We start from the raw sequence: 57,671 nt of genomic DNA, 5'->3' as shown, positions 1-57,671 counted from the left end.
AATAGTACCTATTATGGCACCGCTTACGCTTCGGGGACTTTCCAGTTCAAGGGGCTGACATCAGCAATGAATATAAACATACGTGCTAAATCAGAGGAAAACACGGTCATCAATATACCTTTTAATAGTGCCAGCACGATTTCAGATAGTGATTTTATCTACTTTATTGAAAAAGATTCCACCAAAATCAAGAAAAATCAAAAGAAAAGGGATTTTGATGGTCTGACAATGAATATGGATCTGCTGATCACGCCTAATGCCGAAATTAACCTTTTTTCAAGCATGGGCGAACTCTCGGGCAAAGGAAATAGCAACCTGAATATGCGGATATCTTCACTTGGAGACTTTGAAATGTTCGGAGATTTCATTGTAAACAGTGGTAAGTTTAATTTCACCGCACAGGACTACATCAACAAAATATTTGACTTAAAGGAGGGCGGAACTATCCGATGGGCAGGAAATCCAGCGGAAGCCAATATCAATATTAATGCGATTTATCAACAAAGAACAAGTTTAGCTCCGTTATATAATGCCGCGGGAAGAGAAGAAAACCCTGAGCGTGTATTAGCGCAAGCAGACATGATTTTAAAAGGCCAGTTGAGCCAGCCCGATATTACTTTTGACATCAATTTCCCACAAAACCCTGGCGTTAAGGATGAATTGCAAGGCTATTTTTCCGATGCCAATAATGTTAACCAACAGGCACTCAGTTTAATTGTCAGACGTAGCTTTACACCTGGCACACAAAGTGATTTTGGTAAAGAAGTAAATAACACATTACTATCTGCGGGTACTGAAATTGCATTCAATCAGATCAATAATATAATCGCGCAATCTCTCAACATCAATTTCTTTGATATCAATATCAAGTCATTGAATGATGCCTCTGCTTCCCTTCGTTTATTTAATGACAGACTGGTGCTCACTGGTGGAATTTCAGATCGTCGGAATCAGGCCTTAACAGATCTGAATGTATTCTCAGATCGTGTTTCAACTGATGCAGAAGCCTTATTCTACTTGCGTAAAGACGGGCGTCTTGTCCTCAGGGCGTCTAACCGTTTAAACACAAGAAATTTCCTTCTTAGCCCAAATGACGGGGAATATATCAGTGCCTTTGGTCTACTATATCGGCAGGAATTTAACACCTTTTCTGAGTTCCTGAAAAGACTATTTCCATTGGGAAAGAAGAACAACTTTTTTATTCCAACACAAACAGAGACAAAAAAAGCACAACCCAATTAACCATAGCCTATTGAAATAGGAATAAACTTCAAAGATACCCGGCCATTAACAAACAGTAGAATAAACCACTGGTTATAAAATGGTAAAGCTATAGCAGCGTACTTGCTATTATGATGGAATCTTTATAAAACAAATACAATAATTATATTGCTATCCTTTCGTCGAAGACATAAAAAAAGCCTTCCAAGAACTTGGAAGGCTTTTTTTATAGTCAAAATTGCTTACGCCAATTTTTCGAATTCTTTGTATTCGATATCGTTACTGTTCAATTTAACCAAACCTTTTAAATGATCAAATACTTTCAAAGCTTTAGCTTCTTCGAACAAACGGTTACCTTGCTCTCTGTCTTGTAACAACTGAATTGCAAATTGGTTCAATTGCTCGTCAGAAGGCTCCTCGTTGATATTGTACATTTTGATCTGTGCGTAGATACGTTCTTTCGCTAAATTGATTACTTCATCATATTTAACTTCAAGGCCGTTTTCAGTAACAACACGGTTTTCAATGATTGTCCATTTCAGGTTGTTTAAGAAATCAGCAAAACCTTCATTAAGTTCTTCGTCAGAAATGCTAGGATTAGTTGCTTTCAACCATCTTTTCAAAAACTCCTCAGGGAAAGTTACGTCAACCTTCTCCATACCAAAAGTATACATATCGTTACGTAATTTTTGATCCGAGTTTTGTTTGAATAAGTTTTCCACTTCTTCTTTTACTTTCTCAGTAAATTGAGCTTCTTCAGTTACTTCACCTTCAGCGAACAATTTATCGAAAAACTCTTGGTTAAGATCAGCTTCCTCTAAACGGTTGATGTTTTTAACAGTCAGCTCAAATTTAGTTACATCCAAAGCTGTTGCTTCTTCTTCCGTAATACCCAAGATACGTGCTAAATCTTCTGTTTTGAAAGCTTTCTTAACATCAATTTTTACTGTATCATCTTTTTTAAGACCTACTAAAGACTTTTTGATTTTAGCGTCTTCAACGATATCCGTACGGATTGACGTTGTTTTCTCCAGACCTTCCTCTTTATCTTGTTTTAAGGTAGCATATAATACATCACCTTCTTCAGATACCTCCGGGTTGGTCATCTTTCCATAGCTACGACGTAAGTTTTTGATACGATCCGCTAAAGTCTCTTCATCAGCTTTGATTTCGTAAGCAGTAAATTCAGTCTCAGCTGTAAAAGGCAAATCAAAAGCAGGAGCTAGACCGATCTCATATTTAAAATTGAAATTGTCTTTAAAGTCCCAGCTATATTGCGCATCATCTTCCAAAGGAAGTGGTTGACCTAAAACCTCTAATTTATTTTCTGAAATATAATTTGTGATTTTATCGTTCACCAATTTATTGATCTCATCAAATAAAATGGATTTACCATAGGTACGTCTGATATGTCCCACCGGAACTTGACCTGGACGGAAACCTGGTAATTTTGCCTTTTTAGCTTGCGCTTTAATCTCTTTGTCGACTTGAGGATTATAATCTTCAGGTGCTAATGCGACGTTGATTACCGCATTGATTGCATCTACATTCTCGTGTGAAATATTCATACTCTTTTTAGCTATATCGCATTCATAAAAAAATCCTCCCGAGGTTTTAAGTTCGGGAGGACATCAAGTGCGGAAGAAGGGACTCGAACCCCCACGCCTTGCGGCGCCAGATCCTAAGTCTGGTGCGGCTACCAATTACGCCACTTCCGCATTAGGATTTCTTTTGATGCCACAAAGATAGAAACCAAACCTATATCTTGCAAGTATTTTTCACTCTTTTTTTTATTTTTTTTCAATATTCATTCTACCTCTTGCATAATTCATTATTATTCATTTACTTTGAATATCAAAGTACTTTTATGGAACAGAAAGATTTATTTAAAGAGCTTGGAGAGATCAGATTATTGATGGAAAAATCCTCCAAATTTGTTTCAATAAGCGGCTTATCAGGTGTACTTATCGGATGCTATGCATTATTAGGAACTTCGCTGGGCTACTATATGACGACTAGCCCCGACACCGCTATCGAGTCACTCCATCTGGCTGTTCCCTCCCTATTTCTAATCGTTGCTATACTGATACTCACGCTCTCACTGCTGACAGGATGGATCATGGCTCGCAAGAAAGCAAAGAAAAATAAGCAGTCTATTTGGAACATTACCAGCAAATCTCTTTTATTTGCAGTTTCAATTCCTTTAATAGCTGGAGGTTTTTTGGCATTAGTCCTATTTTTTCAGGGTTACTATCCTTTGATCGCTGGGATGCTGCTGATTTTCTATGGGCTGGCTCTAGCTGCCGGTAGTATCTATACCTTCTCGGAGGTAAAATGGTTAGGCATACTGGAAATATGCTTAGGCTTAATGGCATTGTGTCTTCCAGACCACGGACTGATGTTATGGGGATTAGGATTTGGTGTGTTACATATCATCTATGGTTTTATCGTTTACAAAAAGTACGAATCGTGAAATTAGATCTTTCCTTATATGACAAAGTATTCGAGAATAGAGTCCGCTTACAAATTATGAGCGTGCTTGCAGTGAATGAAGAATATGATTTCAATTCCCTCAAAGAAGTATTGGAAGTAACAGATGGAAATCTAGCGTCCAATCTCAAAACTTTGGAAAAGGAAGAGTATATCGTCGTAGAAAAAAGTTTCGTCGACCGAAAACCCAACACCAAATACAAAAGAACATCTAAAGGACTAAAAGCATTTGAAAACCACCTAGTTGCACTAGAAAATTTAATAAAACAACAATATAAATAATTTTTTTATCCATTTACTTTGAAAACCAAAGTACTTTTAAAACAAGAAAAAAATGAAAGGAATTCGATTAAAACTCATGCTCCATCTCTACAACTGGTCTTCCAAATTGTATGCAGATATTTTCAAATGGAACAAGAAAGCATGGGGAATCACTAAGGAGGAATTTTTGACCTACCCCATCGGGAGTGTTGGCCATAGTTTAGGCCTGTTTTATGCGAATAAGGGGTTTGATGTCATGCCAAAATTGGAAAATCACGATGTGTTCCATATTATAACGGAAACAGGAACTGAAATCCAGGATGAAATAGCCATGCAGTACCTTTTGTTGGGCAACGGTAAAATCAGCCTCTATTTATTGGGCATGATTGCTATTGGCGGTATCCTTTTTCCAGAACATTTTAAATATTATAAGAAAACGTTCCAAAAAGGTCGATCCCTGCAAAAGTTTTATCATATAGAATTCAAAGAGATACTTCATTATCAGCTAACCGAACTCCAAATTGCATTATATAGTAAAAATATTCAACTAGACTTAAACAAATAAAATCATGGAAAACCATAATCTAACTAAAAGCGCATTTGCCACAGAGCAGCATTCGCTTTTTGACAAAATTAGCAACTCAACTGTCCTAAAATTATTTGTCATCCTATTTCTTTCACTGCTCCTGCTCATACCACTTGCAATGATTAGTGATTTGATCCAAGAGCGTAAAACTCGTGAACAAAGTGTATCTGATGGTATCGCACTCAATTGGGGGCAGGAACAAGTTATTTCCGGCCCAGTCATCGCAATTCCATACAACGAAATTGTTCAGAAGCAAGCTGAAAAAAGTAAAAGTCCAGCAACATTGGAATATAAACAGACAAAATGGATATTTATCCTGCCCCAAAGTTCCAATATCAGCACGGATATCAGTCCGCAGCATCTTTCCAGAGGAATATACAACACAGTCGTATATAATAGCCACATTTTGATAGAGGGCAGCTTTAATAAAATCGATCTAACAAAGTTGGAAATTCCAATCGAAAAGATTGACTGGAAAGGAAGTAGATTGGTGTTTGGTATACAAGATTTTAAGGGATTAGGCAAACGCCCTTCGCTCAAATGGAATGACCTGGAGTCAACATTCGATCCAGATTTTAACAATCTCAAACTATTTAATCAGAATTTGGTCTGCCCTATCGCCATCAATCCCCAAAGTGAGAGCCATTTCAAAATCACACTTGATTTAAAAGGCTCAAAATCCCTCAATTTTGTCCCATTGGGTGACCAAACAAATATTGCTGCAAAAGGAAATTGGGCTAACCCGAGTTTCACTGGAGCGTTCTTACCAAGCAAACGCTCCGTCAGTAACAGCAATTTTTCGGCATCCTGGGAGATCCCGTCGTTTAGTCGCAAATTGCCCCAGCAATGGTCAGGAGATATCTACCCGATCTATATTTTTGAAAAAAATAAGAGCATTGTGACCGATGAAGTTGAGGTCCCTCAGCCCACAGCAGCTACCGCCGCCGACACAAAAGTACCCAGTGACATGTTGCTCAATTCAGATATGATTACTATAAATTTTCTGCCAGACGTCAATAACTACCAAAAAACGACTCGGGTAGCCAAATATGGCATTTTGATCATCCTCTTGACCTTCACATCACTCCTATTCACCGAAATCATCAAGAAAAAAAGAATCCATATCATCCAGTATGTATTGATCGGAGCGGCCATGGTACTCTTTTATACCCTTCTATTAGCACTATCAGAACATATCGGTTTTAACCCCGCTTATCTAATTGCTTCAGTTGCCACAGTTGTTCTCATTGGAAGTTTTATTAAGGCGATTACAAAAGATTTTAAATCTGCGCTTTTGCTTGGATCTATTTTAGGCACATTCTATGTATTTATCTACGTGCTCATGCAACTTAGAGATTATTCACTTATCGCCGGAACGATCGGTATCTTTATTATTTTGGCAATCCTGATGCGCGTTTCCACAAAAATAAATTGGTATCAATTTGATAATAACCATGCTGATCAATAAACAACATCTCAAAATCTATTGGGTAATTATCAACATATTGCTCAAGAAATAAACTTATTCAAATAAATAGCCGTCTTTTTACCAAATAAGACGGCTATTTTTATCCTTTGCTTAGCTTTTAGTGGCAAAATATGTAACTTGCGAGGACATTTTTCAGCAATATATATGAAAAAACTTACAATAATTACATTAGCGATTATGGCATGCAACCTCAGCAATGCGCAAGAAAGCAAAGGTGGAAAATCCGGTTTAAAGACGGTTACTGAAACACCACAACCTATTAGCCCCAGCGCACTTTGGGATCTCGGACGTGTATCAGCTGAAGGACTTTCTTCAGATGGTAAGACATTGCTGTACGGTGTTTCCAATTACAACTTAGAAAGCAATACGAGTGAGAAGAATCTTTATACCATTTCATTGGCCAATGGTGCCGGTGGTCAATTTACGGATCAAAAAGGAGGCGAAGCTGTAATCCAGATCGAACAAAATGGCGATGTTATATATCTATCGAAAGGCCATTTGTGGAAAAAAAATCTGACAAAGGGGGAGGCAACTCAGCTGACATCTGGTGAAATGTCCCTTGAAAATGTTATATTTTCGCCAGATGGAAAGTATATTCTTTTTAGCCAAGCTGTATTAATCAAAAAATACCACAGTACTGATAAATATCCGGAACTGTCGAAATCAGATGCTTATATTTATGACAACTTGGATTACAGACATTGGGACACATTCAACGATGGAAAATTTAATCATCCCTTTGTTGCTAGCTATAGCAATGGAAAAATAGGAGAGCCTATTGATTTACTGAAGGATCAACCCTATTATAGTCCACAGGCTCCTTTCGGTGGCGCAGAAGATTTCATTTGGTCACCCGACAGCAAAGCCGTGTTATATGTTTGCAAGAAAAAATTCGGGACAGATTATGCCGTGAGTACCAACACAGATATTTATCGTTATGAATTGTCTTCTGGTACAACCACTAATCTAACGGAAGGCATGAACGGCTATGACATTGCACCAGCTTATTCTCCAGATGGTAAAAGTTTAACTTGGCTCAGTATGAAAACCGATGGTTATGAGTCTGACAAAAACGACATCATCCTATTTGATAAAACCAGTTCAATCCGATTAAATTTAACAGCACACTGGGATGGTACCGTCAACAGTTTTATCTGGAGCAATGATAATCGCAAAATATACTTTACCGCTGCCACTAAAGGCACTGTGCAGTTATTTGAATTAGAAGTCCCTTCGAATATAAAGTCGAAAAGCCTTCCAAAGATCCAACAAATTTCAACAGGAGACTTTGATATTACGGGGATTGTTGGTCAAACCGGAGATAAGCTGATTGTTACTTTGACCAAATTCACACGTGCGACCGAAGTCTTTAGCTTTGATCTCAAAAACAAATCTTTGACCGCAGTCACCAAGGTCAATGACGACAAGTATGCTGCAATTGCGGAAAACAAAATTGAAAGACGTATTACAAAAGCCTCCGACGGAGCTGATTTATTTTCGTGGGTAATTTACCCCCCAAATTTTGATCCCGCAAAAAAATACCCCACTATACTCTACTGTGAAGGCGGTCCTCAATCTGCGCTCACGCAATTTTATTCTTTCCGTTGGAACCTGCAATTAATTGCCTCACAAGGATACATTGTTATCGCGCCAAATCGTAGAGGTATGCCAGGTTGGGGAGTAAAATGGAATGAAGCGATTTCCCAGGATTGGGGCGGACAGCCGATCAGAGACTATTTATCTGCTATAGATGACATATCAAAAGAAACATATGTAGATACAGCGCGTAGAGCAGCAATTGGCGCAAGTTATGGTGGTTATTCCGTTTACCAGTTAGCCGGAGTACATCAAAATCGCTTCAAAACATTCATTGCACATAACGGCTTATTCGATATGAGAAGTTGGTATGGCACGACGGAAGAACTGTTCTTTGCCAATCATGAATTGGGCGGTGCCTATTGGGATAGCAAAAACGAAAAATCCTATACGCAGTTTAATCCGATTGAAAAAGCAAACAACTGGCATACGCCTATTCTGATTTTTCAAGGCGGAAAAGATTACCGTGTTCCAATAGGACAGGGTTTAGCAGCCTTTCAACTTGCTCAGTTGAAAAAAATAAAGAGCAGACTTGTTTATCTCCCTGATGAAAACCATTGGGTACTATCAGGACACAATGCTCAGGTCTGGCAAAGAGAATTCTTTACATGGCTTAAGGAAACCTTATAAAAAAACACCGGCTATAAACATAGCCGGTGTTTTTTTTATAAAGCTGGATATCTGTCAAAAAATCTAGTTTTCACTTTTTTTTCCGAAAATAGAAAGCTTGATATATTTCCCCGGTTTCTCCTTAACATCCTTCATCAGATTATCCATTTCTTTAGACGCACTGTTCAGATTATGGTATAATTCTTCATCATTAAGCAATAAACCAATTGAACCTTTGCCACTATTGATCTTGTTTGTAATATGCTGGAAATCGGACATCGCGGTATTTACCTTGTTCATGGTTTGTTCAAAATCCAGTCTCGCCGCTTTATCCGTTATATTGTTCAGGTTAGCCATTATTGCATTGATTTTCTCACCATTTTGTGAAAAATTGGACGTGATCGATTCCAGATTGGCCATAATTCTATTTAGTCTTCCCTTTTCGGTTCCAACAAGTCCCTCTACATCTTTTGTAATTCCCTCCACATTTTTCAGAGACGTAGAAATACTATGAATACTATTCTTAAAATCGTCTTGGAATTGCTTATCTAACACGGCGTTAACTACTGACAATGTAGAATCCAATTTGATTGTAATTGTTTCAATGCGTTTCTGAATGGGCTCAACTTTATCCATGATATTCGGTTGAATGCCTGAATTTAGAAAATCACCATCTTTGGCCATTTCTGTACTATTTCCCATATCAAAAACAATTGCCTTGCCCCCCAGCAAATCTGTACTGGAAATACGGGCAATAGTGTTTTTAGGAATATTATAATGGGAATGGATCTTAAATTCTGTTTTTATTTTACCATCTGGCTGTAAGATCATCTTTGACACTCGTCCAATCTGATAACCATTAACTAAAACAGGCTTCGAAGGAGTCAATCCGTCCACTGTGGGATAAGTGGTATAAAATGTATTATCGCTACTGAAAACGTCGTTTCCCTTTAGAAAACTATACCCTATAAATAATAGCGCGATCGCAACTGTTGCTAATATGCCGACTTTGGTTTCATTTGATATTTTCACAAATCTTTCTTTTTGTAATGTGCATCATTAATATAACTTTAAAACAGCATAAAAGCAAATCTGTTTAGCGTTCAACAGAATTTTTATAGATTTTTAAAGCTGAAACCAGATTATTGACAATTTCTTGTTGCCCCTCATCTGATAGTAGGTAGCTTTCCTCTTCCCGATTACTGATAAATCCGATTTCTGTCAGAACAGCGGGCATCCCTGCCTCTGCTAATACTGCTAAACCTTTTTCCCAAAACCCGCGGCTATGTCTTCCAGCTTTCACATACTCCCCTTCGATCATCTGTGCCAAACGGATGCTTTTTTCACGGAATCTGTTTTTCATCAAGGAAAAAATAATTGCACTTTCAGGGTCTTTAGGGTCAAATCCCTGATAATTTTCTTTGTAATTTGATTCGAGTAATAACGATGCATTCTCGCGCACAGCAGCATCCTGTTGCCCTAAACGATGTGAACCAGACACCAAGCTTTCTGTACCATGCGCACTGGATCCACCTGAATTACAGTGAATGGAAATAAATAAATCCGCTTTATTCGCATTCGCTAAACGAATACGTTTATACAATTCCACGAATTCGTCGGTAGTTCGTGTATAAATGATCTTGATTCCCGGAATATCTTTTTGAATTTGTCGCCCGAGCTTTAGCGCAACATCCAAAGCGACATTCTTCTCTAGGGATCGACGTCCCTGCGCACCGGTATCTCTCCCACCATGCCCTGCGTCTATAACAATAGTTTTAATCTGATAGTCGGGTGGTTGGGGTTGACCGTTGTTTAATTTGAAAGAATTCAATAAAAAAAATCCCAAAGTAGCAAACACGATGCTACACCATTTTCTAATTCTTAAATCTGATTTCATTGAATAATTATTTGCTCTACTATAAACGAAACAAAATGAGTCAATATTATTTCTTTAATAGATAACGATATTTAACATATTTTCTATTTGTTTTTTGACTAATTTTGTCCTTCGAAGTTTAACATTATTTCACAAAAATAACATTTGTCTTTAATTTTGAAGTCGTTAATCAACATTTTAACACTATTTATCATTCTTGCAATGGGCAATTCAGCATTCGCTCAGAGCAATATTCCATTAAAACAGAACGGACTTCAAAGTAAGGACCCGGTCTCGACGACCAGTAAACTGCAGGACACAACTAAAATTAAACCTGTCGATTCCACGAAATCCGGGCAGGATACCACCAAGAAAAAGGGCGGCGGATTGCAGGCTGAGGTCAGCATTATTGCAGTAGATTCGCAAAAATCAGAAGTGGCAAAGAATATTAGCCACTTGTACCGTGGCGCCAAAGTGAAGTATCAGAATTTTGAACTTTCAGCAGATTATATTCGCCTCGATCGCAATCAAAAAAAGATTTTCGCATCGGGGATCTATGATAAAAACGGCAAATATGTAGGTCGTCCTATCGTCATTATGGGAGATGGCGAATCTCCCAAAACGGTAGATTCCCTCTATTATGATTACGAAAAACAGGAAGGGAATACTTATGGCATTATGACGGAGGTCGATGGTGGATTTATCCAGGCCAATATCGTCCGAAAGAATATTTATGATGAGATGTCCATCTACAAAGGACTCTACAGTACCTGTAATTTACCTGAACCACATACCCATTTCGGTATACATATATCGAAAGGAATTGTGACCAAAAATCAAATTATCTCCGGTCCCGCATATCTAGTTGTAATGGGTGTGCCCATGCCCGTAGCCTTCCCATTTGCCTTCTTCCCAAAACCTGATAAAAGAGCCTCAGGCTTCCTCTTCCCTTCATTTGGGGAGGATTATACACGGGGCTTCTCCATGCGTGATATTGGTTGGTATCTCGCATTCAACGATTATTGGGACAGCGAAATTAGAGGATCACTGTTTTCAAAAGGTTCATGGGAAGTATCCATGAATACCCGTTATACTGTTAATTATAAATTTAACGGGGGATTTAATATCCGCTACGCTAACACCAAAACAGGGGTGGAAGGAACAAAAAATTACGGTTCCAATAAAGACTTTAACGTCACCTGGAACCACACTCAACGTCAGGAAGCGAATCCGGGAACATCTTTCTCCGCCAGTGTAAACTTCGGTACGGCCTCCTATTTCCGCAACACAGGTACCGGAAGTAATCAAACCACCTACGAAAATCTGGCCCAGAATAGGATGGGATCATCCATCAGTTACGGAAAAGTGTTTGCCGATGGAAAAGTTAACCTAACAGCAAGTTTGACCCACAGTCAAAATATGGCGGACAGAAGTATTCAATTAAGCTTACCCAATATCAGCTTAAACGTTTCTTCGTTCAACCCCTTTGACAGCAAAGATCGTGTCGGCGAACAGAAATGGTACCAACGTATTAATGTTGGCTACAGCTTTCAGGCGCAAAACACGGTCAATACCAAAGACAGCCTATTGTTTAGTTCGGGCGGTTTCAAAAGATTTCAGAATGGTTTCCAGCATAACATTCCGATCAGTTTATCGCTTAACGCTTTTAAATACTTCCAGTTCAACACCAGCGTGAACTATACCGAACGTTGGTACCTACAAAGCACCAGACAACGTATTGATAACACGCCTGCGGGTTATAAACAACGGCTTGATACCCTACAAGGATTTAACCGCGCTTACGATTACTCGATATCTACCGGTCTTTCAACCAAAATATATGGTAGCTATCCAAAGATCGGGAAAATTGAAGCAATCAGACATGTGGTCACACCGTCTATCAATTTTAACTATAGACCAGATTTCTCCGATCCACGTTACGGATTCTATCAGCATTACAACGACCAATATGGCAACCGGAATGTATACTCCATCTTTGCACAAGGTTTATATGGTTCGCCTTCTGCCGGAAAATCTGCTGGCATAGGTTTCTCAATAGACAACAATATTGAGGCCAAGGTGAAGAGCAAATCCGATACGACCGATGGCGGGGTCAAAAAGATCCCGATTCTCCAAGGGTTAACTTTTAGCGGAAATTACAATTTTGTTGCAGATTCGTTGAAACTGTCGCCGATAACTTTTTCGGGGCGTACAGCATTTTTCGATCAGAAGATGAACGTAAATTTCAACGGTACCTTTGATCCCTATGCTGTCGATAATAATGGTACCCGTATCAACCGCTATGCGATCAAAGATGGAAGTTTGGCCCGCCTGACGAATTTTGGTCTTTCCTTTGACTATAGTTTAAATCCAAAAGCGGCCAAATCCCGTAATAACAATATAGATTCCTTAAGAAAAGAAATGTCCGGTACTGGGATGACTCCAGCCCAGGCGCAGGCTTTGGCCCGGATCAGTTCCGACCCCAATGCTTTTGTGGACTTTAACATTCCCTGGAATCTGGCCGCTTCATTCAGTTTTAATATGTCCAAGTTCTTTAATTCCAGTACGCGACGTATGGACAATCAGATCACCAGCACACTGAATTTGCATGGGGATTTTAGTGTTACCCCTAAATGGAAAGTCACCTTTCAATCAGGCTACGATTTCAAGCAAAAAGAAGTTGTCATGACTTCCTTCAATATCTATAGAGATTTACACTGTTGGGATATGTCCTTTGGATGGATGCCATTTGGACGATATCGAAGCTATAATGTCACCATACGAGCGAAAGCATCGATCCTGCAAGACCTCAAATTGACAAAAAGAGCAAGTTCTGGAGGCAGTTATTTTTAAAATAACTGCTTTTTTTGTTCTTATTCCTATCGAACATCCCAAAATCCTTGCTGTTGCAATTCGAAAAGACCATCCTGAAATTCTTTTTATCAAAACAATTTTAGCGTACAGTAGATCCGTAATTTTACGTAAGTTTATACTATGAAAGCAGAAATTATTACGATCGGAGATGAGATTCTAATAGGCCAGATTATAGACACCAATTCCAGCTGGATTGCACAACAATTGAGGAAGTTCGAGGTGGAGATTGTCCAGATGACATCCATACCAGACACCGAAGAAGCTATTTTCAGCACCTTAAAAGATGCATCTACAAGAGCCGACTTAATTTTAGTTACGGGTGGACTTGGCCCGACCAAAGATGATATTACAAAAAAAACCGCCGCAAAATATTTCGGGACAACATTAATCCGCGATCAAAAAGTACTTCAGCACGTAACAAGTTTCTTTGAATCCCGTAATATGGAAATGTTGGAAATTAATAGGCAGCAAGCTGATGTTTTGGCAAATTGCGAAGTATTGTTCAACGACTATGGGACAGCCCCCGGCATGTTGGTTTCGCATGCACAGAAACAATATATTTTTATGCCCGGTGTCCCCTTTGAGATGAAACATCTGATGGAACAGCGTGTATTCCCTTTGATCAGCCAACAAAACAAAGATATATACATCCACCACGAAACGATACTTATCGGAGGCATTGGAGAATCTTATCTCGCCGAGCAAATAAAAGATATTGAAGAAGAACTCCCTTCAAACATTAAATTGGCCTACTTGCCTACTTTGGCTTTTATTCGCCTACGGCTCTCCGGAAAAAGTAAAAACAAATCGGATATCCTACAAGAAGTAAAACTATTTAAGAGCAAACTTCTGAATCGATTAAAAAATCATGCCGTGGCGGATTACGATACAACTATTGAAGCCTATTTGATCAAGCAGTTTACGCAACAGCAACTGACACTGACGACAGCAGAAAGTTGTACGGGCGGTAGTTTGGCAGCCTCACTAACTGCAAACCCCGGAAGCAGCGAAATCTTCGTCGGCGGAACCATCCCCTACTCCAATAGACTAAAACAACAGTTACTGGGAGTAAATGAAACAACGTTGGAGCAATTTGGTGCGGTCAGTGAGCAGACAGCTATAGAAATGGCAACAGGTGCCAAAACCAAATTTAACACAGATTATGCCATTGCAACGACCGGAATAGCTGGTCCTGGAGGCGGTTCTGCTGAAAAACCTGTCGGAACAGTCTGGGTTGCGGTAGCTGGAAAAAAAGAAGTGATTACAAAAAAATTTCAATTCAGCAACGATAGACTCGTAAACATCGAACGTACCCGCATGAATGCACTTTTCCTGCTCTGGAAACTACTGGTAAAAGAAGAAGGTCGAGAACTTGAATAATATAAAATAATATTCTAACAAAGTCCTTTTTTAAGGAATAATATTTCAAATTGTTGAAAGTAAACCACAATTTAATTAACTTCGTTTTTCTATAACGAGATTGCTAAAAAATATGGCTTTATATAAACTCTTACTTCCAAAAATGGGAGAAAGTGTATCGGAGGCAACGATTACCAAATGGTTGAAACAACCTGGCGACCAGATTGACGAAGATGACACTTTATTGGAAATCGCAACGGATAAAGTTGATTCAGAAGTACCTTCTCCTGTGAAAGGAATATTGAAGGAACAACTTTATACCGCAGATCAAATCGTTCAGGTCGGTGATGTTGTTGCCATTATAGAAATAGAAGGAGGTGCCGAGACAAGCGAACCTGCTGCTCAACCGGAAGAAAGCCCCGCTGATCAATCTACAATTTCAAGCGAAACTATCGAATTGGATATACCGGGTATAGCACAATTGAATAGTCCGACCGAAGAAACGACCAATGCTCATTACGAACACAGTAGTCGTTTTTATTCGCCCTTGGTAAAAAATATCGCCCGTCATGAAGGATTATCTCAGGAAGAGCTTGACCGTATTCAAGGTACCGGAGCTGAAGGGCGAGTTACAAAAGAGGATATTCTGCTGTACGTAGCTAACAGAGGGTCTCAACAAAACCCAGATCATGTGCAACCAGCCAGTGCTCCTATCGTCAAAAACGAACCGGCTCCAGCCATGCCTGCGCCAACTGTCCATACTGTTGTAAACGGGAATGACGAAATTATTGAAATGGATCGGATGCGACGCTTGATTTCCGATCACATGGTCAAGAGCGTTCAAGTATCGCCGCACGTCTGTTCATTTGTGGAAGCCGATGTTACGAACCTCGTTCTGTGGCGTAATAAAGTAAAAGACGCTTATAAAAAACGTGAGGGAGAAAATATAACGTTCACACCACTATTTATAGAAGCAATTACCAAGGCATTAAAAGACTTCCCTTTGGTGAATATATCGATAGACGGTTATAACATCATTAAAAAGAAAAATATCAATATCGGTATGGCCGCAGCACTGCCAAACGGCAATCTCATTGTACCTGTAATAAAGAATGCAGACCAGTTGAGTCTGGTAGGACTTAGTAAATCGGTGAACGACCTTGCGCAGCGTTCCCGTGCCAATAAATTAAAACCCGACGACACGCAAGACGGGACATTCACATTTACCAACATCGGCGCTTTTGGTAATATTATGGGAACACCGATTATCAATCAGCCACAGGCCGCGATATTAGCAGTCGGTACCATAACCAAGAAACCAGCGGTAATTGAAACGGAATACGGTGATATGATCGGAATCCGCCATATGATGTATCTGTCCCTATCCTACGATCACCGTGCCATAGATGGCGCCCTGGGTGGCACCTTCCTGAAACGGGTGGCGGACTATCTGGAAAACTGGGATAGCAACAGAGAAATTTAACTGCAACAGTTTAGCGATAAAAAAATGGCTGTCCTTTTGGACAGCCATTTTTTTATTTAACATACGCTATATCCGCAGGGTAATGTATTTTCAGCGATACAAAATCCTTGTGTCAATACTATCTTCACAATGCTCTACGCTACAATATACTATTTTCAAACTGGAGCTTCTTTTTCCTGATCACTAATTTGAACCGTAAATAGAGCAACAGCGATGAAGTCAATAGGCCCAAGGTCAAACCATACCAGATGCCCTCAATTCCCCAATCAAAAAGTATCCCCATCACATAACCACTCGGTAGTCCGATAACCCAATAGGCAATAAAAGTGATGATCGTCGGAATATTGACATCGCCCATACCTCTCAAAACTCCCAGTCCCACAACCTGTGTACCATCAAATAATTGAAAAAGTCCTGCAATAATCAGTAGCTGAGCTGCAATGACAACCACAGCCTTATCAGAAGTAAAAATATAAGGTAGATAATTATTGAAGATCGCAAACAAAGAAGCAGTAATCAGCATAAAAACCAAAACCAACTGATAAGAGGTGATGGCGAAGCGCTCCAGGCGGAACAGATTTCTGTTCCCGTAGCTATTGCCTACTTTGATCGTTGCTGCTGCTGCAATACCACTGGCCATCATATAGGTCATTGCTGCGAGCTGAATCGCTACCTGATGCGAAGCCTGCGCAGTAGCACTAATTGTTCCTGCCAGTAAAGATGCACCGGCAAAGGCACCAATTTCAAAAACGTATTGCATCGCAACGGGTGCACCGATCTTCAAGATCTTTCCTAACCTTACCCGATCTATTACCGTAATTTTAAAATGCTGAATGTAGCTCTTAAACTTTTGCGAGCGTAGCACATAAGTCATCATGACAGACATCATCAAAATACGATCAATCAGGGTACTATATCCGACCCCTCTTACACCCATCGGTGTAATACCGAACATACCTTTAACAAAGATAATAGCAAGTATAATATTGAGTACGTTTCCCCATATCGTTACGTTCATCGCCTGTTTGGTAAAGCCCAAACCTTCGGCAAACTGCTTAAATGTACTGAAGACCATCAACGGCAACATTGAAAGGCTTAAAATCAGCAAATAGGGTTTCGCCTCCTTTACTACCGCGGGATCCTGATTCAAATGGTCAATTGCCAGCATGGATCCGAAATAAACCAGACAGAACAACAATATGCCCGTAATGATATTCAACCAAAAACTATTGGATAATAATACCGCACACTCCTCTTTATTATCACGGCCATTTTCCTGTGCGATCAAGGGGGTGATGCCATAGGCAATCCCCAGTCCCACGACCATAACGATCATAAATACAGCATTCACCAGGGATACTGCTGCCAATGGAATTGTCCCGGCAAAATGTCCTACAATAACGCTGTCTGCTGTATGCACCAATGTATGACCCAATTGTGAAATGACAACCGGACCAGCCAATACCATCGTACTTCTATAATACGGCTTGAATGTTTTAAATTTTCCCAACATAATCAATTCCTCAAAAAATAGGCACAAAAATACAAAGATATTTCCGACCTATCGTGATATTAAAAAATATTTAGCAAAAATATAACAAAATTTACCTGTCAATTACAGGCCCTTTGTTAAGTAATTTTTATGTTTCAAATACCTTAAAATTATCTTAAATTTACTTGTTGGTCTAAGAACTATAGAAATATAAATGTAACTTAGCATCTAGTTAGTAATCAAAAGAAGAGGAAAAGAGTATGTACAGTCCAGTAATAACATTTCTAAACATCGGAACACAGGAGATGATTTTAATCGTGTTTGCGATCTTGTTACTTTTTGGTGGCAAGAAGCTTCCTGAATTGGCCAGAGGTTTAGGTAGAGGGATACGAGAATTTAAAGATGCATCCGAAGGCATCAAGCGCGAGATTTCGGATCAGATCAATAATTTTGAAAAAGACATAGATATTAAGGCAGAAGCCAAAGCGGAAACCATTCCAAATGAAGTAAAAGTCGCAGAAGAACAGGCCAAAGCTGAGCAAGAATCCCAGTCCGCAGAAACGGCTGAAAGCTCAGAAGCTGAATCGACGAAGAAAAAATATGAATTTACCACTCCTGCCGGAGTTGTAGAACACAATCCACATAAGCAATTAGATTACGGAGAGGAACCTTCTCATATCACCTACGGATACAATGACCACTTTGCTGAAAACAAAAGCAACGAAGGTGAAGAAAAGAAACCTACAGAACAGGAGGAAAATACAAACAAACCTGCGTAATTCCATTGTATTAATTTATAATCAGATATTTCATAGAGCTGTTGAATAACCATTCAACAGCTTTCCTTTTTAAGTAAAACCCACAATGAGCTTATTATCACACGAAATTACCATTGCTAACGAGCTATCCATAAGCGAAAAACAAGTTCGCACCACAATTCAACTGTTGGAAGAAGGTGCTACGGTTCCATTTATCTCCCGTTACCGGAAAGAAATGACCGGTAGCCTTGACGAAGTACAGATTACAAACATCAGAGACCGTTCCCAACAACTCAAGGATCTGGATAAACGTAAAGAAGCTGTCTTAAAATCCATCAATGATCAGGGGAAACTAACACCTGAACTTGAACAACAGATAATGTCAGCCGAGACGATGGCAAATCTGGAAGATATCTACCTTCCGTACAAACCAAAACGTAAAACAAGAGCCAGTGTTGCCCGCGAAAAAGGCCTTCAACCCCTGGCCGATCTTCTTTTGGGACAGGATAAAACAGATTTTATGGCCCTTGCAAGTTCGTTAATAGACCCTGAAAAAGGTGTCAACAATAGTGAAGAAGCCTTAGCTGGGGCAAGGGACATCATTGCTGAAATTATTGCCGAAGATGCGACAGTACGATCCAAATCAAGAGCTATATTTCTGGAAAAGGCGGAATTTGTATCGAGAGTGGTACCAGGAAAAGAAGAAGCGGCGATTAAATACAAAGATTATTACGAATGGTCAGAGCCGTTAAAAGACGCTCCTTCACACCGCGTTTTAGCTATGCGCCGCGGTGAAAAAGAAGAATTACTCTACTTGGATATCGATATCAACGAAGACAATATCCTTCCAACCATTGAATCACTCTACATCAAAGCTTCTAACGATGCCGCAGCACAGGTGAAATTGGCATTGACAGATAGTTACAAGCGATTATTGAAACCTTCTATGGAAACAGAAATCCGCGTGTTGACCCGTCAAAAAGCAGATGAGGAGGCTATCAAAGTTTTTGCGGACAATGTTCGTCAGTTACTTTTAGCCGCTCCATTGGGACAAAAGAGATTACTTGCGATAGACCCTGGATTCCGAACCGGATGTAAAACCGTGGTATTGGATGAGCAGGGCCAGCTGAAAGAAAATACGGCTATTTTCCCACATAATGGTGCAAATGGACTTGCCGAAGCACAAAAAACGATTACATATTTAGTCTCAAAACACGATATTCAGGCCATTGCGATCGGTAATGGAACTGCAGGACGTGAAACCGAAGATTTTGTGAGAAAACTGGGCCTTAGCAATGTTACCATTGTCATGGTTAATGAAAGCGGGGCTTCTATCTATTCAGCATCTGAAACTGCGCGCGAAGAGTTTCCAGATCACGATATCACTGTACGAGGTGCAGTATCGATCGGAAGAAGATTAATGGATCCATTAGCCGAGCTGGTTAAAATTGATCCCAAATCAATTGGTGTCGGTCAGTACCAACATGATGTAGACCAAAATAAGCTACAGACATCCTTGGACGATACCGTCATCAGTTGTGTCAATGCGGTAGGTGTGGAACTGAATACAGCTTCAAAACAGATTTTATCCTACGTTTCTGGCTTGGGTCCAGCTCTGGCCCAGCAGATTATCAAATATAGAAACGAAAACGGGCCATTTTCTTCACGCCGTGAATTGAAAAAAGTACCTCGCCTTGGGGATAAAGCCTTTGAGCAGGCTGCAGGTTTCCTTCGGATACGAAATGCCGCCAATCCATTGGATTCATCCGCAGTACACCCTGAGCGATATGCATTGGTTGAGCAAATGGCAAAAGATTTGGGTAAAAAAGTAGAAGACTTGCTCAAAGATGCGGAATTAAGAAAATCCATTCCGTTGAAAAACTATATCACTGCGGAAGTAGGACTTCCCACATTAAATGATATTCTTAATGAACTGGCCAAACCTGGTCTTGATCCCAGGGAAAAATTTGAAGCTTTTTCATTCACTGAAGGTGTCAATAGCATTAGCGATTTGCGTATAGGCATGAAACTTCCTGGTATCGTAACCAATATTACCAACTTTGGCGCTTTTGTGGATATTGGTGTACATCAAGATGGCTTAGTACACCTGAGCCAACTATCCAACCGTTATATCTCCGACCCGCATGAGGTAGTCAAAGTGCAGCAGCATGTGACAGTAACGGTGACCGAAGTGGATGAGAAACGTAACCGCATTGCCTTATCGATGAAAACAGATGAAAAACCTGTTCTCCCCAAGAATAAACGAAATGAGAGCAAACGGCAAGTGGAACCAGAAACAGACATGGCGAGTAAACTGGCCGCGTTGGCAAGTAAATTCAAATAAATCCTACGATTAAATAAAGGCTGATTTTCGGTCTGACCCCAATAAGTTGGGCTAATTTACGCAGTGTTTTTGATATAATGAGCTCGGTATTCCACCGGGCTCATTCCATTTAAGTCAATCCGTATGCATTGGTTATTATAATACTTAATATAGAAAGTCCAACAGTTTTATTTCGTATCTTTAAAAGACACATGTTTTGATTTGTTATGAGAAACTGCATTTTACTATTGTGCTTATCACTTGTAGCGGTACATTTCCAAGCTAAGGCACAACTTGCTGATGGTGCGTATATTTCCACGGCAGGTACCAACAAAAACTTAATTTTGATCAAAGATCATTACCTCTCCTTCATCGACTATGATGACAGCAAAAAGCAATTTGGTTATACCTGGGGTGGCCCCATACAACAACAAGGCAATAATACCAGCATTACGATCGAATATGACACAAAAGATTCGACCCATATTGGGAAGAAAGCCAATCTTTACTTTAAAATACAAAATGACGCGATCCAAATAAAGACACCGGACTCCGAGCGAATTTTCAAAAGGCAGAAAGCCATCGCCCAAGATTTAGATGCTTTATGGAGAATTACCGGCAGGCAGCAAGAAGCCAAGATGCATGAGATTCCAAAAGCGGACCGCAAAACAATAAAGATCCTGGTTGATGGCTACTTCCAATGGATCGCTATTAATCCAGCTCAAAAAGGATTTTACGGAACGGGGGGTGGACACTATGTTTACAAAAACAATCGTTACACCGAGAAAATACTATTCTTTTCAAGAGACAATAATAAGGTCGGTCAAGAACTTAATTTTAACGGGAAGCTCGAAGGTAATAAATGGCATCATAGCGGAAAAAGCTCAAAAGGAGATGATATCTATGAAATCTGGAGTAAAGAATTAGCAAATTAACAAGATGACAATAGAAGAGTTTCAATTATTGGACAGTCCTGTTCATGACTGGTCTGCCCTCCAAAAATCATTATGGTATGACAAAAAAGGAGATTGGAAAACAGCACACGATCTCATTGATCAGCTGGACGATAGGAAAGCCGCCCATGTACATGCGTACCTTCACCGCAAAGAGGGAGATCTCTGGAATGCCCGCTATTGGTACAATCGGGCGCATCAGCCTGTTTATGCAGGTGATCTGGATGCTGAATGGGAGGAATTGTTTCGACTATATTTCTAGCCAATCTACACATCCTTGTTTTTATTGAACAAGGATGTATTTCTTATTATTGCACTTGCCGCCCCTTATAACCAACTTCTCTAAAATGTCTCTATTCTGTTTTGACATGAATTTCGTTTGTATCTCGATCACAGCGCTAAATCCGGATAATTTATTAATTATCCCAAACAATAAATTTTAGTCAAAACATATAGCCAAAACAAAAACGATAGGTCATTTCTGTAACAAAAATAACACAAAAGAAAAATAACCCAAGATCTACAAGCAAAATGGCATGGATATTGAACATAATTTCCTATACTTTAAAAAGTATACTTTTCATAAATTTAGGTTAATAATTGGTTAGGTTAAACACCTGAAGTTCCCCGCTTCAGGTGTTTTTTTGATATATAGCCTCTATTGCATCCCCCTCATTTCTGCGTCCATTCTAGACAGAAAATTTATTCCATCATAAACTTATATCCAAGTTGGTCAGTTGAAGATAAAATTCATTGTATACACCTGTTTATTATATATTTAAGCATCAACATCGGTGTAGAATCAATACGCTGCAAAAATCGTTTTCGGGCAACAATAGCTATTGGAGCTTTACCGGCACAAACACAATTTTTCGATAATTCTCCTTTTCGAATAAGACACCGATTTTATTTTTAGTCAAAAGCACTAAATCAGAGTAGGCTGCATAGTCACCTTTTACACCTTCGGGAGCTTTGGCAACAACTCGATTGAAATACCAGGTTTTCCCCTGATCCTTACTCAACCTGAGCGTCAGATTATCTCTTCTGTCCGATGTGGCAGCATTGCAAACAGCTAATTGGTATCCGCCTTTCCCCTGCCAAGAAAGCACAGATCCCTGATTGACAGGGTCGGGCAGGTTTTTATCGTAATAGGTCGTATCCCAAGTTACTCCGCCGTCGTTCGAATACGATATGATCCGTTCTTTCACATTGCCTTGTTGATTGCGAGAATTCATATACAACCCAGTTTCAGAGATCTGAGCTGCCATCGTTTCGTTTGATCCCTCAAATTTCACACTCTTCCCTATCTTGAATGTTTTGCCGTGGTCGTCCGAGTAGTAAGAATGGGCAAAATAATCTTTACCATGCTCTTTTGGATTCCCTTCGGAATGATTCGCCGGAATATAGATCCGTCCTTTATATTTACCGGAATCAAACTGCAATGCATGCCCTGGTGTATTTGCATAGGCGCGCCAGTCCTCATGAAAAACATATTGTGCATTCACGGAAGGCTGATTGGGCCGATGGGTTTGCAGTGTAATGTTTTGTGGATCGGACCAGGTTTTACCACCATCCGTCGAACTGATTGACCAGCACTCGCGTAAACCATTCCCTTTACGCACCTCTGCTTCGTGATTATTACCGGTATTGTAAAAAAGTAACAGTCGTCCTTTTGGATATGCCGGATCTAACAAGTCGACCAGGGGTGCAGGATTTCCGACCTGCAAATTATCATTGTCAACAGCGACATGCAATGGGCCCCAGGTTTTACCATTGTCCGGACTGATTTTATAAACGATATCTACATTCCCAAAGTCTCCCGCATGATCCACCCTTCCCTCGGCAAAGGCGAATAATCGGCCTTGTTTATCTTTGACAATAGCCGGTATCCGATAGCTTTTATAACCATCTTCACCAGCAACAAATACATTGACTTCCTGCGCGCGGCTGATTCCAAACAATAGGACTAATGCGGCTGTAATACCTAATTTCCTCATATCTATTTTATGTTAATTATTATTCAATCTAAAATTTCCGAAAGGGATATCTACCTATCACTCATTATCAATAGGAAGACAGGTAAACATCCATTTCAGTGGATTTTGCCAATCTGTCCCCTTTAATTCTCCAACAGGAAGTTTTACGACAATGGTATTCCACCCCTGCCGTAACTTGACTTTTCTAGGAACACGATAACTATATCCTTCATCCACCAACGGGATTTCGAGATTCCCCTTTTGACCTGCATGTTGCCATTTAGGCGGAACCACCTCCGTTTCATTTATCCAAAGTTTGCTTTTCCTTTCATCCCAGGTCTCCAAATGAGGAGAATCGCTTGCATAGGAACGTGAGAGATCATTGAAGCCAATCCAGAAGTTTTTGTACTCCGGCTGATCACTCCAAATCTTGCTTACTGCATATATGGTGGTATTTTTAAGCGGACGATCAATTGCTCCACGAACCACGTCCGCCCACCAATGTCGCAATACAATCGTTCCCCCATAAAACACACCAATCTGCTTAGAGGCTTGAAACTGCCCCTCCCGCTCCTTATTTAAAGACATATCCAGATTTCCCTTATTCTCAAAAGGCCCATACAATGTCCATGTTTGCTTACTCTGCCGATAATAGGGGAAAATAAAATTTTTAAAGTACAAACGCTTATGTTGAAGCAAACGCTCCTCAAATTCAGCAAATTCGGCAAGTCCCCGGGCATCGGTTCTGATATTACTACGCCATTCAAATTCTCCGCCACCTCTCCAACTGCGTTCCGCAAAAACAAGCAATGCGGGATAAATAGCATTTTGATGAAACACATCACGTTCATTACTTACAGCCCGATCTGGCCATGAACATAACGTCGCTCCAAGCAACTTCTTGTTTTCGCTCGGCTGTCCGCCCAATTGTCTATAAAACAGTGCTGTTACCGTCTCCAATGGATCCATATGATTGATATACAGATGCTTTGAATCAATCACCTCAAAAGGATAATCGTTTGTAATCGGCTGAGGTCCTCCCATCCAAAGCTGACGTATTGTCTGTGGCTGTAGATTACCACCTGGATCCCAACCGATAGTCTTCATTCCAAGTTGTTCAATCCATCTGGTCATTTCCGGTAAAAATCGCTGATTATGAATCTTCACTTCATCGCCACCAATATGCAGATAGGGCAATCCTGGATAGGTCGTCGCAAATTCTCGGACGAGCTCCTTGACCATTGCAGTACCACTATCGCTTTGCATATCTGTTTTAAAATAACGGCGAAAAGCCGCCGAATGTCCCGGCATATCTATCTCAGGTACGAGCTGGATATGCCGATCATGACAATACTGAATCAGCTCCTTCATCTCTTCGACAGTATAATATTTCCCCTTCCAGCGCTCCATATTCGATGAATCCGTTAAACCTGGATATTTTTTACTGATCAGTCGCCAAGCAATATCTTCGGTAAAATGGAAATGAAAAACATTCAATTTATACTTAGCCATGATATCAATCTGTTCCTTCAACAAAGCCAGGCTTTGATAATTGCGCCCCACGTCCACCAGATATCCCCGCCAACGGAAAGAAGGATAATCGGTAATCGAACAATAGGGGAACTTGCCATTGCTACCGCCCAGTTGACGCAAGGTTTGTAAAGCATAAAAAATACCGGCATTGCTTTTGGCCTCAATCTGTATTCCTTTCGGATCAACAACAATTCGGTAAGCTTCCAGAGATTCCGAAGGCAAACGCAATTCCATCCCACAACGAATGGATAAAGTAGCTTGCCTTGTATTGTCAAAATCAACCTTTTGTATGTTACTATTTGCTAATAATACGATCAGCCCCTGTTTATTAGCGTTGGATATTTCCCCTTTTACCTGTATATTGACTCCCTGCTCAAGATGGTAGTGACCTGTTTTCCAGTCTACAGACTGGGGCATGGGCAGCAAAGGGCTTCCTGTGCCAGCAAAACAAAAGAAGGGGTTGATAATTAAGCACAAAAAAACAATCAGCTTAACAAAACAGCTATTTGTATCGCAATACCTTCGCATAACAATTTATAACTTAATCGAACTAAATTCCTTCAAAACTTGCATACAATACCACTCCTGACGCGGGAGATGAAAAGGCCCTTTAAATAAATTTCCCTTTGCGGTTTGGGCTATGGTTCCATCCCGGTGAAGATACCCAAACCATTCACCATTCGTTTTATCATGAAAATGATCATAAGCGTACTGATTGATTTGTTGATGCCAATGCTTATATTTCGGGGCACCCGTCATAACATAAGCAAGTAATGTGGCTATAATCGTTTCATTCTGCGGCCACCAAAATTTCATGTCCTGCCAGTATTCTTGAACAGGCTTATTATAAACATCCTTGAAATAGAGTATCCCGCCATATTCTTTGTCCCAACCGCGTTCCCACATATAATCCAACATACGACAGCCAAGGCCAACCAAATCCGGATCCCCATTCCGATATCTTGCTTCATGCAAAATAAACCAAGCACCCTCAATAGCATGGCCCGGATTGAGTGTACGTCCATCGATATGGTCGATAATTTCGCCCTGCAGCCCCACCTGTTCCATGACACATCGAATATCATCTTTTACAAAATCTCTTTCGATTTCCGCTATACAGGAACTGATGACTTGGTCACAACGTGGGTCACCAATAGTTTCGCGGATCTGCTGTGCCGTGTTGATCATAATCATCGGTACGCCTATTCCCTTCATTGGTCTTGTTGGTTCATATTTGGGCTCGATCAATTTTACACCATTTGCATAGTCTATGCATATGCCAAATAGACGTCGAGCTTCTGCGGCAATATCCGGATCTCCGGCTGCTTTTGCATAGGCAGCAAATGCTATGGCCGCAAATGTCTCGGAGAAAAAATAACGACGCATACGAATTGGATTTCCCTGACGGTCTACATGAAAATACATTTTGCCATTTGCATCAAAACAATATTTCTTCAGAAATTCATAGCCAATGCGAGCGGCTTCCAACCATTCTTCTTTTTCTTCAACCGTATTGTAAAGGGTCGCGAGCAACCAACATGCCCGGCCCTGTATCCATACAGCTTTATCTGTATCAATCAAAGTACCGTCCTGATCCCGCATAAATAGATAGCCACCACACTCATGGTCAATTGATCGAGGAAACCAAAATGGAAGGGTATCTTTTAAAAGCTTATCGCTATAAAAGACTTCCAATTCTTTCAAATAAGCAGCGTCTAGTATTTTTGTTGTATCTTTTATATTTGTCTGTTTCATCTTTTCCAGTTTTTACATCAATTCGTTTAGGTTTACTTTATTCTCAAATCAAAGGTGGACACTGGTGTACCAATTTCGTTCTGAAGATTTGCCCGGCTGAAAGGTTCGTATCCATACAGCAGTCTGATCAGATCTACCGTTGGTTTTCGGATCTCGACGACATTGTCCGATACGATACTAGCGTTACCATCGAATATTCTGCCCCTATTGTCCACCAATTGAAAACCTTTTAGAGGGCCGTTGCCCTTTACTTCTAATCGGACACAATGATCGAATGTCAATAACAGCTTATCCGCTTGGACCTTGCATCTTACGGGCTCCGGATGATTCGCATTCAACGATGCTCCATATACATATTTACTCACCAAGTTGGCCAGACGCTGACCTACCAATAACTTTTCGTGCGGATGTACATCCAAAGAATCACCGAGATCAACTGTTACTGCCATGTGGGTATCTTCAATCTGTTTCTCCAATAAGCGTTGCGAGTTTCTAAAGTCACCCCATGAAGGTCTATCCAAACTCGTCAGCTGAACAAAATAAAAAGGCAGATGCTGATTGAAATTTTTTCGCCAGGAAGACACCAATGTTTTGAAAAGGCGCTCATGAAGTTCCATGTTATGGGTATTGCTTTCACCTTGGTACCAAAGTATCGCTTTCAAACCTGTATCCAGCCATTTATTGACTCCTGCTTCAAAATTGTAGGCCGGCTGATAAGGGTGGCGTTGGTTCCTTATTGTTGAATGAAGCAAATTTTGACTGGCGCGCTCCCGGCAAAAGTCCTGCAGAAAATCTGATTTCCGCCAATTGTGGATATAAGAGGCCAGCAGATCGTCGTTTTCTAAAGACTTGCGGTCAATCCATGATTCCGTATTAGATCCACCCACGGATAAATCAATAATACCAATAGGAATATGTTGTTCTCTAGCGGTTTGTTCAGCGAAAGAATAGGCTACAGCGGAAAACCCTGCCGCTTCATCTGATGTAGCCACATTCCAAGCACCATCAAAATACAGTAAGTCGTTGACTTTTTTTAAGGTAGCGGTATCCCACGCAACCGCGTTGGTTTCAGCTAAATTGCGGCATTTAAAAAGGCGTAGATTCTTTAAGCCAGCTGCATCTTTGATTAACTGTTCACCTTTTGTGGCTCTACGAAGTTCAAAAGCCATGTTCGATTGTCCAGAAGCAAGATATACATCGCCAAAGAGGATATTTTTTAATTCTATTTTTTTATTACCCGAGTGTATCAGGATATCGTAAGGCCCCCCGGCCATCATCTTGGGAAGTTTGACTGCCCACGAGCCATCAAGACGCACGATGGTCTTAAAAGTCATTTTATTAAATACAATTTTTACCTCAGCAGCAGCAGTCCCCTTACCATGGATACTATTTTCCCAGTCACGTTGGAGTACCATATCCGACCCGAGCGTTTCAGCCACTTGCAAGTCCTGTTTAAGGGGGCTTAATACATTAGCTACCTGTCTTGCGATTATTGCTGCCCCTTGTCGATTTGGATGCAAATAATCATCAAACAAATCAATTCGAGTATGAAGCGGCGTATGGAGATCAATCAATCCCACCTGATTACTCGCCGCTATCTGTGGTAAAAGTGCCTGAATTTGATCATACCACTCACGTGTCCCGGATAGGAAACGCGGATGGCCACTAAAAATCGGTGTCAACCGACATATATAAATCTGCATCTCTGGGTTTACAGCCCGTATGGAGTCAATCAATGCTGCATAATCCGATGAAAATGAATTTCTATAATTCGGCCAATTTCTTGGATCTGTATCATTGAGTCCCAGATGGATAATGGTAACATCGGGTTTAAAAGCCAATGCCTTTCGGTATTCAGGCGTTTTATCATACGGTCTATGCCCTTTACGCAATAGTGTAGCCCCCGAATGACCAAAATTACGCACCTCAAACTCCTGTCCCAGCAGGGCTTGGAGTTGAACGGGATAAGAATCCTGTGCCGGATGAACGAGACCATAGCCAAAGGTTATGGAGTTACCGATACAAGCGACCTTAATAGGTACTTGTCCCAGAGCGCTTGAAAAAGGAACAATCAAACTTAAAAAAAACATCAGCTTTTTCAGCATGCGATTGGCGATCGACCCAATTATAGATTTCATCTTCATTGCCTGATATATTAAGGAAATCATTATTCCTCCGTCTCTTTCGGTTTCAGCAATAGCAGCTGCAATAAAAGAGCGATTAATACTGCTCCGCCTAGCAGCGCGAAGCCCAGTCCAAAGTGCCCTTCATCTTTAAACTTGCCCAACCATTGGGTTATCGCCGCACCGGCAAATACACCTACCATATTCATGAACCCATAAGCTGTTGCACGCAAGTTGTTCGGCACGATCTGACAAAGAATAGGCATATTGTTTGCATCGAATATCCCGAAACCAATTCCAAAACAAATTGCGGCCCCCAATACGGCGGGCAGTGTCTGCCCGACACCCAAAAGCACCAAAGCGGGAATGGTTAACCCAAGACCAATAGCGCTGGTATAGATGCGGCCCCGAATATGCTTTTGCACCCATCGGTCACTCACTATTCCGCCTACAATTACGCCGATAAAGGATGATATCGCAATCGTAATCGTCGATAAAGGGCCTGCACTGGCCATTGGTATGTCCAGGCTGTCCGCAAATAAAGTCGGTAGCCAATTTTTTATGGCCCATCCCGGCAAACTTGGCGCGGCGAAATAAAACAAGAGAATCCAAAATGCCACATTGGAGAAAATCAGTAATAGGCTTTTACGCAGAGACAATTGGCCTTTCAAATTTACCTCTTCCGCAGCGGGTTCATTCCTTTTCTCCAAGAGTAACAGCGCGAGAACCAAGGCATAGCAAATTCCTACAATTCCAAACCAATGAAAGGCGGTATGCCATCCCTTCGTCGCAGCCAATGTTGCCCCAAAGCCCCCCAATGCCTGACCAGTATATAATCCTGTCATGTGCAGACCAATAGCAAGTGAGCGATTTTTCCCCGTATGATAATCTGCGATCAACGAAAGCGCAGTAGGAATATATAAGGCTTCACTAAATCCCATAATAGCCCTTAATACCAATAACGTAGAATAGTCATTTGCCATCCCCATTCCATAAGTTACTGCAGACCAGACAAACAGACTTCCTACGATCAGCCATTTTCTATTGCTACGATCAGCGACGATACCCGCTACAGGGCTCATTATGCCGTAGATATAAAGAAAAACTGCCATTAGCACACCAAAAGTTTCGGCACTTTGCAATACAGGGATATCAATTTGCATGGCGTCGCGCATGGTCGACAGCATTTGACGGTCCATGTAATTCAATAAGGCTACCCCCCAAAGTAGGGCTACTACCAGCCAGGGATAAAAAGATTTATGTTGTAAGGAAGATATCATATTGGTCTATATTCTGTTTTTTTATCCTATTTCTCGAAAAAATTAGCCAGTAAAATCTTTGGGGATCGAACACCAGCTTTAACTTCACCACTCGGTAAGACAATCATATCATCCCATACAACAGCTGTTGTTGTCACCGGAGCACTGGAAGGAAGCTCCCCGGTCTTCTTCCATTTTTCATAGCACAGATCATAACGCCAGATCTCCCGTCCAAATCCGGGGTGATTTCGCTGCAGTTGATTTTTAGCCTGGGTCAACCGCTTTGCTTCCTGTCGATCAGATGCGTGCTTGGCTTCAAAGATTAAAGTCTCAACACGATGAAAAGTAGTTCCACGGTCTGCGCTTAGCAGCCATAATCCATCGTCCGGCAAAATACAGGCAACAGCAGCTGCGGCCTTAAAAGGGATCTCTGTTAGCTTTTCCCAGTGCCTCCCACCATCCGAAGATTTCAGTACCTCTTGATACAATGTAGAGACAGCATCCTTGTTAGCCTTCCTTCCTCCTACGGCGATTAGATTATTGGATTTGTCCGTAAGCAATTGTAAATGTGAGACTGCGTAAGGTAGTGATCCGACCCGTATCCATCCTTGGGCAAGATTCTCCAGATCAAGTTGCAATACCTGGTCTGAAACACCGTCTTGACATTCACCGCCCACAACAAAGAGTTTATTCCCGATGTGTGTCGCCCCCATATTGGATAATTGAAACGGAAGATCTGGATACCTCAAAGCTGTTATTTTCTTGGTATAACTATCGTATTGAATCATGCGACAAGCACTTGTCTTCCCTTCTTCCGCTTCACCACCAATAACAAACAGCCCGTTAGGCAAGCTCAAATTTCCACCATACGCAACAGCCTCCGCAATCGTATCTCGTGCCACCAGATGAAGTGCCTCGCCATCTCTTGAATAAACAAACACCTCCTTTTGGATCTTTTTCACACCGCCTTCCCAAGGCGGTAAATCCGGAAAATTAGCTCCTCCGCCAATGAGTAAATAACCGTTAGTGAGACCGACAATTGGACCAGCAACCCCAATGGAAGGCTTCCCATTTTGCATCATCGGCAATTCAATAGAATTATGCCATTCCAAACGGCCTACCTGTCCATTAACACTACTTGCAAACAGTATTCCCACGAAGATTCCCATCCAATTTTGTTTCGTCATAATTATTCATTCTCGAATATCTCGTTAGCTATTCCTTGTAATTTCATCATGGGAAACCTATATTCCCATGATGAAATTCTTATTTGTATTAATGCACACAAAACTCCTGAAAACCAACCTTGTCCACATCCGTTTTAAAAACTTCAAATTGTTCGGCAGACATATTTTTTACGGGCAAGCGAAATTCGCCACAATTTAAACCGATTAATTTCATATATGCCTTTCCTACCGAAATACCGCCATACTTACCTAACAATCTGATCATATCAATTGATTGCTGCTGTAAGGAATTGGCCTTTTCAAAATCCCCTTCATTATACGCTTCGATCAAGTCCAGGTATAAAGGAGCTGCATAATTATAAGTACTCCCTACAGCGCCAGTATTACCCAATACCAAGGCGGACAGCATATTTTCATCTCTCCCCCAAAGCATATCGTATTTTCGATTAGCGTAATTCATACAGCTCAGAAAGTCCATGAAATCTTCATGTGTATATTTAATTCCCCTGAAATTGGGTATTACGCCATCCACTTTTTTCAATAGGTCGATCATTTGAAAATTTCCACCTGTCAATACGGGAATATGATAATAATAGAAAGCTGTATTGGGTGCAGCACGGGCGATTTCTATACAGCACTTTGCCAACTGATCTACATTTGCAGGTTTAAAATATGACGGTGAAGTAAAAGACACGACATCTACGCCTGCCTGCTCCGCAAGTTTTGCCAATTGTTGACATTCTTTGATGTTTGTTCCCCCTAAGAGCATCATTAATGTAAATGCCGGGTCTTTCTTTGTCAGTTTGGCCCAAGCCGTCATCACCGCGACTTTTTCATCAAATGTCAGCGATACGCCCTCTCCGGTCGAGCCACAAATAAAGGCACCCGACACCCTATTTCTCTTTAGCATTTCATAATAGGATGGAATCAACTCGAGATTCAGTTCACCGTTTTCGTCAAAAGGAGTAAATGGCGCCGCAATTAATCCCGATATTTTTTGATTTAGCATATGATAATTTATGTGAATAGTTGAAAAATACCTTCTTTCAATTTACATGTTTAAAATTGAGATAGGCCATTATTGGTTTAAGTTCCTTTATATCCAGGGTTTTGCTGATCATTTAATTGGGGATCTTCTGTCAAAGTCTGTAAATCGATCGGCCACAAAATTTTATGTTTTTGTGCATCATTGTTATCCAAAACTCCGACCAAATTCAGATTTTTACGAAACACCAGTGGCAAGCCATTTCCATCCTGCATTCTCCTTAAATCAAACCATCGCTTACCTTCGGACACAAACTCCTTTGTACGCTCGTAGAGAATCGCGATCTCGTTAGCTTCAAAGCTTCCATTGTGAAACAATGGAGCTTGCCCACCATACGCACGGTTTCGAACAGCCATAATTTCGGCGGTAGGATCCTCACCCAATTTATTCTTGATCTCTGCCAATAATAAATACGCTTCTGCCGCACGATAAATAGGATAGTCATCCGAATAGTTACGTACCCCATCAATTAAGGTACCCAGGAACTTTCTAAAGACAACAGCGGATGTGTTTCCCTTATTAAAGTTTAAAAAACTAGCATTGGCTCTGGTATCCCCTTTTTCAAATAATCGGTACAAATCCATTTTATACTCGTAGCGGATCAATCCCGTAGATCCCGTTTGCAGTGGATCTTTAGGAATCACTTGGCCATTATCGTCCATGTACCCGGTAATATCATCACTGGCGGCATAAATAAAGTTATTAAAAAAGGAAGTAGCCTCACCATTTAAATAGCGGATGACAAAAATCATTTCCGTATTCCCCTTCATCGTTGGCATGCTGGCGGACTTAAACTGCTCAGCAAAATTATTGACCAGATTATATTTGGGAATTACTTCTTCTACGGCAGCTTTCGCCAACTGCAAATCTGCGTTGGTATTTTTGGGAGATTGTCCATCTATGTTCACTTTTGCAGACCACAGATAAACCTCCGTTTTTAACATTTTTGTTGCGGCCAAGGACCATTGCGCTTTCTGATTTTTTGTCTCATAATTTCCCGAAAATGATTTCTCAGATTTATCTATCTCTGATTTGATAAAATCAAAAGTCTCTTTTTCGGTATCAGTTCTCGCTTTATAGGCCTGGTCGGCGGAAGTTGGCGTATTTACCGCAGCTTGAGGTTCCGTCACTAATGGTACCCGTCCAAAGGTTCTGAACAGATAAAAATAGTAAAATGCCCGCAGCCCATAAGCCTGCCCCAAGTAATACCCTTTTTGAGCATCGGTCAAATAATCCGCTTTCTCAACCTGGTAGATAAAATTGTTGACCTGGAATATGGTGCCGTACAAGCCCGCCCATCCGGTTATGCCTGGTGCGCTTTCCCGAATATCTTGTGTAATTATCCCCGCAGAGTTCAGGGATGCGGTTCCGGTAAAACTGGTACCATCCCGTAATGTTCCAGCCCGCAGTTCGCCCAGGCTCCATAAGTTCTGCTGTTGGCTACGTAATTGACTATGTAGCCCCAACATCGCTCCAGCAACCTGGTCATTATTTTTCCAGAAACTTCCACTTGCAAAATAGTCTTCCGGCGTAATTTCCAGATCAATTTCTTTGCAAGATGTAAAAACCGCAATGATTACACAGCAATAAACAAATATCTTTTTCATAATTTAACGATTAAAAGGTTAATTGAAGGTTAAAAATAAACGTCTTAGGGAGAGGATATCCACCACTGTTTTGCTCTACTCTACCGCTTTCAGCTGAGAACAAAGTATTCTTTGTCCAATAATGAAGATTTTGACCTGTCAGTGAAATGCGCATGCCCTCCATTTTGATTCTCTGGGCAATTGCATTCGGCAGTTTGTATCCCAAAGAAATCTCACGTAATGCCAGATAATCCCCTTTATTGTAAAACATACTGCTCTCACGGCTGGTATTGTTCTTAAATAGCTGATCTGCCCAATAGTAGGTTGGATATTTAGCATTTGGGTTTTCCGCAGTCCAGGTATCGAAAACTGCATCGGTTGTATTAAAGGTACCTTGCATCATGCCCAAAAACCAGGCTCTAGGCCCATCATAAGCGACAAAACCCAGTGCATAATCCAGTCTTGTATATAGGCTAAAGTCCTTATAGTTTAATGTTGTTCCAAAACCACCCGTCCAACGTGGAACAGTATTTCCCATATATACACGGTCATACGAATTGATTATTCCATCGCCATTGACATCTTTCCACATGACATCGCCCAAAGCGAGCGGATAATACAATTTCTTCTGATCCTCTGGTAGCCCATTAAAGGCATCCGGGTGAACCAGTGTTCTCGCTCCGATCAAATCTTTCAATTGACCAGCATACCGGTCTAAATCTGCTTGGGTCCGGATGATTCCAACGGCTTCGTAAGCATAAGCAACGTTCGGATCTTGACCTTCCTGGGTTCCACCTACCCAAATCAATTCCTTTGAACCGGGATCGTAAACCTGGATTCCTCCCTGACGATTATTAGCCACACCATTGTAAGGAAGTTTTAGTACTTTATTTTTATTATACGCAGTATTCCAGTTAAAGCTCAAATTCCAATCTTTGTTGCGTAGTATTTGGTAATTTAAATCCACCTCAACACCTTGGTTGGACATATCTCCATTATTGGTCCGAATTGTCCGGAAACCTGCCGATTGCGGCAGGGTCAATGTCGCAATTTTATCCTTTGTTGTTCTATGGTAATAGGCTAAGCTCAGATCCAAGCGGTTAAACAATCTGGTCTCCAAACCAATCTCTTTCGTCTTCAAGCTTTCCCATTTCAGATTAGGAATGGACAAAGATGTCATTGTATAACCTACTGCACCATCGTATTTTGAACTTCCATAAGCGCCTTGTAAAATATACGAATCTCTTGTAGTCTGGCCTTTGAATACAGCATCGACATTCCCATTTTCACCATAGCTCGCTTTTAATTTCAACGTATTGATGGAGTTGCCCGAACCTATATAATCTTTAAGAAATTCTTCATTATGCAAATTCCAGCCGACAGAAATTCCCGGAAATGTTCCCCAGCGGTTATTCAAAAGGGTGGAATATCCATCGCGGCGAGCGGTTAATGTCATCAGGTATTTTTGTTGATAATCGTAATTGACACGGCCAAAAAAAGAGGTGATACGCTGACGATCATGATAAGAATCAATGCTTCGCTTATTCGCGTCCGGACTGGTCAATCCCAAATCCATAAAATCATCTGTGGGTGCGCCAGTCCCCGAAGCGGAGAAACTTGTGCGATAGGAATCAAAAAATTCAGAACCCAACATCGCGTTGATATGGTGGTCTTCACCAATGCTTGTATTGTAGTTCAATACGGCATTGTAGGTTTGATTAAAGTTTTTGTAATAAGATGCGCCCGAATTACGGGTTCTAACGTAATTCCCAGGGCTTGCCAGATAATCGCGGTTAAACGACTCATTTGTTTCTTGGTTAAAAAACCAGTTGCCGCTGACCCTTAAGCTCAGATTATCCAAAAAATCTATTGTGAAAGCCTGTCCCAAGGTTAGTTTTTGATTGATATTCTTGCGAATAAATTTGTCATCATTGACGAGCGGATTACCATCCTGCCAATCACGTCCCACCAGCAGGTCCCCAGTCATATTAGTACCGCGCATCGTTGGTGGCGCCCCCAAGGCTCTCGTCATATAATTTCCTTCGCCATTGATTGCATCTCGCCATTTGGTATAGGAGAAATTCACATTCGAATTAGATTGCAACCAAGGTTTAATTTTGTAGTCGCCATTTAAAACAAAGGTGGTCCTGTCATAAAAAGTATTGATGGGCAATCCTTTCTCATTATATTTTCCTACACTGGCATAGTAACTTCCCTTTTGTGTTCCCCCCTGTAAAGCAACATTGTAATCCTGCGTTAGACTATTATTCCGTAATGCATAATCTTCATAATCAAAATCTTTAAAAATCAATTCTTTACCTGTTATGGGATCATTCATTGTCTGCCATCCCTGCTGCAGCAATTCACGATTACTATCATCCAGATACATGGTGCTCCACACAGCGTTACTGCTGACATTACCATCAAGATAATTTCCCTGGTCATCCTTAAACTTGTTGCCTGTTCCAAAAGGCCCCACAGCTGACAACTGATTCAACTGATTTGGCTGGTAGATTCCAGAAGTTTGCACCCCTTTTCTTGACCAGTATAAATAATCTTTGGCGTTTAGGAAATTAAAAGGATTATTCAATTTATTGATACCGATTTTCGACTGAACAACGATATTGGACACGCCTTCTTTTCCACGTTTTGTTGTGATAAGAATTACACCATTAGAAGCTCTTGCGCCATAGATGGCAGTAGCCGAGGCATCTTTGAGCACATCTATTGATTCTATGTCATTTTGGTTGATATCATTAAATCCATCCCTGATGATACCATCGACGATAACCAAAGGAGTACCGCTACCATCATAATCTGTCCCACCACGTAAGACAATCTTAGGAACAGCCCCGGGTCTTCCGGAAGTTTGTTGCACCCTGATACCGGGTACGGTACCTGCTAAAGCAGCGGCAGGATTGGAACGAACGCCAGTCTCTAGCACCTTCTTGTCGAGCCTACTTACGGAACCGGTCAAATTGGATTTTTTTATTTTACCATAGCCCACCACGACGACTTCGTCCATCTGCTCTGTACTGGGTTCTAATTTTATGTCCAATAAATTTGTCTGTCCGACTTTCACTTCAAAAGGCTTGTATCCTGTCGATGTGATGACCAGAACCGTGTTCGGACTTGTACTCACAGTGAACGTTCCATCGGCATTTGTTTGTAAGGATTGACCTGATCCTTTGACTCTGACTGTGACTTGCCCCAAAAGTTCCCCAGTCTTTGCATCGGTAATTCTCCCCTTTACCGCGTGGTCTTGGGCTTGTGCCAGAAGCAGATTACCTGTCAATATAGACAAGGCTAAAAGAGATCGTAATTTTAGGTTTGAACACATATTGGTTTTGTATTAAGTATTACATATATACAAATATATAGATTAAAAAATATTAAAAACAAATTTTTATAAACTTATGTATAACATATTATTAACTTTTATTAATTATCTTTGTCTAAAGGCGTCCAATGCGCCATGGGAATATATATGGAATCAAACTCTTCGTTAATAGAACATCTTAATACCCTCGATACCTCTTCATTGGTAGACCGTGCAGAAAAAGAAATCATCAATCTGTTTGTCAATCAAGGGCTGAAGGTTGGGGATGCATTACCCAAAGAAATAGAATTAGCAGAAACACTTGGTGTAAGCCGTACGGTTGTTCGTGAGGCGATGTTGAGATTACGCATGGTGGGCTTAGTTGAATCAAAGAAACATCGAGGCGCAGTACTTACAAGCCCTGATCTTATAAAACCTTTGCGGAAATCACTCTACCCGACAATTATGGAAAATAAGACCTTACAAGATCTTTTTGAGATGCGTATGGTATTGGAAGTCGGTATGGCAGATATATTATTTGAACATATAGAGGAAAAAGATATCGAAGAACTGGAAGCTATTGTCGCAAAAGAGCCTGTTAATTCAGACAATACAATTTTTGATATTGAAACAGAAGTTGCCTTCCATGGAAAACTTTACGAAATAACTGGTAATACTATTCTCAAAGATTTCCAAAACATGTTATTACCTGTTTTTCAATATGTACACATTAGTGGCTTATTAACCAGTCCTAGCGAATCAAAAAGTTTTATCTCCCATCGTGGATTAGTAGATATATTAAAAGTTGGCAACGCTGAGGTCTTTCGCAATGCGATGCGTAAGCATCTGGATAATCACTATCAAAGACTTTTTTTATATAAGAAATCTGTTGGATAACTACACTTATTTTTATCTTTTGGAAATAAGGGTAAAATGTCAACAAACTTTTTCATGTGCTATAACTTTCCCTTTAAACTATTTTATGTAACACATAATAATCATTAACTTTATAATTTAACCCTAACCTTAATAGATCTGTTAGTGAAACTGAAGACACTCTTATTCGCATTAATTACGCTGTCATTATATAAATATTCTTCAGCGCAGAAAAGGCCCAACATCATCATTATTATATCTGATGACCACGCCTATCAGACCATTAGCGCCTATGGATCAACTTATGCCAAAACGCCACACATTGACCGTATTGCGACTGAAGGGGCAATTTTCAACCATGCCTATGTGAACAACTCCATTTGTGGTCCTGCCAGAGCCACACTGTTGACGGGCAAGTATAGCCACAAGAATGGATTTAAGGACAATGAAACTTCCGAATTTGACTTCAATCAAGATTTATTTGTCAAACAGTTACAACAAGTGGGTTATCAAACAGCCTGGGTCGGCAAGATTCATTTGGGAGAAAAGCTTCAAGGGTTCAATTATTATGATATTCTCGTGGGGCAAGGCACCTACTTCAATCCAGATTTCATCAGCAAACAAGGGCGCAAGCGCACGGAAGGGTATGTTTCGGATATTGTGACGGAAAAATCGATCAATTGGCTGGATACGCTAGATTCCAGTAAACCCTTCTGCCTGGTCATCGGCCATAAAGCTACTCATCGTACATGGATGCCCGACCCCAAGGATTTTGGCGCCTATGATTCGATGAATTTTACTATTCCATCAACATTTTACGATAATTATCAAAGCAGACAAGCTGCCGCTTTACAGGAAATGTCCATTGACAAAGATATGAAGATGGCCTATGACCTCAAGATGTTCAACTCATTGGAAGATATGATGAACGATGGAAATTTCAAACGAATGAACCAAGAGCAAAAAGATCGCTATATTGCCTATTATCGGCCAATCTACGAACAGCTCAGAAACAGTAAATTGACCGGAAAACAGCTTGCGGAGTGGAAGTTTAGACGTTATATGATCGATTATCTCAATACCGCACAGTCAATGGATCGCAACATAGGCAAAGTATTGGACTATCTGGATCAGAAATCACTCGTCCAAAATACCATCGTGATCTATCTTTCGGATCAGGGCTTCTATATGGGCGAACATGGTTGGTTTGATAAGCGCTGGATGTATGAAGAGTCATTCCGTACCCCCATGTTAATGCGTTATCCTCCGTTGATTAAACCCGCAACAACAATCGGGGCAAAGTTGGTGAACGCAGATATAGCGCCCACTCTCCTCGAGTTGGCAAAGATCAAAAAGCCTAGTGATATGCAGGGAAAATCATTCGTTCATGTACTAAAAAACACAAAAGAAGAACATCGCAAGGATCTATATTATCATTATTTTGAAAATGGAGAACATGCGGTGAGCCCCCATTTCGGTGTCAAAGATGATCGCTACAAGCTGATCCGATATTATAAACGTGTCGAAAGCTGGGAACTCTTCGACCTCCAAAAAGATCCGAATGAACTTCAAAATGTTTATAAAGATCCCACCTATCAACGTATAGTTACCCGAATGAAACAGAAACTTATGAAACAAATCCGGCAATTTGATGATAAAGAAGCTGAAACAATTTATAAGGTAGACATTGACTGATAAAAGAAACACAGGGTATCCATAAACGAGATACCCTGTGTTATTTCAAGCCTTCATACTTATTAATCCACAAGGAAATTCCCTCTTCCGCTGTATTGTTCGTTGATTATTCCTAGTCTCGACCTTATAAAATAAACAGTTGTGCAGCAACAAGAAAGTACGGCATATGCATCAACTTATATACCCATAGTGATACTTCATGAATACTTAATCTATACTGTATCTATACGACAACGGTGCCTTGTAAGTATTCAATAGGAGTAATTCCATCAAGCCAATGAATTTACTTTGCTGTAAAACTATTTAGTCTCTATTCCATTGCATTTACTATAACCATCTCACTGGCCAAGATGTTTATTCTGAGCATTCTGACCAAAGAATTACAAAAAAATAAAAAATAAAGTATAGTTATCAGGTGGATTTTATATATTTGCATTAACATTTTTTAACACATGAAAATCAGTGCAATACATATACCTGTAAAACGAATGCTTCTAGGAGATGTTTTTCAGATAAATCCAAACAATCTCCTATAACCACAAACACAAAGATCCACTCATTATTATTACCAAATTAATATGGCAAAAAACAACATAGATTTTGTCGTACTGGCAGCGCTTTGCATAAGCACGGGCACGCTCTACGCACAATCCACCATAAAAGGAAAAGTAGTCGACAACAACAACGCCCCCATTCAGGGTGCAACGATTACAGAGATAACAAGTAAAAAACAGGTACAAACGGATGCAAATGGCCTATTTGAATTGCCATCAAATGGTAATTCTATCAGTATCCAAGTTCAATATATTGGTTTTGATTCCAAAACTGTCCAAACCAATCCCAGCGGACTTACCACAATTCAACTTTCTCCTACGAGTTCCCAATTGGATGAAGTTGTTGTAACCGCCCTGGGTATTTCGCGCGAAAAGAAATCTTTAGGATATGCAGTCCAAGAAGTCAAATCTGTTGAACTTCAAACACGTCCTACGAATGCCCTTAGTGCACTTTCTGGAAAAGTAGCAGGTCTTCAAGTGACTACTTCAGGAGGAAATATGGGCGGATCCAACCATGTTTTGCTTCGGGGTATCAATTCAATTGCGGGAAATAACCAACCGTTGTATGTTGTTGATGGTACTCCAATTGATAACACCGATTTAAACTCGTCATCTACCATAAACGGAAGCGCAGGCAAAGACGTCGGTAATATGATACAAGATATCAATCCTGACGATATCGATAACATCTCCGTATTAAAAGGTCCGTCGGCTGCTGCCTTGTATGGTTCGAGAGCCGCTAATGGTGTTATATTAATTACCACAAAGCGTGCATCAAAGGGGGAAAAGATAGATATTTCTTTAAACACTGGTGTTGATTTTGAGAATATTGTCCGACTTCCAAAAAGACAACATTTATACGGTCAGGGTTACTCTACTGCTTTCCAAACGCAAAATATCAATGGTACAGAGTACAAAATCGTAGATTATGCTGCAGATGAAAGCTGGGGGCCAAAATTGGATGGAACACCTGTCCTCCAGTGGTATAATCTCAATCCCGAAGACGCGGCAAATTACCTCAAACCTTCACCTTGGCTTTATCCCAAAAATGATGTCAGTTATTTCTTTCGGACTGGCGTAGCCAATACCAATAATTTTGCTATCGCCGGCAATAGTGGAAATACAAATTACCGATTTTCCTACACGAACAAAAATGTAAAAGGAACAACTCCGAATTCTAGTTTAGGTCGTAATACGTTTAACTTTTCCGGAGGAACACAGCTGGGCAAATTGAAAATCAATTCTAATTTCAACTATATCCGTAACGCATCCGTAGGCCGTCCATGGACAGGTGCATCCAATAGAAATATTATTCTCGAGGCGTTTCAATGGGGAGCAGTACAAGTGGATTATAAGATATTGGAAAATTACAAACGTGAGGATGGAACTCCATTAGCATGGAACCGTACTGGATGGCAAAATACACCTACAGCAGAAGCAACGCGCTTTATCGATAACCCCTATTGGTCTGCTTACGAGTCTTATATGGAAGATAATAGAGACCGCTTTTATGGAAATATTGGCTTACAATATGACTTGAATAGCTGGCTTTCTTTAGGAGCTAAAGTACATGGCGACATTTATTCGTTCCAATCTCAGGACCGTATCGCTGTATATTCTCGCAGCACTTCACAATATGAAGAGACAAGCAATAAACTGAACGAATATAATTATGAATTTTTAGCTACAGCAAAAAAAAGCTGGGATAAATTCTCACTTATTGGAAATATCGGAGCCAATCTTCGTGACCAGCAGCGCAAGCAAGATTATGCTATTACACAAGGAGGTCTAATTATTCCAAATTATTACAATCTAAAAAATGCCAATGCAGTCAAAATTGACAACTTTAAATATCACAGACGCATTGCATCTGTTTATGGAAGCTTTTCTTTAGGATATAATGATTTGCTTTACTTAGATGGAACAGTGCGTAATGACTGGTCTTCAACATTACCAACAGATAACAACTCTTTTATATATCCTTCCCTAACAGGTAGTTTTGTCTTTAGTCAATTAGAAGCATTCAAACAATTAGATTGGCTAAGTTTCGGAAAAATACGCTTAGGATGGGCCCAAGTCGGGAATGACACAGATCCTTATCAACTGTATAAGGTCTATGAACCCGAGCAATCGTATGAAGGGCAAGCTTCATATGGCCTCCCGAGTATTAAACCAAATGCTAATTTAAAACCTGAAATCACCAGTTCTTGGGAAACAGGTCTGAACGTGCAATTGTTCAAAAATCGCTTAGGATTTGATATAACCTACTACAACAATAATTCTAGAAATCAAATCCTTCCTGTTCCTGTTTCCTCGTCTTTTGGATACGCAAGCAAAGTATTCAATGCTGGAAAAATTAATAACAAAGGTCTCGAAATTGTTCTTAATGGTACGCCTATCAAAAATGAAAACTTTACTTGGGACGCTACAATAAACTGGGCCAAAAACAAAAACAAAGTGATCAAATTAGACGATCAGGTAAATACATTGAGTCTAAGTAATTCGTTAGTTGAATTAGTCGCACGTGAAGGCGAGTCCTATGGACAATTTTTAGGCTATGACTTTGTATATGCGGCAGATGGACAACGCGTTGTTCAGGCGGATGGAACTTACATGAAAACCTCCCAATTGGTACCCCTGGGATCTATTCTTCCTGATTTCACCTTTGGTTTTCAAAATAGCTTCCGCTACAAGAACTTTAGCTTGGGATTTTTGGTCTCAGGTCGTGTCGGTGGCAACTTCTTCTCCCAAACTTATAAAGTCGGCATGTATTCTGGTATTCTGGACAAAACCGCGGCCAATAATATTCGTGAAACCGGAGTTGTCCTTGACGGGGTCAAAGGAGATGTCACCTTTCATAGTGACGGAACTTACGAAGTGAAAAATACTGTACAAAATACAACAAATATCACTGCACAGCAATGGGCGCGAAATGAATACAATGGTCCGACTGCATTTTCCATTTTTGATGCCACTTATGTTAAACTGAGAGAAGTAACACTGGGCTATAATTTCAAATTAGTCAATACCAAGGTCATTAAAAATATTGGTGTTAATGTTTATGGCCGTAACCTTTGGAATATCTATACCAAGAGTAAATACATTGATCCTGAATTCACCTCCAGTGGCGGTAACGTACAGGGTATCGAAGGCGGTGCTATTCCATTACCTGTTACCTATGGTTTTAATGTGAATCTTAAATTTTAAAAAAATGAAAATATTAAATATACTATATACAACAGTAATCGGTATTTCCCTTGTTGCATCTTCTTGTTCCAAGTCCAAGTTTGCTGATATTAATACCGACCCTAATCGCCCTGCCACCGTTACAACACCGACAATCTTGGTAACTGCCGAAAAGCAATTGCTTAATGCCTTACGAAGCGAAGAGGTCAGTTTACGTGGAGCGCAATTATTTTCACAATATTTTGCCCAAAATATTTACACTGATCAATCACGTTATCAAATACCGACGAGTTATTCCGACAACTACTGGACGGCAACTTACAAAGCATTGAACAACTTAAATGATATTATCAAACTCAATACAAATGAAAGCACCAAAGCGATCGCAGCAGCAGGAACAGCTGGCACCAACGCTAATCAGATTGCTATTGTGAGAATTCTTAAATCTTATGCTTTTCAGTCATTAACCGATGTCTTTGGTAATATTCCCTATGAGTCCTATGGCAATAAAGATGCTGATTTTGAAGCCCTGCAACAGGACCCAGACAACTTAACGCCTAAATATGCAAGTCAGGAAAAAATCTATAAAGATATTCTAAACGAACTGCAACAAGCGGCTGATACCCTAACGAAATATACAACAGCAACCACATTTGGCACCGCTGATATTATCTATAAGGGATCCAATGCCAGCTGGGCAAAATTTGCCAATTCACTACGGTTACGGATAGCCAATCGCATTAAGGCAAAAGATGCTGCATTGGCAGCAACGCATATTGCCGATGCGATAAAGAAAGGCGTATTTACCGCTAACAGCGATAATGCTGTATTTAAATATTCTAAAACTCCACCCAACGAAGCACCACTATTCCGGGCTACAGTGACAGCCAACCGAAAAGATTTCGCCGTTTCAAATGTACTTATAGAAGTCCTGCAGGGTACACGTGGCCCCTTTAAAATTGCAGATCCTCGCTTGTCTAAATTCGCAAAACCAACATCCTCAGGAAATGCCTATTTCGGCCAGCCGTATGGGCTTCCTTTAGCCGCCGGAAATCTATTCCCTGTGGATAAAATATCTTTACCAAGTGACGCCATCAACGCGGCTGACTATGGCGAAGTTCTTCTGGAATACGCTGAAGTAGCATTCCTCTTTGCAGAAAATAACAATTGGGATCAAACTAATTATGAGAAAGGAACTCGCGCTTCGCTAGAAAAGTGGGGGGTATCGCAAGAAGATATTAATAGCTATATTAGCAAACTTCCTCCAGCCAGCAAAGAAAATATACTTTCTCAAAAATATCTGGCACTTTTCAATCAGAGTATCGAAGCCTGGTCTGAGATTAGGAGAACCGGCTATCCATTATTTCTTATCAAAAAAGGAGATATTACCTGGAGCGGAACTATAGACGGCAAACCGGTCACCTACACCTTTAATCCCGAAGTTGGTGATGCCATACCAAGTCGTTTGATATATCCATTGAAAGAGCAAAGTACCAATAAAGCAAATTATCAAGCAGCCCTTGCACAACAAGGAGATGATGTGATCAACACCAAAGTATGGTGGAATAAATAAAAAAGTATTTTCTACCCCTTTGAACACCTGAAGTTTAAGATTTCAGGTGTTTTTTTTTTCAATTATTTCCTAACTTCGTAGAAGACCATTAAGAAAGAATGCCATGGATGATCAAACATTAGATAAAATCGACCAACTGAGTGAAGAAGGAAATGCCTATTGTGATGAAGAGAATTTTCCTGAAGCGATCAGGGTATGGACAGAAGCGCTCAATCTCGTCCCTGCTCCACAAAACGTCCACCCCGAAAGCCTCTGGCTAGAAGCATCGATAGGTGATGCATATTTCTTGCAGGACGATTTTGAAAATGCCCTTCTACACTTTGAAAATGCCAAAGGCAATATCATCGAAAATGCCTATGAAAATCCTTTTATCATGCTACGATTAGGACAGTGTTACCTGGAAACAGCTAATACCGAATCTGCACAAGAATACCTTCTTCGCGCCTATATGATGGAAGGAAAGGAAATTTTTGAAGAGGAATCACCAAAATATTTTAATTTTCTGGCTGATAACGTCGAATTGGATTAATCAATGGCATCTGCCACCTCCATTGGTAAATCAGATTCGAGAATAGAGGCACCCTGGACGAATATCGCCCGATATTTTTTCTGACGCTCATCCTTTTCTGGGAGCTTATCGTAAGTAGACGCCGAGGAGATCATGCACATGACTCCCTTTGCATTAAAAAAGTGGTACATTTCCGTATTCGACTCTTTCAGCTCAGGCCCTATGTAGACAATCATTCGGTCATAAGGCAATCCCGAATCTTTAAATTTAGCTAAGGCAGACTGATCTTTGATATGCATGGACATATACTGATCCGGATGTTGAGCCAAATAGTAGGCTGCCTGCTCAACGTTATGTACAGTTACCCAAACCCAACTATACGCATTATGCTTTCGCAATATAGCTGCGGTTGCCGACAGCGGTAGATCTTTCTTATCAAGATTTAAAATGGTTTTCCCTTTCGCCCATTCAATAACTTCATCTAGGGTATTTATAGGATATTTAGTAATATTTCCTGCATGGTCTTTCAGACGAAGTTTACGCAATTCAGTCCAGGTATAATCCGATACCCGACCGATCCCGTTGGTCACCCGCTCCAAGTTTGCATCATGCAGCAATACCGCAACACTATCTTTCGTATAGCGAGGATCTATTTCAAAAATTGCTGGAGTTTTACGTAACACGGCTTCAAATGCCGCTATCGAATTTTCAGGAAGACCATCTTCTATCGTCCCGCGGTGACCGCTTATAATTTTCTTTCCTTCAGCATACTTAAAGTATGCACGCATCGCTTCTGCGGATTCAAAATTCAGCCAGTGTTTACTTTGGGCAAAAGCACGGCTATCTAAGAAACCAAAAAAAAATAATATTAGAAATACAGAAATCGTTTTCAACCGTAAACCATTGTGATCTGAAGCAGTCATCTACCTATTTAATTATGGAAATATCAATTGCTAAAATAGCTATCCTATATCAATAAATCGTAAACAAAATATGTATTTTTCTATTCTTGCCATTGGTATAAAAAACATCAGCTCAACATATTCTTAAAATTGTTAGCCATCAACAAAGACACTCCGCAAGGCTTTTCGCCTTGTCAATATGGATTTTGCGAGAGTAATCAAAATAGATCAAAAAAATTGGATAAAAAAGCGCTCTTTTTTAAGCCGAAAAAGTATAAATATTCTATATTTGCATCAATTTATATTTGATCTAAATAAACTACCATGAAAGAAAGAACACGCTATATGATGTTCGCAGCAGCAACCCTCGTCCTCCCCGGGACGCAGTTACATGCACAAGAATTCGCTCTCCTTGTAAAAAATACAGAAAATAAACCCGTCGCTCAGGCTAATATCAAACTCAATGGAAAAAACATCGGATACTCTGATCAGCGCGGGCAATTTCAGCTCAGTAAAGTACCAACGGACACTCCGCTTCAATTTCGTGTTTCCTATACCGGTTTTTCTCCTCTTGAAAAAACAGTGCGTTTAGATACACTCAGCGGCCCGCTCTTATTTCAGTTAAACGCAATACAGACTTTAGACGAAATCATTGTCACCGCCGGTCGTAAGGCCGAAAGCATATCGACAGTTCCCTCCTCTGTATCGATCTTAACTACAAAGGAGATCGAGGCACAAAGCCAGATCAGTACCAATCTTTCCACAATACTTGGCAATACAATTCCTGGGTTGGGGACAGCGACCAATAAAGCGACTAATTCGGGTCAGACCTTACGGGGACGATCAGTACTGGTTTTAATAGACGGTATTCCACAATCCACACCATTAATGAACGGCCAACGCGATCTGCGCACCATTGATCCAAGTGTCATTGAACGGGTAGAAGTTATCAAAGGAGCTACCTCCATCTATGGAAATGGCTCCGCGGGTGGGATTATCAACTACATCACACGCAATCCGGCAAAAGATTCAGCCCCCATGCAAGGAATTACCAGCCTGCGGACAACCTTCAATCCAATCAACAGTGCCGGAACACTGGGTTATCGTGCTGCCCAAACATTGTACGGCCGAAAAAACAGCTGGGACTACACCCTTAGTGGATCAGTAGACTATGTAGGACTCCAACGCGATGGCGATGGGGTAGCACTCGGCCAGGCCGATGGTCTTTCAAATACCTATCAATACAATGCATTCCTCAAGCTCGGTTATACGATTGATAGCAGTTCCAATCTATCCGCTGTATATAACTTTTATCGCAGCAACCAGCACAACCGGTATATCAACCAAACGGGTATCTATGGACAATCCCCCACTATCGGGGTAAAAGGGGATGACCCCGGCAAACCTGCCGGCACACCGTACAACCACAATGCGATGCTGACGTATACCAAAAATAATCTATTTGCCTCCACCTCCCTCGTTGCTTCGGCCTATTACAATACCTTTCGATCCATGAATCGTTATGTCGAAAAAGCATCGGCATGGTATGGTCCTGGTCAAACACAGATCAACTCCGAGAAAAAAGGATTACGTATCAACCTCAACACGCCTTTTCAAGTATTCGGTTCCAATGCAGATGTCACTTATGGACTTGATCTCCTGAATGATGTCACGGATCAAAACCTGACGGACGGCAGGGTGTATATCCCTTATATGAATATGCTCAATGTAGCGCCTTACGCACAAGTAAAGATTGATTTCCTCGAAAATTTAATTTTCAAAGGTGGCGTCCGTTATGAAAATGCAACCGTCAAAATCAAAGATTTCAACACCATTGCTACAGGGCCGAATAATGAAGGTAGTATTGCTGTCAAAGGCGGTGAAATACCGTATAAAGGAGCCACGTTCAATGCCGGCCTTCGTTACAATAAATATGCATTCTTCAATCCCTTTATAAGCTTTTCACAGGGTTTTGCAATCAACGAACTCGGACGTATCGTGCGCAGGGCGACCGACAACGACTTGGACAGTCTGAAAACGGATCCCATCATTACCAATAATTATGAAATCGGGTTTTCCAGCAACTACAGTATTTTCCAACTATCTGCTTCCTATTACTATAGTACCTCAAAAATGGGCGTGGAACTGGTAGACATTGGTGGTTATCTGATGCCACAACGACTTCCCGAAGATGTCTATGGATATGAAGTGGCCTTAAGCGCAAATATCAGCCCTCAACTCACAATAGGTGGGACATATGCCTATGTTGAGGGAAAATCGAAGAAAGAAGACGGCACAAAGTCCTACCTTAATGGATCACGCATTGCTCCGATTAAAGCAACGGGATACATCTATTATACACCAATAAAGCCATTGACCTTTCAATTGTTTTGGGTGCATACCGGCTCCCGCGACCGTTTTATGCCAAACGAAAAAGGTATTTACAAAAACAGTGAGGGGCCGGTTAAATCTGTCGATTTATTCAATCTAAACGGTAATTACCAAATCAATAGACAATGGTCATTGGGACTGGGTATCGAAAACCTGTTCAATAAAAATTATTACCCTGTCGTCAGTCAGTACCGCGCGCTAAATGAGGATTACGTCAAAGGCCAGGGAATGATGGCTTCCTTTAATATCAATTATAAATTTTAAATGCTCAAATCTAGCATACTTTGGCTGCATAAATGGCTCGGGATAATCACTGGCATTATAGTATTTATTTTAAGTATAACAGGATGTATATACACCTTCCAGGATGAGCTCAAACTATGGGCTTATCCTGAAAAGTATTTCACAGCCCCTGTTCATAGCGCCTCGCCCCCACTTCCTTTAAGTACCTTACTGAACAATGCACAGCAAAGTCTGGAGGAGGGACAAAAAATCTCCCGTATAGACCTCTATCCGGCAAAAGATCGTACCTGGGTATTTCGTGCCATGAAAACAGATGAAACAGCCTTCGGCCATTGGAATTACTTTCGCTATTATAAAAGGGTATTTATTAATCCCTATACAGGAAAGGTACAACAGGTTGAAAATACAAAGACAGAGTTTTTCCAACTGGTCTTACAACTCCATCTTAACTTGTTGCTGGGAAAAAAATACGGACATGCCTTGGTAAGTTGGTCTACAGCGCTATTTATGGTCATTCTATTGAGCGGGATCGTATTGTGGTGGCCGAAAAAATGGAAAGGCAAACATTTGCGCAGGAGCTTTTGGCTGGATACGAAAGTGAAATGGAAGCGACTAAACCACGATCTGCACAATGTCATTGGCTTCTATAGTCTATTGTTTGGACTAGCCTTTGCTGTGACGGGCCTGGCCTTTGCATTCCCTACTTTTAAAAAGTCCTATGTCGCTACATTTAATCTTTTTCAACAGGAAGCGACATCTACAAAGCTACCTGTCCCGACACCGATCCCTTTGACTTATGAAAAATTTCAGGACAATGCACTGCACTATAGCCTCAAAAATTATCCGCAGGCCGAAATGCTTTCCATCCGACTGAAAAAAGAGACCGAACCAGAAATAGATATCCAGATCAGAAGGTACGAAAAACGGAGCGGTATCTTTGACTGGCTATATTTTGACCGAAAACAAGCTAATTTAAAACAGATCAAAACCGGTGACGACTTGCGATTCGGAGATAAACTTGGATCGCTCAATTATGATATCCATACAGGTAGTATTGGCGGCATGGGAACAAAGATTATCGCTTTTATCGCCAGTCTTTTTTGTGCTTCCTTACCTCTCACGGGTTATATTATTTGGCTGAACAAAAGCAAGAAGGCAAAGAAAAAGAAGGGTTATCAACATAATGTTAATAAGTACTGTTAATAACAGGACATTTCCTTTTAAACAGTTTATCAACACAGTTATCAACATAATGTGGAAAAGTACAACATTCATGCCCACTGCATAAAAACCAATGACCTGCCTAAAATTTAGTCTCATAATTCTAATTCGTTTTTACACAGAAAAAGAAAGCCAGTACATAAACGTACTGGCTTTCTTTGAGCAATAAAAACCAAAAGAATAAGACTAGAGATTCGGATTTCTTACAGTCTCTTCGTAAGGGATAGAAAATAAGTAATATGAGCTGTTTTGAACAAAAGCCGATCCATCAGGAAATTTAATAACACGATGACCTTGAGCATTGACCAGTTTCGGTTTACCGTCAGCACCGACAATCTCTACTTGGATAGGTTTTCCATCGGCGTCAACATACGACTTCCGAGCCACCTTACCCTGCGTACGAAGAATATCGGATAATGCAAATCCTTCTCCCCATAGTTCCTTGCGTCTTTCAATAAGAATTTCTGCAATTAATTGATCAACATCATTTCCAGTAAATAATTTTGCATTTCTAGCTGTACGCAATTTATTCAATAGCGCTATTGCCCTATCTTTTTCTCCGGCCCTCGCATAACCTTCCGCTTCAATCAATACCATCTCCGAAGCGCGCATATATACAATATCACCGATCAAATTAGATTTAAATTTAAACTTTTTATACCGCAGAAAACCTTCTCTACCCGGCAGATTATCCCATTCAAATAGTGAATATCTCACATCGTTGCTATCAAACAAATTTTTAAAATACGGATCAGCCATAAAACTATAGTAATAAGATCCTGCTGAAGACACATCCAGGTAGTGGAAGGTGTAACTTGCGACGCTCTGCTCATTCGTTTGCTTATGTCCCCAAATCCACTCTCTATTTGCCAAGTCATTAAATCCCGCTTGATATTCGGATGCGTTCATTAACTCATAATCTTTAGCAGCCTTTTCTGCATATGCCGCGGCTAATTTCCACTCGCCTGTTTGTAGATAAGTCCGCGCCAGCAAACCATTGACGACATTAATGTTTATATCGAATTTCTCACCTATGCCCGCTGATGCTAACAACTTTTCACTCGCATTCAGGTCACTCACGATAAGCTTATAAACCTCCTCTTGTGTTGCCCGGGGTTTTCCCTGAGTTGCAATGGTACTGGGTTCGGTATAAATAGGCACTGATTTAGCCGCTTTATCCTTTAAATAACTAAATTGATAATAGGTCGCCAAATTCAGATAAGCAAATGCACGTAATGCATGTGCTCTTCCTTTTAAAACCCCTTTAGCTTCCACTGATCCGGCCGCACCATCGACCTTCGCAATGACATTATTCATATTATCGATCACTTTATACAACATAATCCAAAAGGAATTGACACGGTTCGAACGATTATTTGTTAACTCGGTAAATGCATAAGCATCCCGATAACCATATTTTGTCGTCACGGCAACATCACTTCCCATAGCGTCACTTGTACGCATGATTGAAGTATAGCCCGGATTCGCATAGGTAAAATAGGTATCATTCAAATATTTCCAAGTACCGTTAATAACGGTTGCGACATTGTCCGTATTTTTAAAGACCTCTTCTTCTGATACAGAGGTAGTCGGGCTGGTCTCCAGAATATCCTTACACGATGTATTCGCCAAGGATAAGGCTATAAGTATAGATGTAATTTTTAGTTTCATGATTTTCATTTAATTTTTCAGCTTAACAACACATCATTAAAAAACAAACTGAACCCCACCAGAAATTGTCCGCATCGCTGGATAGCGGAAATAAGTAGCGCCATTCACCGTTTGTTCAGGATCCATTCCTTGATGCCCATAAAATGTCAGTAGGTTTTCTGCAGTCGCAAAAACGCGGACCTTTTCTATCCCAATTCTTTTAATTAGCGCTGCCGGGAGACTATACCCCAGACTGACGTTTTTAAGACGCGCATAGGTACCACTGTATAAAAAACGTGTCGATGAGGAAGTCCAGTTCAGATTATCCGTCGTCAATTTTGGTACATCAGTTTGCGTATTCTCCGGTGTCCAACGTTCAAGTATTTCCTTTGACCAAGCACGTCCCGGGTTACTTCCGTTGTGCATAATCTGAATATAATCATTATCCAATATTTGACCGCCAAGGCTGAAACTCAACAAGGCTGATAGATCAAAATTTTTATAGCTAAAGCTGTTCTGAATCCCGCCGACCAGATCTGGAAGCGAGCTACCTGCTATAAAATTGCCTGCTTTTCCATATTCCGAAGTCTTTTCGCCTGTTTTATTACCATCCTTGTCTGCAGTATACCATTGCGGCAAACCATTTTCTGGATTTACACCAGCCCATTCGGGCAAATAGAAATCATAAATGCTTCCACCTACACGCAAAAGCTTATTGCCAGTAGGAATGGGCCTATTATTATTTGGCAGTGCTGTAATCTTATTTTTGTAATGTGAAAGATTAAGATCCAAATTCCATCTAAAATTGTCATTCTGAACAGGAATGGTATGAATATCCACATCGATACCCGTATTTTTCAAAGCGCCAATATTTGCATCATAGCCGGTATACCCTGTTGAATAGGCCATTGGCATCGTGAACAGTAGGTCTTTACTCCGTCGGTTAAAATACTCAACAGTTAACGATACCCGGTTGTCAAATGCAGACAGGTCAACACCTACATTGAGATTGAGGTTCGATTCCCACTTTAAATTCGGAGTAGCCAATCTCCCCGTATAGGTTCCCCCTCTGCCCAAACTGTTAGCAATAGTATATAGCCCTTTGTAGGCATAATACGTTCCGAGGTTATCATTTCCCTGTCCGCCATAACTCGCTCGCACAGTCAACTGATTAATTGTCGTATTATCTCTCAAAAAGTTCTCCTGCTTTAATTTCCAGGAACCACCCAAGGACCAGAAAGTACCCCAACGGGTATCAGGCGCAAATCGGGAAGATCCGTCTGTTCTTAGCGATCCTGACAGGTAATACTTATTATCATAGTTATATTCCACCCTACCCAAAAAACTCAATAATCTATAATCAACACTGGATCCTGTAAAATCATTTAATTGCGAAGCAGCCACAGGCTCAAAGAGATCAGGCATAACAAAGCGTTCTCTACTCCCACTGATATTGCTGCTGTTGAACGCATAATATTCCTGACCGGCCAACACATTCAGGTAATGCAAACCAAACTGTTTCTCGTAAGTCAATAAATTGTTCCAGGTCTGTGCAACAGTTCGCACATTTGAGCGATAAACATAACCGCCAGTATTGACACCATCACCCAATACTGGATTGGTATAGTCATGTGTACTCCCGTTGGTATAATCAACACTGTAGGTCGATTTTAATTTTAAATTTCTGGTAAATAATGCTTCCAAATAAGCGCGGGCAGAAAGATTCTCCCGACGAATATCATTTTTATCCAGCGGTAAAGAAGCTGCCAGATTATTACGCGGCGTTGCACCGCTTGGTCTATACTCCCCAAAATCATACACTTTATTTCCGTTGGCATCGAGCACAAAAGATCCATCCGGGTTTCGTTCATAATACGGATAAAAAGATGGAACCAGTCTCGTAAAGTTGATGATATTAGCCGTATTGCTATCCTCGGATTGAGGGTATTTTTGCTGCGTGCTGCTACCACCGATATTCACCCCTGCATTCAACCAAGATTTAACCTTACTATCAATATTAGCTCTTAAGTTATAGCGCTTAAAACCCGATTCGATCGCTATCCCTTGATCGTTCAGATAACCGCCCGAGATGTAATACGTGCTTTTCGCACTCCCACCGCTAAACCCAAGATCTGCCTGTGTACGCACACCTGTACGCTGCAATACATCTGTCCAGGGATCGTCCCAAAGTGTTTTTGCCCCGGCAACCAGCTTACCATCTTCGCCGACGGGTTGAGGATATTTACTGCCGTAGGGATTGACATTAAGATCAGTCAGCAATGTTTTACTTGCATTTGTAGCGGATTGAGCCGCAGATAATCCATTGGACAGATTTTTATTTCTTAAAGCCTCCCAATAGAGTTGAAAATACTCATCGGTCGATACCTGATCATAATCGCGAACTGCCCGGGTTGAATAACCTTGAGTAAAATTCAGATTAATTTTTGTATTATCAGAGGCGATACCTGATTTGGTCGTAATAATAATTACCCCATTAGCCCCCCTAGAACCGTAAAGTGCACTGGAGGCAGCGTCTTTTAATACCGAGATCGACTGTATATCGTTCGGATTAATGGAATTGATGTCACCGGCATAGGGGTTGCCATCCAATACGATCAAAGGTGCACTGGAGGCATTGATAGATCCAATCCCTCTGATCCGGATAGTCGCCTCGGTACCAGGTTGACCCGAAGAAGCGACCGACTGTAATCCCGGAACCTGACCTTCCAATGCTTTTGTGATATTAGAAACCTGTCTGTTCTCGATCGCTTTACTGCTCACGGTACTAACTGAACCCGTAATATTGGATCTTTTGGACGTACCATAAGCCACCACAACGACTTCCTCCAAACCTGTGCTCGATGGTTTCAGAGCCAAAGAAATATTAGCTCCGGAGGCTCTCAATTGTTGGGATTCGTAGCCTATAAATGAAAAATCCAAAAGAGGAGCATCCTTGCCCGAAGCGCTGATCGTAAACTCACCTTTAGCATCAGTAAGTGTCACCTTATTTTGATCTGATATACGTACACTTACGCCAGCTAGCGCCTGGCCGGTAGTCGCATCAGTAACTTTCCCCTGGACGGAACGTTGCTGTGCATACAATTTATTCATACTGGCACTAGACAATGCTAACGCGACAATAGGAAAGTATTTGAATGTTGAGTGCATATAGAGGGTGTTTTAATAAATTAGTTAAGCATTATACTTATATAGAAAAAATAAATAGACATAGTGTAATTATTCGAGTCAACAGCTCCCTTTTTTGTATAACTCTAAAAATCTACTAAATTGATAGATTTTATTAGAGCGCAAATATAATACAATCTATACTAATTTACTATACATTTTTTATAAAAAAATAAAACACTGAAAATCAATTCATTAAAAATCAAAAAACAAGACAATAAACTGATAGTAAGCTAGCTAACAGAACACTATTGATCTAGCCAGCGCTGAAAATTTGGTGAACGCTCTTCGCTAACAATAACATCAATCCCCTTTGGAGTTGGGGGAATTAGTTCCAATTTAATTCTATTCCGACTTATTTTTAACATAGACTGAATGGAATCAATACGAATAAGAAATTTTCTGTTAATTTGAAAAAAAACGAATGGGTCTACCTGAGTCACCAAGTGGACTAGACTATCTTCAATGATATAGGCTACGCCTGACTCTTTTTCCACCGCATATAGTTCTTTATCTTCCGCCATAAAGTAAGCAATATCGGCGATCGCCAAGGATTTTAAAAAGTTACCATATTTCACCAGAAAGCGTTGCTTTAGACGCGGCTCTGTTTTGGGTAACAGTGGCTCAAGTCGTTTCATTGTCTGCGCGAGCTCCTCCACATCGAAAGGTTTTAATAGATAGGCATAACCTTGATTTTGAAAAGCTTCCAATGCATATTGTTCATAAGCTGTTGTAAAAATGAGCGGCACATCAATCGATACCTGCTTAAATATTTCAAAACTCAGTCCATCCATCAGATGGATATCCATAAAGATCAGGTCAAAATGATGCTTATTGATGATCTTCACCGCTTCCTGAATCTCCTTTGCATTGGTAAAGGTCAATGCGCCATCCCCATAAAGGTCTGTCAACATCTCCTTTAAGCCTACAAAAGCCCAGTCTTCGTCTTCGACAATCAATATATTCCATCTCATGGCTTGAATGTAATAAAAAATCCATTTCCTAAGAAAGAAAATGGATTAATATATAAAGGATTAAAAAAAATTGACCTTATTTTAATAGATCTGGGTTGTTATTGATCGCTTCTTGTGGATAACGGATCACATAGCGCGGATCATTTTGCTGCAAGGTAACCGTTCTACCAAAACTCGCATGTGTTATTGCAGGCCTTGTTGTACGTTTTAAATCATACCAACGCAGACCTTCAAGAGCCAATTCGCGCTTACGTTCAAGTAATACCGCATCCAGCAATTGTTCTTTGGACAAGGTCGCATCAGCTTTTGTTTCTTTGACGTAAGCATCGACCGTAAATCTGTTTTTCTTCAATGCGGCCAGATATTTTAGCGCTTCCGCTGTATTTCCCAAACGCACATTGCATTCTGCAATTGTCAGATAAAGATCTGCATTTCTGAAGCTCACGTTGAAACGGTTTTCTCCTCCTTTAAGTGAGACATAATCAGCACCTCTTTTTTGGAAATAGCGACCTTTTCTTAAATCTCCATCCGAATAGGCCGACAATAAAGAAGGCGAAATAAATGAACTCGAACGTACTTCCGGAATAGATACTTTCTCCAGCGCCATAATGATTTCGGCAGACTCAAAATCATTAGGTAATAAACTTCCCGTAACATTGAGATCTACGAGCTTGTCGTTTATTTTCAAAGCTTGCTTTGCCGCTTCTATTGCTGCCTGCCATTCCCCGCGATATAAATGAAGACGTGATGCCATTGCATATGCTCCACGCTTACTAAAGCGATAATTCACACCTTTCGCCTGATCGTCTACTGTAAGCAATGCCGTCCCCTTTTCCATATCCGATAACACCTGCGCGTAGGAGTCACCTATGGTTGCAGGAACAAAACGTTGTTCCAGGTCGATTTTGGTCGATAGCGGAACTCCACGCAAAGCTACATTGCTTGCTGAATAGACTTCACTGTAGCAATTCAATAACTCAAAATGCGCATAGGCACGCATCAGGTAAGCCTCACCTTTGATCTGATCGACGTTAGCGTTACCCGTCAATTTTTCGTCAATCGTACTGATGATCTGGTTACTGTAGAAAATACTCTTATAGAAGGCCAGATACGGATAAGCAGTGGTTGCCGGATCGGGATTTTGATCGTTCCAGAGATAAATATCTTTGGTCCGGGCAGCATCTGTAGAGCTTTCATCCAACAACAGTTCGTCGGTACGTAATGACAGATACGATTTATGTGCCGGAAAACTCGTGTAGCCACTTGTCATCAAGCCTCTAAAATCACTTTCTGAGGTAGGAATGACAGTCCCCACCGGTTGTATATCCAAGTATTTATTGCAGGAAGTCAATGCGCCAACCGTCATCATCATTCCAAAATAAATTATGTTCTTCATATTATAATCAATTAAAAGAATTAAAAACTTGCTGAAAGACCAAACGCAAAAGATTTGCTGATCGGCTGCGCATAATAGCTACCGTACGTCTCTGGATCAAAATACCCTTCGTAATTCGCACCAAAAACAAATAAATTGCGTCCTTCTACGTTCACACGTAAAT

The 57,671-nt window shown here is 40.6% G+C and carries 40 protein-coding genes and 1 tRNA gene (2 of these 41 cut by a window edge); 20 read left to right on the top strand and 21 right to left on the bottom strand.

Features of this window, described 5'->3' with window-relative positions; genetic code table 11:
- A protein-coding gene (locus BWD42_RS22980; RefSeq protein WP_077438755.1) for a translocation/assembly module TamB domain-containing protein crosses the window boundary here: on the top strand, window positions 1–1,242 show its final stretch. 3,144 nt of this gene lie to the left of the window's left edge; the window shows 1,242 of its 4,386 coding nt (coding positions 3,145–4,386); the start codon falls outside the window, past its left edge; the stop codon is at window positions 1,240–1,242.
- 221 nt (window positions 1,243–1,463) lie between these two features.
- Here the strand turns inward: BWD42_RS22980 and BWD42_RS22975 are convergent, their stop codons facing one another.
- Together BWD42_RS22975 and BWD42_RS22970 are read right to left on the bottom strand one after the other, a co-directional pair.
- A complete protein-coding gene (locus BWD42_RS22975) occupies window positions 1,464–2,789 on the bottom strand; it encodes a trigger factor (RefSeq protein WP_077438754.1) in 1,326 nt (441 codons plus the stop codon).
- A gap of 68 nt (window positions 2,790–2,857) precedes the next feature.
- A tRNA-Leu gene (locus BWD42_RS22970) sits at window positions 2,858–2,939 on the bottom strand.
- Between the two features lie 149 nt (window positions 2,940–3,088).
- Here BWD42_RS22970 and BWD42_RS22965 point away from each other — a divergent pair.
- From BWD42_RS22965 to BWD42_RS22945, 5 genes are all read left to right on the top strand, one after another.
- Window positions 3,089–3,694 (top strand): hypothetical protein, encoded by a 606-nt coding sequence (locus BWD42_RS22965; protein ID WP_077438753.1) that lies wholly within the window; start codon window positions 3,089–3,091, stop codon window positions 3,692–3,694.
- Window positions 3,691–3,993 (top strand): winged helix-turn-helix domain-containing protein, encoded by a 303-nt coding sequence (locus BWD42_RS22960; RefSeq protein WP_077438752.1) that lies wholly within the window; start codon window positions 3,691–3,693, stop codon window positions 3,991–3,993. The genes BWD42_RS22965 and BWD42_RS22960 overlap by 4 nt, the downstream gene beginning before the upstream one ends.
- 52 nt (window positions 3,994–4,045) lie before the next feature.
- Window positions 4,046–4,537 (top strand): Coq4 family protein, encoded by a 492-nt coding sequence (locus BWD42_RS22955; RefSeq protein WP_077438751.1) that lies wholly within the window; start codon window positions 4,046–4,048, stop codon window positions 4,535–4,537.
- Between the two features lie 4 nt (window positions 4,538–4,541).
- Window positions 4,542–6,026, top strand: a complete 1,485-nt coding sequence (gene creD / locus BWD42_RS22950) for a cell envelope integrity protein CreD (RefSeq protein ID WP_077438750.1) — start codon at window positions 4,542–4,544, stop codon at window positions 6,024–6,026.
- A 165-nt stretch (window positions 6,027–6,191) separates the two neighbouring features.
- On the top strand, window positions 6,192–8,273 hold the full coding sequence (locus tag BWD42_RS22945) for a S9 family peptidase (RefSeq protein ID WP_175992134.1): 2,082 nt from the start codon (window positions 6,192–6,194) through the stop codon (window positions 8,271–8,273).
- Window positions 8,274–8,336: 63 nt separating this feature from the next.
- Here the strand turns inward: BWD42_RS22945 and BWD42_RS22940 are convergent, their stop codons facing one another.
- Entirely contained in the window at window positions 8,337–9,284 is a 948-nt protein-coding gene (locus BWD42_RS22940; RefSeq protein WP_077438748.1) for an MlaD family protein, read from the bottom strand.
- A gap of 64 nt (window positions 9,285–9,348) precedes the next feature.
- Window positions 9,349–10,149: an N-acetylmuramoyl-L-alanine amidase gene (locus tag BWD42_RS22935; protein ID WP_077438747.1), complete on the bottom strand. Its 801-nt coding sequence runs from the start codon at window positions 10,147–10,149 to the stop codon at window positions 9,349–9,351.
- Window positions 10,150–10,350: 201 nt separating this feature from the next.
- Between BWD42_RS22935 and BWD42_RS22930 the strand changes: the two genes are divergently transcribed.
- The 3 genes from BWD42_RS22930 (at window position 10,351) to BWD42_RS22920 (ending at window position 15,844) form a co-directional block, all read left to right on the top strand.
- Window positions 10,351–12,981: a putative LPS assembly protein LptD gene (locus BWD42_RS22930; protein ID WP_077438746.1), complete on the top strand. Its 2,631-nt coding sequence runs from the start codon at window positions 10,351–10,353 to the stop codon at window positions 12,979–12,981.
- 141 nt (window positions 12,982–13,122) lie between these two features.
- Window positions 13,123–14,382, top strand: a complete 1,260-nt coding sequence (locus BWD42_RS22925) for a competence/damage-inducible protein A (protein ID WP_077438745.1) — start codon at window positions 13,123–13,125, stop codon at window positions 14,380–14,382.
- Window positions 14,383–14,494: 112 nt separating this feature from the next.
- Window positions 14,495–15,844, top strand: a complete 1,350-nt coding sequence (locus BWD42_RS22920; protein ID WP_077438744.1) for a dihydrolipoamide acetyltransferase family protein — start codon at window positions 14,495–14,497, stop codon at window positions 15,842–15,844.
- A 139-nt stretch (window positions 15,845–15,983) separates the two neighbouring features.
- Here the strand turns inward: BWD42_RS22920 and BWD42_RS22915 are convergent, their stop codons facing one another.
- Window positions 15,984–17,357: an MATE family efflux transporter gene (locus tag BWD42_RS22915; protein WP_077438743.1), complete on the bottom strand. Its 1,374-nt coding sequence runs from the start codon at window positions 17,355–17,357 to the stop codon at window positions 15,984–15,986.
- A 239-nt stretch (window positions 17,358–17,596) separates the two neighbouring features.
- On the opposite strand from BWD42_RS22915, the gene tatA reads away from it, so the two are divergent.
- Together tatA and BWD42_RS22905 are read left to right on the top strand one after the other, a co-directional pair.
- Entirely contained in the window at window positions 17,597–18,115 is a 519-nt protein-coding gene (tatA, locus tag BWD42_RS25120) for a twin-arginine translocase TatA/TatE family subunit (RefSeq protein ID WP_077438742.1), read from the top strand.
- Window positions 18,116–18,200: 85 nt separating this feature from the next.
- Entirely contained in the window at window positions 18,201–20,438 is a 2,238-nt protein-coding gene (locus BWD42_RS22905; RefSeq protein WP_077438741.1) for a Tex family protein, read from the top strand.
- A gap of 56 nt (window positions 20,439–20,494) precedes the next feature.
- Here the strand turns inward: BWD42_RS22905 and BWD42_RS25305 are convergent, their stop codons facing one another.
- Window positions 20,495–20,587 (bottom strand): IS3 family transposase, encoded by a 93-nt coding sequence (locus BWD42_RS25305; protein WP_077438787.1) that lies wholly within the window; start codon window positions 20,585–20,587, stop codon window positions 20,495–20,497.
- Window positions 20,588–20,665: 78 nt separating this feature from the next.
- On the opposite strand from BWD42_RS25305, the gene BWD42_RS22895 reads away from it, so the two are divergent.
- Both BWD42_RS22895 and BWD42_RS22890 read left to right on the top strand, forming a co-directional pair.
- On the top strand, window positions 20,666–21,352 hold the full coding sequence (locus tag BWD42_RS22895) for a hypothetical protein (RefSeq protein ID WP_175992133.1): 687 nt from the start codon (window positions 20,666–20,668) through the stop codon (window positions 21,350–21,352).
- 4 nt (window positions 21,353–21,356) lie between these two features.
- A complete protein-coding gene (locus BWD42_RS22890; RefSeq protein WP_077438739.1) occupies window positions 21,357–21,632 on the top strand; it encodes a hypothetical protein in 276 nt (91 codons plus the stop codon).
- 577 nt (window positions 21,633–22,209) lie between these two features.
- Here BWD42_RS22890 and BWD42_RS22885 read toward each other — a convergent pair.
- The 9 genes from BWD42_RS22885 to BWD42_RS22845 all read right to left on the bottom strand — a co-directional run bounded on the left by BWD42_RS22885 (window position 22,210) and on the right by BWD42_RS22845 (window position 37,174).
- Window positions 22,210–23,367, bottom strand: a complete 1,158-nt coding sequence (locus BWD42_RS22885) for a sialidase family protein (RefSeq protein ID WP_077438738.1) — start codon at window positions 23,365–23,367, stop codon at window positions 22,210–22,212.
- Window positions 23,368–23,424: 57 nt separating this feature from the next.
- Window positions 23,425–25,356: a family 20 glycosylhydrolase gene (locus BWD42_RS22880; protein ID WP_175992132.1), complete on the bottom strand. Its 1,932-nt coding sequence runs from the start codon at window positions 25,354–25,356 to the stop codon at window positions 23,425–23,427.
- 57 nt (window positions 25,357–25,413) lie between these two features.
- The gene (locus BWD42_RS22875; RefSeq protein ID WP_077438736.1) at window positions 25,414–26,634 is read right to left on the bottom strand and encodes an AGE family epimerase/isomerase; all 1,221 of its coding nucleotides are present in this window, start codon (window positions 26,632–26,634) and stop codon (window positions 25,414–25,416) included.
- 32 nt (window positions 26,635–26,666) lie between these two features.
- Window positions 26,667–28,772, bottom strand: coding sequence for a GDSL-type esterase/lipase family protein (locus tag BWD42_RS22870; protein WP_175992131.1), 2,106 nt, complete (start codon window positions 28,770–28,772; stop codon window positions 26,667–26,669).
- 29 nt (window positions 28,773–28,801) lie between these two features.
- Window positions 28,802–30,037 (bottom strand): MFS transporter, encoded by a 1,236-nt coding sequence (locus BWD42_RS22865; protein ID WP_077438734.1) that lies wholly within the window; start codon window positions 30,035–30,037, stop codon window positions 28,802–28,804.
- Between the two features lie 26 nt (window positions 30,038–30,063).
- Window positions 30,064–31,203: a hypothetical protein gene (locus BWD42_RS22860; RefSeq protein WP_139351264.1), complete on the bottom strand. Its 1,140-nt coding sequence runs from the start codon at window positions 31,201–31,203 to the stop codon at window positions 30,064–30,066.
- An 88-nt stretch (window positions 31,204–31,291) separates the two neighbouring features.
- Window positions 31,292–32,212, bottom strand: coding sequence for a dihydrodipicolinate synthase family protein (locus tag BWD42_RS22855; RefSeq protein WP_077438732.1), 921 nt, complete (start codon window positions 32,210–32,212; stop codon window positions 31,292–31,294).
- 77 nt (window positions 32,213–32,289) lie between these two features.
- Window positions 32,290–33,855, bottom strand: a complete 1,566-nt coding sequence (locus tag BWD42_RS22850; protein WP_077438731.1) for a RagB/SusD family nutrient uptake outer membrane protein — start codon at window positions 33,853–33,855, stop codon at window positions 32,290–32,292.
- Between the two features lie 10 nt (window positions 33,856–33,865).
- The gene (locus tag BWD42_RS22845; RefSeq protein WP_077438730.1) at window positions 33,866–37,174 is read right to left on the bottom strand and encodes a SusC/RagA family TonB-linked outer membrane protein; all 3,309 of its coding nucleotides are present in this window, start codon (window positions 37,172–37,174) and stop codon (window positions 33,866–33,868) included.
- A 147-nt stretch (window positions 37,175–37,321) separates the two neighbouring features.
- Between BWD42_RS22845 and BWD42_RS22840 the strand changes: the two genes are divergently transcribed.
- From BWD42_RS22840 to BWD42_RS22820, 5 genes are all read left to right on the top strand, one after another.
- Complete coding sequence (locus BWD42_RS22840; protein ID WP_077438786.1) at window positions 37,322–38,050, top strand: FadR/GntR family transcriptional regulator; 729 nt, start codon at window positions 37,322–37,324, stop codon at window positions 38,048–38,050.
- A 144-nt stretch (window positions 38,051–38,194) separates the two neighbouring features.
- Entirely contained in the window at window positions 38,195–39,724 is a 1,530-nt protein-coding gene (locus tag BWD42_RS22835) for a sulfatase (protein WP_077438729.1), read from the top strand.
- Between the two features lie 578 nt (window positions 39,725–40,302).
- The gene (locus BWD42_RS22830; protein WP_077438728.1) at window positions 40,303–43,485 is read left to right on the top strand and encodes a SusC/RagA family TonB-linked outer membrane protein; all 3,183 of its coding nucleotides are present in this window, start codon (window positions 40,303–40,305) and stop codon (window positions 43,483–43,485) included.
- Window positions 43,486–43,489: 4 nt separating this feature from the next.
- Window positions 43,490–45,037, top strand: a complete 1,548-nt coding sequence (locus tag BWD42_RS22825; RefSeq protein WP_077438727.1) for a SusD/RagB family nutrient-binding outer membrane lipoprotein — start codon at window positions 43,490–43,492, stop codon at window positions 45,035–45,037.
- A gap of 103 nt (window positions 45,038–45,140) precedes the next feature.
- Complete coding sequence (locus BWD42_RS22820) at window positions 45,141–45,566, top strand: tetratricopeptide repeat protein (RefSeq protein ID WP_077438726.1); 426 nt, start codon at window positions 45,141–45,143, stop codon at window positions 45,564–45,566.
- Here BWD42_RS22820 and BWD42_RS22815 read toward each other — a convergent pair.
- The gene (locus BWD42_RS22815; protein ID WP_077438725.1) at window positions 45,563–46,468 is read right to left on the bottom strand and encodes a glycerophosphodiester phosphodiesterase family protein; all 906 of its coding nucleotides are present in this window, start codon (window positions 46,466–46,468) and stop codon (window positions 45,563–45,565) included. The two genes, BWD42_RS22820 and BWD42_RS22815, sit on opposite strands and share 4 nt — an antisense overlap.
- Window positions 46,469–46,771: 303 nt before the next feature.
- On the opposite strand from BWD42_RS22815, the gene BWD42_RS22810 reads away from it, so the two are divergent.
- A complete protein-coding gene (locus BWD42_RS22810) occupies window positions 46,772–49,102 on the top strand; it encodes a TonB-dependent receptor (RefSeq protein ID WP_077438724.1) in 2,331 nt (776 codons plus the stop codon).
- Window positions 49,103–50,284 carry a PepSY-associated TM helix domain-containing protein gene (locus BWD42_RS22805; protein ID WP_077438723.1) on the top strand — a complete coding sequence of 394 codons (1,182 nt, stop codon included), beginning with the start codon at window positions 49,103–49,105 and terminating at the stop codon, window positions 50,282–50,284.
- Between the two features lie 204 nt (window positions 50,285–50,488).
- On the opposite strand, the gene BWD42_RS22800 is transcribed toward BWD42_RS22805, so the two are convergent.
- The 5 genes from BWD42_RS22800 to BWD42_RS22780 all read right to left on the bottom strand — a co-directional run.
- Window positions 50,489–51,973, bottom strand: a complete 1,485-nt coding sequence (locus tag BWD42_RS22800; RefSeq protein WP_139351263.1) for a RagB/SusD family nutrient uptake outer membrane protein — start codon at window positions 51,971–51,973, stop codon at window positions 50,489–50,491.
- A 36-nt stretch (window positions 51,974–52,009) separates the two neighbouring features.
- Complete coding sequence (locus BWD42_RS22795) at window positions 52,010–55,120, bottom strand: SusC/RagA family TonB-linked outer membrane protein (protein ID WP_077438722.1); 3,111 nt, start codon at window positions 55,118–55,120, stop codon at window positions 52,010–52,012.
- Between the two features lie 266 nt (window positions 55,121–55,386).
- Entirely contained in the window at window positions 55,387–56,112 is a 726-nt protein-coding gene (locus BWD42_RS22790; RefSeq protein ID WP_077438721.1) for a LytR/AlgR family response regulator transcription factor, read from the bottom strand.
- Between the two features lie 76 nt (window positions 56,113–56,188).
- On the bottom strand, window positions 56,189–57,508 hold the full coding sequence (locus BWD42_RS22785) for a RagB/SusD family nutrient uptake outer membrane protein (RefSeq protein WP_077438720.1): 1,320 nt from the start codon (window positions 57,506–57,508) through the stop codon (window positions 56,189–56,191).
- Between the two features lie 20 nt (window positions 57,509–57,528).
- Window positions 57,529–57,671, bottom strand: the 3' end of a protein-coding gene (locus tag BWD42_RS22780) for a SusC/RagA family TonB-linked outer membrane protein (protein WP_077438719.1). 3,196 nt of this gene lie beyond the right edge of the window; only the last 143 of its 3,339 coding nucleotides appear in the window; its start codon lies beyond the right edge, outside the window; it ends in the stop codon at window positions 57,529–57,531.

Source organism: Sphingobacterium sp. CZ-UAM (assembly GCF_002000245.1).
In the GTDB taxonomy this organism is placed as follows: Bacteria; Bacteroidota; Bacteroidia; order Sphingobacteriales; family Sphingobacteriaceae; genus Sphingobacterium.
Note: the sequence above shows the minus strand (reverse complement) of the source record. Positions and strands in the feature narration are given on the sequence as shown.

What these genes read in the sequence shown, in the direction of transcription:
- BWD42_RS22855 (WP_077438732.1), bottom strand. Translation starts at nt 32,212, where the DNA reads ATGCTAAATCAAAAAATATCGGGATTAATTGCGGCGCCATTTACTCCT.
- BWD42_RS22945 (WP_175992134.1), top strand. Translation starts at nt 6,192, where the DNA reads ATGAAAAAACTTACAATAATTACATTAGCGATTATGGCATGCAACCTC.
- BWD42_RS22860 (WP_139351264.1), bottom strand. Translation starts at nt 31,203, where the DNA reads ATGACGAAACAAAATTGGATGGGAATCTTCGTGGGAATACTGTTTGCA.
- BWD42_RS22930 (WP_077438746.1), top strand. Translation starts at nt 10,351, where the DNA reads ATGGGCAATTCAGCATTCGCTCAGAGCAATATTCCATTAAAACAGAAC.
- BWD42_RS22785 (WP_077438720.1), bottom strand. Translation starts at nt 57,508, where the DNA reads ATGAAGAACATAATTTATTTTGGAATGATGATGACGGTTGGCGCATTG.
- BWD42_RS22870 (WP_175992131.1), bottom strand. Translation starts at nt 28,772, where the DNA reads ATGAAATCTATAATTGGGTCGATCGCCAATCGCATGCTGAAAAAGCTG.
- BWD42_RS22915 (WP_077438743.1), bottom strand. Translation starts at nt 17,357, where the DNA reads ATGTTGGGAAAATTTAAAACATTCAAGCCGTATTATAGAAGTACGATG.
- BWD42_RS22890 (WP_077438739.1), top strand. Translation starts at nt 21,357, where the DNA reads ATGACAATAGAAGAGTTTCAATTATTGGACAGTCCTGTTCATGACTGG.
- BWD42_RS22925 (WP_077438745.1), top strand. Translation starts at nt 13,123, where the DNA reads ATGAAAGCAGAAATTATTACGATCGGAGATGAGATTCTAATAGGCCAG.
- BWD42_RS22815 (WP_077438725.1), bottom strand. Translation starts at nt 46,468, where the DNA reads ATGACTGCTTCAGATCACAATGGTTTACGGTTGAAAACGATTTCTGTA.
- BWD42_RS22850 (WP_077438731.1), bottom strand. Translation starts at nt 33,855, where the DNA reads ATGAAAAAGATATTTGTTTATTGCTGTGTAATCATTGCGGTTTTTACA.
- BWD42_RS22810 (WP_077438724.1), top strand. Translation starts at nt 46,772, where the DNA reads ATGAAAGAAAGAACACGCTATATGATGTTCGCAGCAGCAACCCTCGTC.
- BWD42_RS22845 (WP_077438730.1), bottom strand. Translation starts at nt 37,174, where the DNA reads ATGTGTTCAAACCTAAAATTACGATCTCTTTTAGCCTTGTCTATATTG.
- BWD42_RS22875 (WP_077438736.1), bottom strand. Translation starts at nt 26,634, where the DNA reads ATGAAACAGACAAATATAAAAGATACAACAAAAATACTAGACGCTGCT.
- BWD42_RS22805 (WP_077438723.1), top strand. Translation starts at nt 49,103, where the DNA reads ATGCTCAAATCTAGCATACTTTGGCTGCATAAATGGCTCGGGATAATC.
- tatA (WP_077438742.1), top strand. Translation starts at nt 17,597, where the DNA reads ATGTACAGTCCAGTAATAACATTTCTAAACATCGGAACACAGGAGATG.
- BWD42_RS22800 (WP_139351263.1), bottom strand. Translation starts at nt 51,973, where the DNA reads ATGAAACTAAAAATTACATCTATACTTATAGCCTTATCCTTGGCGAAT.
- BWD42_RS22840 (WP_077438786.1), top strand. Translation starts at nt 37,322, where the DNA reads ATGGAATCAAACTCTTCGTTAATAGAACATCTTAATACCCTCGATACC.
- BWD42_RS22920 (WP_077438744.1), top strand. Translation starts at nt 14,495, where the DNA reads ATGGCTTTATATAAACTCTTACTTCCAAAAATGGGAGAAAGTGTATCG.
- BWD42_RS22935 (WP_077438747.1), bottom strand. Translation starts at nt 10,149, where the DNA reads ATGAAATCAGATTTAAGAATTAGAAAATGGTGTAGCATCGTGTTTGCT.
- BWD42_RS22865 (WP_077438734.1), bottom strand. Translation starts at nt 30,037, where the DNA reads ATGATATCTTCCTTACAACATAAATCTTTTTATCCCTGGCTGGTAGTA.
- BWD42_RS22790 (WP_077438721.1), bottom strand. Translation starts at nt 56,112, where the DNA reads ATGAGATGGAATATATTGATTGTCGAAGACGAAGACTGGGCTTTTGTA.
- BWD42_RS22795 (WP_077438722.1), bottom strand. Translation starts at nt 55,120, where the DNA reads ATGCACTCAACATTCAAATACTTTCCTATTGTCGCGTTAGCATTGTCT.
- BWD42_RS22905 (WP_077438741.1), top strand. Translation starts at nt 18,201, where the DNA reads ATGAGCTTATTATCACACGAAATTACCATTGCTAACGAGCTATCCATA.
- BWD42_RS22820 (WP_077438726.1), top strand. Translation starts at nt 45,141, where the DNA reads ATGGATGATCAAACATTAGATAAAATCGACCAACTGAGTGAAGAAGGA.
- BWD42_RS22825 (WP_077438727.1), top strand. Translation starts at nt 43,490, where the DNA reads ATGAAAATATTAAATATACTATATACAACAGTAATCGGTATTTCCCTT.
- creD (WP_077438750.1), top strand. Translation starts at nt 4,542, where the DNA reads ATGGAAAACCATAATCTAACTAAAAGCGCATTTGCCACAGAGCAGCAT.
- BWD42_RS22975 (WP_077438754.1), bottom strand. Translation starts at nt 2,789, where the DNA reads ATGAATATTTCACACGAGAATGTAGATGCAATCAATGCGGTAATCAAC.
- BWD42_RS22830 (WP_077438728.1), top strand. Translation starts at nt 40,303, where the DNA reads ATGGCAAAAAACAACATAGATTTTGTCGTACTGGCAGCGCTTTGCATA.
- BWD42_RS22965 (WP_077438753.1), top strand. Translation starts at nt 3,089, where the DNA reads ATGGAACAGAAAGATTTATTTAAAGAGCTTGGAGAGATCAGATTATTG.
- BWD42_RS22885 (WP_077438738.1), bottom strand. Translation starts at nt 23,367, where the DNA reads ATGAGGAAATTAGGTATTACAGCCGCATTAGTCCTATTGTTTGGAATC.
- BWD42_RS22955 (WP_077438751.1), top strand. Translation starts at nt 4,046, where the DNA reads ATGAAAGGAATTCGATTAAAACTCATGCTCCATCTCTACAACTGGTCT.